This window comes from Bradyrhizobium sp. KZN70725, from assembly GCF_055264925.1.
The window spans coordinates 1-57,671 of record NZ_JBUYWT010000049.1; the positions used below are offsets into that span (position 1 = coordinate 1).

At 65.2% G+C, this 57,671-nt stretch carries 44 protein-coding genes and 1 pseudogene; 27 read left to right on the top strand and 18 right to left on the bottom strand.

Annotated elements, in window-relative coordinates:
• Nucleotides 1–121 precede the first annotated feature (121 nt).
• A complete protein-coding gene (locus ACZBJS_RS32380) occupies nucleotides 122–1,354 on the bottom strand; it encodes an NAD(P)/FAD-dependent oxidoreductase (protein WP_050386559.1) in 1,233 nt (410 codons plus the stop codon).
• Between the two features lie 106 nt (nucleotides 1,355–1,460).
• Nucleotides 1,461–3,986 (bottom strand): Rne/Rng family ribonuclease, encoded by a 2,526-nt coding sequence (locus tag ACZBJS_RS32385; protein WP_463439737.1) that lies wholly within the window; start codon nucleotides 3,984–3,986, stop codon nucleotides 1,461–1,463.
• 21 nt (nucleotides 3,987–4,007) lie between these two features.
• On the opposite strand from ACZBJS_RS32385, the gene ACZBJS_RS32390 reads away from it, so the two are divergent.
• From ACZBJS_RS32390 to ACZBJS_RS32415, 6 genes are all read left to right on the top strand, one after another.
• The gene (locus ACZBJS_RS32390) at nucleotides 4,008–4,739 is read left to right on the top strand and encodes a hypothetical protein (protein WP_463439738.1); all 732 of its coding nucleotides are present in this window, start codon (nucleotides 4,008–4,010) and stop codon (nucleotides 4,737–4,739) included.
• Between the two features lie 615 nt (nucleotides 4,740–5,354).
• Nucleotides 5,355–6,665 carry an N-acetylmuramoyl-L-alanine amidase gene (locus ACZBJS_RS32395; RefSeq protein WP_057020002.1) on the top strand — a complete coding sequence of 437 codons (1,311 nt, stop codon included), beginning with the start codon at nucleotides 5,355–5,357 and terminating at the stop codon, nucleotides 6,663–6,665.
• A 237-nt stretch (nucleotides 6,666–6,902) separates the two neighbouring features.
• Nucleotides 6,903–9,404: a penicillin-binding protein 1A gene (locus ACZBJS_RS32400; protein WP_028332239.1), complete on the top strand. Its 2,502-nt coding sequence runs from the start codon at nucleotides 6,903–6,905 to the stop codon at nucleotides 9,402–9,404.
• Nucleotides 9,405–9,510: 106 nt separating this feature from the next.
• Nucleotides 9,511–10,642, top strand: a protein-coding gene (gene prfB, locus ACZBJS_RS32405; protein WP_141342568.1) for a peptide chain release factor 2 whose coding sequence is annotated in 2 segments (ribosomal slippage) — nucleotides 9,511–9,579 and nucleotides 9,581–10,642 — 1,131 coding nt in all. Because the reading frame shifts where the segments join, the coding sequence is not laid out codon by codon here.
• 3 nt (nucleotides 10,643–10,645) lie between these two features.
• Nucleotides 10,646–11,515 carry an NAD(P)-dependent oxidoreductase gene (locus ACZBJS_RS32410; protein WP_463439739.1) on the top strand — a complete coding sequence of 290 codons (870 nt, stop codon included), beginning with the start codon at nucleotides 10,646–10,648 and terminating at the stop codon, nucleotides 11,513–11,515.
• Between the two features lie 83 nt (nucleotides 11,516–11,598).
• A complete protein-coding gene (locus ACZBJS_RS32415) occupies nucleotides 11,599–12,534 on the top strand; it encodes a DMT family transporter (protein ID WP_076832278.1) in 936 nt (311 codons plus the stop codon).
• Here ACZBJS_RS32415 and ACZBJS_RS32420 read toward each other — a convergent pair.
• On the bottom strand, nucleotides 12,494–14,647 hold the full coding sequence (locus ACZBJS_RS32420; protein WP_463439740.1) for a carbamoyltransferase C-terminal domain-containing protein: 2,154 nt from the start codon (nucleotides 14,645–14,647) through the stop codon (nucleotides 12,494–12,496). The two genes, ACZBJS_RS32415 and ACZBJS_RS32420, sit on opposite strands and share 41 nt — an antisense overlap.
• 160 nt (nucleotides 14,648–14,807) lie before the next feature.
• Between ACZBJS_RS32420 and ACZBJS_RS32425 the strand changes: the two genes are divergently transcribed.
• The gene (locus ACZBJS_RS32425; RefSeq protein ID WP_057020008.1) at nucleotides 14,808–16,043 is read left to right on the top strand and encodes an ABC transporter substrate-binding protein; all 1,236 of its coding nucleotides are present in this window, start codon (nucleotides 14,808–14,810) and stop codon (nucleotides 16,041–16,043) included.
• 203 nt (nucleotides 16,044–16,246) lie between these two features.
• Here ACZBJS_RS32425 and ACZBJS_RS32430 read toward each other — a convergent pair whose 3' ends face one another.
• Nucleotides 16,247–17,530, bottom strand: coding sequence for an O-antigen ligase family protein (locus ACZBJS_RS32430; protein WP_463439741.1), 1,284 nt, complete (start codon nucleotides 17,528–17,530; stop codon nucleotides 16,247–16,249).
• Between the two features lie 211 nt (nucleotides 17,531–17,741).
• Nucleotides 17,742–18,908: pseudogene (locus ACZBJS_RS32435) on the bottom strand (glycosyltransferase); the annotation flags it as partial.
• Nucleotides 18,909–19,070: 162 nt separating this feature from the next.
• On the opposite strand from ACZBJS_RS32435, the gene ACZBJS_RS32440 reads away from it, so the two are divergent.
• Together ACZBJS_RS32440 and ACZBJS_RS32445 are read left to right on the top strand one after the other, a co-directional pair.
• Nucleotides 19,071–19,946, top strand: a complete 876-nt coding sequence (locus tag ACZBJS_RS32440) for a DUF6502 family protein (RefSeq protein ID WP_463439742.1) — start codon at nucleotides 19,071–19,073, stop codon at nucleotides 19,944–19,946.
• Entirely contained in the window at nucleotides 19,943–20,146 is a 204-nt protein-coding gene (locus tag ACZBJS_RS32445; protein WP_463439743.1) for a hypothetical protein, read from the top strand. Before ACZBJS_RS32440 ends, ACZBJS_RS32445 begins: the two co-directional genes overlap by 4 nt.
• Nucleotides 20,147–20,216: 70 nt before the next feature.
• Here ACZBJS_RS32445 and ACZBJS_RS32450 read toward each other — a convergent pair whose 3' ends face one another.
• The gene (locus ACZBJS_RS32450; RefSeq protein WP_463439744.1) at nucleotides 20,217–21,572 is read right to left on the bottom strand and encodes a M23 family metallopeptidase; all 1,356 of its coding nucleotides are present in this window, start codon (nucleotides 21,570–21,572) and stop codon (nucleotides 20,217–20,219) included.
• Between the two features lie 100 nt (nucleotides 21,573–21,672).
• Nucleotides 21,673–22,398: a peroxiredoxin gene (locus tag ACZBJS_RS32455; protein WP_463439745.1), complete on the bottom strand. Its 726-nt coding sequence runs from the start codon at nucleotides 22,396–22,398 to the stop codon at nucleotides 21,673–21,675.
• A gap of 227 nt (nucleotides 22,399–22,625) precedes the next feature.
• On the opposite strand from ACZBJS_RS32455, the gene ACZBJS_RS32460 reads away from it, so the two are divergent.
• Nucleotides 22,626–26,312, top strand: coding sequence for a YhdP family protein (locus tag ACZBJS_RS32460; RefSeq protein WP_463439746.1), 3,687 nt, complete (start codon nucleotides 22,626–22,628; stop codon nucleotides 26,310–26,312).
• 675 nt (nucleotides 26,313–26,987) lie between these two features.
• Here ACZBJS_RS32460 and ACZBJS_RS32465 read toward each other — a convergent pair.
• Both ACZBJS_RS32465 and tyrS read right to left on the bottom strand, forming a co-directional pair.
• On the bottom strand, nucleotides 26,988–28,235 hold the full coding sequence (locus ACZBJS_RS32465) for an MFS transporter (RefSeq protein ID WP_310879384.1): 1,248 nt from the start codon (nucleotides 28,233–28,235) through the stop codon (nucleotides 26,988–26,990).
• Nucleotides 28,236–28,291: 56 nt separating this feature from the next.
• Nucleotides 28,292–29,545, bottom strand: coding sequence for a tyrosine--tRNA ligase (gene tyrS / locus ACZBJS_RS32470; RefSeq protein ID WP_057020016.1), 1,254 nt, complete (start codon nucleotides 29,543–29,545; stop codon nucleotides 28,292–28,294).
• Nucleotides 29,546–29,697: 152 nt separating this feature from the next.
• On the opposite strand from tyrS, the gene ACZBJS_RS32475 reads away from it, so the two are divergent.
• The 3 genes from ACZBJS_RS32475 to ACZBJS_RS32485 all read left to right on the top strand — a co-directional run bounded on the left by ACZBJS_RS32475 (nucleotide 29,698) and on the right by ACZBJS_RS32485 (nucleotide 31,894).
• A complete protein-coding gene (locus ACZBJS_RS32475) occupies nucleotides 29,698–30,801 on the top strand; it encodes an anhydro-N-acetylmuramic acid kinase (protein WP_057020017.1) in 1,104 nt (367 codons plus the stop codon).
• Between the two features lie 82 nt (nucleotides 30,802–30,883).
• Complete coding sequence (locus ACZBJS_RS32480) at nucleotides 30,884–31,561, top strand: glutathione S-transferase family protein (protein WP_316397203.1); 678 nt, start codon at nucleotides 30,884–30,886, stop codon at nucleotides 31,559–31,561.
• A 3-nt stretch (nucleotides 31,562–31,564) separates the two neighbouring features.
• Nucleotides 31,565–31,894, top strand: a complete 330-nt coding sequence (locus tag ACZBJS_RS32485; RefSeq protein WP_316397204.1) for a DMT family transporter — start codon at nucleotides 31,565–31,567, stop codon at nucleotides 31,892–31,894.
• Between the two features lie 98 nt (nucleotides 31,895–31,992).
• Here ACZBJS_RS32485 and ACZBJS_RS32490 read toward each other — a convergent pair whose 3' ends face one another.
• The gene (locus ACZBJS_RS32490) at nucleotides 31,993–32,640 is read right to left on the bottom strand and encodes an alpha/beta hydrolase (RefSeq protein WP_016843213.1); all 648 of its coding nucleotides are present in this window, start codon (nucleotides 32,638–32,640) and stop codon (nucleotides 31,993–31,995) included.
• A 462-nt stretch (nucleotides 32,641–33,102) separates the two neighbouring features.
• Here ACZBJS_RS32490 and ACZBJS_RS32495 point away from each other — a divergent pair, with 462 nt between their 5' ends.
• The 8 genes from ACZBJS_RS32495 (at nucleotide 33,103) to ACZBJS_RS32530 (ending at nucleotide 40,806) form a co-directional block, all read left to right on the top strand.
• Entirely contained in the window at nucleotides 33,103–34,260 is a 1,158-nt protein-coding gene (locus ACZBJS_RS32495; protein WP_253590347.1) for a cysteine desulfurase family protein, read from the top strand.
• A 94-nt stretch (nucleotides 34,261–34,354) separates the two neighbouring features.
• On the top strand, nucleotides 34,355–35,851 hold the full coding sequence (gene sufB / locus ACZBJS_RS32500; RefSeq protein WP_316397205.1) for a Fe-S cluster assembly protein SufB: 1,497 nt from the start codon (nucleotides 34,355–34,357) through the stop codon (nucleotides 35,849–35,851).
• 57 nt (nucleotides 35,852–35,908) lie between these two features.
• Nucleotides 35,909–36,661 (top strand): Fe-S cluster assembly ATPase SufC, encoded by a 753-nt coding sequence (gene sufC, locus ACZBJS_RS32505; RefSeq protein WP_057018615.1) that lies wholly within the window; start codon nucleotides 35,909–35,911, stop codon nucleotides 36,659–36,661.
• A 17-nt stretch (nucleotides 36,662–36,678) separates the two neighbouring features.
• Nucleotides 36,679–38,001: a Fe-S cluster assembly protein SufD gene (sufD, locus tag ACZBJS_RS32510; RefSeq protein ID WP_463439747.1), complete on the top strand. Its 1,323-nt coding sequence runs from the start codon at nucleotides 36,679–36,681 to the stop codon at nucleotides 37,999–38,001.
• The gene (locus ACZBJS_RS32515) at nucleotides 37,998–39,245 is read left to right on the top strand and encodes a cysteine desulfurase (RefSeq protein ID WP_092083469.1); all 1,248 of its coding nucleotides are present in this window, start codon (nucleotides 37,998–38,000) and stop codon (nucleotides 39,243–39,245) included. The genes sufD and ACZBJS_RS32515 overlap by 4 nt, the downstream gene beginning before the upstream one ends.
• Nucleotides 39,242–39,613, top strand: a complete 372-nt coding sequence (locus tag ACZBJS_RS32520) for an SUF system Fe-S cluster assembly protein (protein WP_016845787.1) — start codon at nucleotides 39,242–39,244, stop codon at nucleotides 39,611–39,613. The genes ACZBJS_RS32515 and ACZBJS_RS32520 overlap by 4 nt, the downstream gene beginning before the upstream one ends.
• Before the next feature lie 158 nt (nucleotides 39,614–39,771).
• Nucleotides 39,772–40,161, top strand: a complete 390-nt coding sequence (locus ACZBJS_RS32525) for a HesB/IscA family protein (RefSeq protein WP_050384272.1) — start codon at nucleotides 39,772–39,774, stop codon at nucleotides 40,159–40,161.
• A gap of 177 nt (nucleotides 40,162–40,338) precedes the next feature.
• A complete protein-coding gene (locus ACZBJS_RS32530; protein WP_316397207.1) occupies nucleotides 40,339–40,806 on the top strand; it encodes a TfoX/Sxy family protein in 468 nt (155 codons plus the stop codon).
• A gap of 119 nt (nucleotides 40,807–40,925) precedes the next feature.
• Here the strand turns inward: ACZBJS_RS32530 and ACZBJS_RS32535 are convergent, their stop codons facing one another.
• The 4 genes from ACZBJS_RS32535 to ACZBJS_RS32550 all read right to left on the bottom strand — a co-directional run bounded on the left by ACZBJS_RS32535 (nucleotide 40,926) and on the right by ACZBJS_RS32550 (nucleotide 46,057).
• Entirely contained in the window at nucleotides 40,926–41,993 is a 1,068-nt protein-coding gene (locus ACZBJS_RS32535; RefSeq protein ID WP_038386764.1) for a GGDEF domain-containing protein, read from the bottom strand.
• Between the two features lie 417 nt (nucleotides 41,994–42,410).
• Nucleotides 42,411–43,904 carry a DEAD/DEAH box helicase gene (locus tag ACZBJS_RS32540; RefSeq protein WP_057018600.1) on the bottom strand — a complete coding sequence of 498 codons (1,494 nt, stop codon included), beginning with the start codon at nucleotides 43,902–43,904 and terminating at the stop codon, nucleotides 42,411–42,413.
• Nucleotides 43,905–44,155: 251 nt separating this feature from the next.
• Nucleotides 44,156–44,851: a helix-turn-helix transcriptional regulator gene (locus tag ACZBJS_RS32545; protein ID WP_463439748.1), complete on the bottom strand. Its 696-nt coding sequence runs from the start codon at nucleotides 44,849–44,851 to the stop codon at nucleotides 44,156–44,158.
• Between the two features lie 252 nt (nucleotides 44,852–45,103).
• A complete protein-coding gene (locus ACZBJS_RS32550; protein WP_316397209.1) occupies nucleotides 45,104–46,057 on the bottom strand; it encodes a helix-turn-helix transcriptional regulator in 954 nt (317 codons plus the stop codon).
• Nucleotides 46,058–46,287: 230 nt separating this feature from the next.
• On the opposite strand from ACZBJS_RS32550, the gene ACZBJS_RS32555 reads away from it, so the two are divergent.
• Both ACZBJS_RS32555 and ACZBJS_RS32560 read left to right on the top strand, forming a co-directional pair.
• Nucleotides 46,288–47,784: a caspase family protein gene (locus ACZBJS_RS32555; RefSeq protein WP_141341088.1), complete on the top strand. Its 1,497-nt coding sequence runs from the start codon at nucleotides 46,288–46,290 to the stop codon at nucleotides 47,782–47,784.
• A 71-nt stretch (nucleotides 47,785–47,855) separates the two neighbouring features.
• Nucleotides 47,856–49,100, top strand: coding sequence for an FAD-dependent oxidoreductase (locus tag ACZBJS_RS32560; protein WP_082653893.1), 1,245 nt, complete (start codon nucleotides 47,856–47,858; stop codon nucleotides 49,098–49,100).
• A 39-nt stretch (nucleotides 49,101–49,139) separates the two neighbouring features.
• Here ACZBJS_RS32560 and ACZBJS_RS32565 read toward each other — a convergent pair whose 3' ends face one another.
• From ACZBJS_RS32565 to ACZBJS_RS32580, 4 genes are all read right to left on the bottom strand, one after another.
• On the bottom strand, nucleotides 49,140–49,910 hold the full coding sequence (locus tag ACZBJS_RS32565; protein ID WP_316397210.1) for an SDR family NAD(P)-dependent oxidoreductase: 771 nt from the start codon (nucleotides 49,908–49,910) through the stop codon (nucleotides 49,140–49,142).
• Nucleotides 49,911–50,107: 197 nt separating this feature from the next.
• Complete coding sequence (locus ACZBJS_RS32570) at nucleotides 50,108–50,899, bottom strand: outer membrane protein (RefSeq protein WP_028332202.1); 792 nt, start codon at nucleotides 50,897–50,899, stop codon at nucleotides 50,108–50,110.
• A gap of 226 nt (nucleotides 50,900–51,125) precedes the next feature.
• Entirely contained in the window at nucleotides 51,126–53,186 is a 2,061-nt protein-coding gene (gene parE / locus ACZBJS_RS32575) for a DNA topoisomerase IV subunit B (protein WP_316397211.1), read from the bottom strand.
• Nucleotides 53,187–53,312: 126 nt separating this feature from the next.
• Nucleotides 53,313–53,681 carry a hypothetical protein gene (locus ACZBJS_RS32580; RefSeq protein ID WP_057018594.1) on the bottom strand — a complete coding sequence of 123 codons (369 nt, stop codon included), beginning with the start codon at nucleotides 53,679–53,681 and terminating at the stop codon, nucleotides 53,313–53,315.
• Nucleotides 53,682–53,866: 185 nt separating this feature from the next.
• On the opposite strand from ACZBJS_RS32580, the gene ACZBJS_RS32585 reads away from it, so the two are divergent.
• The 4 genes from ACZBJS_RS32585 to argC all read left to right on the top strand — a co-directional run bounded on the left by ACZBJS_RS32585 (nucleotide 53,867) and on the right by argC (nucleotide 57,595).
• Entirely contained in the window at nucleotides 53,867–54,397 is a 531-nt protein-coding gene (locus ACZBJS_RS32585; protein WP_028332199.1) for a DedA family protein, read from the top strand.
• Nucleotides 54,398–54,545: 148 nt separating this feature from the next.
• Nucleotides 54,546–55,535 carry an MBL fold metallo-hydrolase gene (locus tag ACZBJS_RS32590; protein ID WP_253590339.1) on the top strand — a complete coding sequence of 330 codons (990 nt, stop codon included), beginning with the start codon at nucleotides 54,546–54,548 and terminating at the stop codon, nucleotides 55,533–55,535.
• A gap of 342 nt (nucleotides 55,536–55,877) precedes the next feature.
• Nucleotides 55,878–56,552: an FMN-binding negative transcriptional regulator gene (locus ACZBJS_RS32595; protein ID WP_057018592.1), complete on the top strand. Its 675-nt coding sequence runs from the start codon at nucleotides 55,878–55,880 to the stop codon at nucleotides 56,550–56,552.
• Nucleotides 56,549–57,595, top strand: coding sequence for an N-acetyl-gamma-glutamyl-phosphate reductase (argC, locus tag ACZBJS_RS32600; protein ID WP_057018591.1), 1,047 nt, complete (start codon nucleotides 56,549–56,551; stop codon nucleotides 57,593–57,595). Before ACZBJS_RS32595 ends, argC begins: the two co-directional genes overlap by 4 nt.
• Nucleotides 57,596–57,671 lie beyond the last annotated feature (76 nt).

A 57,671-nucleotide genomic window follows, 5' to 3' on the forward strand; every position in this document is an offset into this window, starting at 1 on the left:
AACTCGCGCCCGTATCAACTGGATGTTCACAACGGACAAAGCTCGCACCAAACTGGGGCGCGCCTATCCAGGCATACCCAAAGAGTCAAAATCACTGTGACGAGCTACTAGTTCTCCTTAGTTAGAACCGGTCCAGCCGATACGGCGAGGTGTCCACCGCGGATGCCTCGCCGTTCATCGTTTCGGCCAGCACCCGCGCGGTCGCGGGGCCGAGCGTGAAGCCCTGATGGCCGTGGCCGAAATTCACCCACAGCCCGCGATGCCGCGGCACCGGCCCGAGCACCGGCAGCATGTCGGTTGTGCAGGGGCGGGTGCCGAACCACGGTTCGGGCTCGACGCGGCTGCCGATCTCGATCAGCTCGCGCGCCGCCGCTTCGGCGTAGCCGAGCTGGATCGGCGTCGCCGGTGCGTCGGGACTGGTCAGCTCCGCGCCGGTGGTGATGCGGATGCCCTTGGCCATCGGCGCCATCGCGTAGCCATTTGCAGTGTCGACCAGCGGCAGGTCGAGCGAGCGGCCGCCCTGGTAGTGCATGTGGTAGCCGCGCTTGCGTACTAGCGGGATCCGGTAGCCGAACTTGCGCAGCAATTGCGGTGACCACGGGCCGAGCGTGACCACAACGTGGGCGGCATCGATCCGGCCGCCACTGGTGTCGACCGACCAGCCGGACGTCGTCTGCGTCAGCGTCTGCGCATCGCCGCGCAGCAGCGTGCCGCCGAGACGTTCGAACAGTCCGGCATAGGCGGAAACAAGTCCGCCGGGGTCCGACACGGTCCAGGGCCCAAGCCAGTGAATGGCGCCGGGCAGGTCGTCGCGCAGCAACGGTTCCGCCTTGGCGAGCTCGCGGCCATCAAGCACGCGAAACGTCACGCCGAAGTCGCGCTGGTTCTCCTCGGCGATTGCAATGGCCTGCTCCAGCGCGGCCGGGTCGCGATGCAGCAGGCGATAGCCGGCGCGGCGGATCAGATTGTCGGCATGGGCGTCGCGGATCAGCGTGTCGTGCTCCGCGGTGGCGTAGGCGATCAGGCGCGCCCACGCGATGGTGGCTTCGCGGTGCCGCTCGGGCGTCGAGTTCCACCAATAGCGCAGCAGCGGGCCGGCATGCTGCGGCAGCGACGCCAGGCGGTAGCGCACGTCGTTGGTGCGCCCCATCGCGATCCGGGCGAGGATGGCGGGATCGCGCGGCATCGGGTAGGGCCGAACCGCTTCGCTCTGAATGATGCCGGCATTGCCGTAGCTGGTTTCGCGGCCCGGTTCCTTGCGGTCGACGAGCGTCACCGACCAGCCGCGGCGCTGCAGATGCAGCGCCGTGCTGACACCCACCATGCCGCCGCCAAGAACGATCGCGCTTTGCATTGGGATCCGTCTCCGTCAGGCTCCGTTGCGCCGGCATCTGACGAACGGATTGCCTGTTCAATAAAAACGCCCGGCGTGAGCCGGGCGTTTTGACTTGCAGGTGGTGCTAGTTGCCGCCGCCGAAGCGGCGCGACCACCAGCCCTTGCGGGCCGGAGCCTCGGCCGCAGCGGCCGGTGCCGGCTCTGGAGCAGCCGCGGCCGGCTCAGGGGCAGCTTCCTCCGCCGGGCTTTGAACCAGCGCCGCTGATGCCTCGGGCTGCGGGCTCGATGCGAAGTTGACCTTTTCGCGCACCGTCGAGCGGCGACGCTGGGCGCGGTCGCCTTCGGCAGTGTCCTCGGCGGCAGACGCCGCGGCGGTTTCGGGCTCGGGTGCCGCGACCGGCTCGACGGGGGCGACCTCGGTCGGCTGCCACTCCGGCGGCTCGGCCACCAGTTCGGGCTGCGCCAGCGAGGGAGCCGGCTCCGCGTCATGACTATCGAAATCGGCGACTGCGTCGGAGGCCTCCGACGTCGCCGCCGGGCTCAACTCATCGGAGATCGATCCGGCGAGACCGTCATCCGGTCCGCCACTGCCGCGCCGGCGGCGGCCGCCACGGCGTCCGCGGCGCCGCGGACGACGATCGCCATTGCCGGCCTGGTCGTCGCGGGCAGCGCCCTGCTGCTCGTCACCTTCGTCCTCATCGCCTTCGGCATCGGCGGCGGCAACCGCCTCGGTGCCTTCGGGCAGGACATGCATAAGATCGCCGTCCTCGCGCAGCTGCTGGGCGCCTTCACGCGCCTCGCTGCCGCCACCGCGGCCGCGGCGCCGGCGGCGCCGCTTGCGGCGCTGGCCGTCTCCTTCTCCATCAGCGGCGCTTGCTTCATCACCGGCCGCCCGCTCGTCGGCGAGACCCTCGGTCTCGTCGGTCTCGATCTCGGCCTCGTATTCGAACAGTTCTTCCTCGTCATCGGCCTCTTCGGCCTGGGCCGGCGCAGCGGCAGCCTGCGCAGCGAGCAGCGCCTTGGCGGCTTCGAGCGTATGCACCTGCTCGCCGCGGTCGATGATGTAGGACTGCTGGCCGTGCACCGTGGCATCCGCGACGATCGACAGCGAAACCCGGAAGGAGTCTTCGAGGTCGCGCAGATGGCCGCGCTTGTGGTTGAGCACGTAGAGCGCGACGTCGGTGCGGGTGCGGACCACCAGGTTGTGGGTCGCGCCCTTCATCAGGATCTCCTCGATGCCGCGCAAGAGCTGCAGCGCCACCGACGAGACCGAGCGGACGTGACCGCTTCCGCCGCATTGCGGGCAGGGCTCCGTCGAGCTTTCGAGCACGCTGGCGCGGATGCGCTGGCGCGACATTTCCAAGAGGCCGAAATGCGAGATGCGGCCGACCTGGATCCGCGCACGGTCCTGGCGCAGGCAGTCGGACAGCTTGCGCTCGACCGCGCGGTTGTTGCGCTTCTCGTCCATGTCGATGAAGTCGATGACGATCAGGCCGGCGAGGTCACGCAGGCGCAATTGGCGCGCGACTTCTTCCGCCGCTTCCAGATTGGTCTTGAGCGCGGTGTCCTCGATATGGTGCTCGCGCGTGGCGCGGCCGGAGTTGACGTCGATCGAGACCAGCGCCTCGGTCTGGTTGATCACGATGTAGCCGCCGGAGCGCAATTGCACGGTCGGCGAGAACATTGCGTCGAGCTGGCTTTCGACGCCCATGCGCGAGAACAGCGGCTGACCGTCGCGATACTGCTTCACCGCGCGCACATTGGCCGGCATCAGCATCTTCATGAAGTCGCGCGCTTCACGGTAGCCGGCTTCGCCGGCCACCTGGATCTCGTCGATCTCCTTGTTGTAGAGGTCGCGGAGCGAGCGCTTGATCAGCGAACCTTCCTCGTAGACCAGCGTCGGCGCCTGCGACTTCAGCGTCAGGTCGCGCACCGTTTCCCACATCCGGATCAGATATTCGAAGTCGCGCTTGATCTCCGGCTTGCTGCGGGAGGCGCCGGCGGTGCGCAGGATGATCCCCATGCCCTCGGGCACGTCGAGATCCTGCACCACTTCCTTCAGCCGCGAACGGTCCTGGGCGGAGGTGATCTTGCGGCTGATGCCGCCGCCGCGCGCGGTGTTGGGCATCAGCACGGCGTAGCGGCCGGCGAGCGACAGATAGGTGGTCAGCGCGGCGCCCTTGTTGCCGCGCTCTTCCTTGACGACCTGCACCAGCATCACCTGCCGGCGCTTGATCACTTCCTGGATCTTGTACTGGCGGCGCGGACGGAACGGGCGCTCCGGAACCTCCTCGAGCACGTCGTCGCCGCCGACCGACTCGACGACGTCCTCTTCCTCGCCTTCCTCGCCGTCATCCTCTTCGTCATCTTCGCCGGCCTCGTCGCCAGGCCCGGTCTCGGGCGCGACCACCTCGGCGAGCGCGCCATATTCGGCGACCGCGTGCTCATCGGCGTGAACCTCGTCGGAAGCCACATGCGGCGCGTCGTCGGCATGCGCGGCGTTTTCCTCGATCTGCTCCTCATGGGCGCGCTCGGGCTCATGATTGACCTCGACCGTCTCGACGGTCTCGGGCGCGGCCGACGCGGCGGAGGCTTCGACCACCGCAACGACGGGGTCGGAGGGGGCGTCGGCAACCGCCGCCTCGCTCACCTCGGGGGCGTGGTCGTGATCATGGGCATGATCGTGGTCGTGATGGTCGTCCTGACCATGATCGTGGTCGCCATGATCGTCGTGGTCATGATCATGGTGATGCTCATGGTCCTCGTGATGCGCATGATCATGCGCCTCATGCTCGTGGCCTTCGTGGGCGACCACGCCGTGATCGTGGTGCCCGGCATCATGTTCATGATGCTCGGCATCGACGGGATGTTCGTGGGCCTCGATGGTGGGCAGCGCCTGGGTGTCGTTCGCGCCCTCGATCACCTCGCTCTGGACGCGCTCGCCATGGCCGCGGCGACGGGCATTGCGATGGCGCGACCGGCGGCGATGGCCGCGGTTCTCGTGCTCTTCCTCGGCCTCGCGATGGGCGCGCTCGTCGGCCTCGATCAGCGCCTGACGGTCGGCGACCGGGATCTGGTAATAGTCGGGATGGATTTCGCTGAAGGCCAGGAAGCCATGCCGGTTGCCGCCATACTCGATGAAGGCGGCCTGCAGCGACGGCTCTACGCGCGTAACCTTGGCGAGATAAATGTTGCCGCGCAGCTGTTTGCGCTGGGCGGTCTCGAAATCAAACTCTTCGACGCGATTGCCACGGACCACGACGACCCGGGTCTCTTCCGGGTGGGTGGCATCGATCAACATCTTGTTGGGCATTTTGGAGCTCTTGACGGCGGCGGGCGCGGATCATGGCGCGCGCAAACTGCGCCGCCCGGTGACGCGACGGTCCACCTGATTCGGGGGTGAGGGGAAGGCCGAAACGCATCTCGCGGCGCAGCGCCGGACGGGAACTCACCGGGATGATGCGACGGGCGAAGTTTTCACCTCGCGTCAGCGCGATCATTCGGGGGATCCTGGTCGGCAATGCAGTCTGGCGCATTAAGCGTCGGCCCGTCTAAACATGTTGGCGGCGAAAAATACCGCCGTATCTTTTGCTGAAAGCCCCGTCTGGCGCCGAAGCGCCTGCCGGCCATCGCATATCGAGGCCCCAAGGGACCGGATAATCGGTTATGCCGTGTCTCAAACCGTCCCTCTGGCGAGGGAGTGTGCCTGGGACCGGACGCCGCTCGGGCTTGAATCCGCCACTCCGTGTCAGCCGCGCGCGGCGCTGGCTGGGGAGGGACCGGAAAAACACGGCGGGATCTTCGATCAGGAAGGTTCCACCGCTGCACCGGGAGGCTGAACGCGACACAACCGGGAGTACTAGCCGTCAGCACCCCGTACATACGTGGATTGACCGCCGCGTGCAAGGGAAGCGTCACGCCGCCGCAACACTCGGTTCTTTTCGCCGGAGCGTCATTAGGGGGCGATTAACCGTGTGGTTCTAATGCGGTAAGAAGCAGCTGGGAGGCTACGAATCGGGTGGCGAACCGCGCAAAACACCTTGTTTTTCTGGGATGCGGGCTATTTTGCGCCGCAACATCGGTGTTTGCCATTGCCGGCGCCCCGAGCGCCGCTGAGGGCCCGCAGAACAGCCCGCCAGCGCCGGCCGCGAGCTCCCCGAATTTCCCGGTCGCATCCGGCGCCAGGCTCGCCGGCGACGCCAAGCAGACCCGATTCATCCTCGACCTCGACCGCAAGATCGAATTTCGCGCCTTCCCGCTGGCTGACCCCTACCGCGTCGTGGTCGATATCCCGCAGGTCGATTTTCAGCTCGCGGCCGGCACCGGCTCGGCGGGGCGGGGCCTGGTGAAGGCGTTCCGCTATGGCCTCGTGATGCCCGGCGGCTCGCGGATCGTGTTCGACCTGACCGGACCGGTGAAGATCGCGAATTCCTACGTGCTCGACGCCGCCAACGGCCAGCCGCCGCGGCTTGTGCTGGACTTCGAGGAGGTCGACCGCACCAGCTTCGTGCAGTCGCTGGCGCCCGCGAGCCGGCCCGAATCGAAACCGGCGATTTCCGAATCCACCACCGCCACCATTCCGGCCGTCACCTCGGCGGCGCTGCCGCCGGTCGCGGTCACCGACGCGCGCCCGCTGATCGTGATCGATCCCGGTCACGGCGGCATCGACAACGGCACGCAATCCGGCGACCAGACCGAGAAGAACCTGGTGCTCGGCTTTGGCCTTGCCCTGCGCGACCGGATCGAGAAGTCGGGCAAGTATCGGGTGGTCATGACGCGGTCCGACGACACCTTCATCCCGCTCAACGATCGGGTGAAGATCGCGCGCTCCCAGTCCGCGGCGCTGTTCGTCTCGATCCACGCCGACGCCCTGCCGCGCCGCGAGGGCGATGCCCAGGGCGCCACGATCTACACGGTGTCGGACAAGGCCTCCGACGCCGAGGCCGAACGGCTGGCGGAGGCGGAAAACAAGGCCGACGCCATCGGCGGGGTGAACCTGACCGACGAACCGACCGAGGTCGCCGACATCCTGATCGACCTCGCGCAGCGTGAAACCAAGACGTTTTCCAATCGCTTCGCCCGTCTTCTGATGGACGAGATGAAGACCACGGTGCGGATGCACAAGCATCCGCTCAAATCGGCCGGCTTCCGGGTGCTGAAGGCGCCCGACGTGCCGTCCGTGCTGGTCGAGATCGGCTACGTCTCCAACAAGGGGGACCTCGAGCACCTGGTCTCGGAGAGCTGGCGGAACAAGGCGGTCGGCTCGATGGTGCAGGCGATCGACACGTTCTTCGCCAAACGGCTGGCAACTGCCGGGTCGGCAAAGTGAAATCGGCTCGCTGAAAAGCCGGGGCCGTTGCGCCGAAGCCCTAGTTTGGCCACAGCCGCGACGGTATAGACAATGGACCGCAGGTCCGCAGAATCGACCATATTGTCCGGCGGCTCTTGTATACTCGCGTGCGCAAGGTGGCTCGCTGGGCCAAAGCTTCGTTGTGTGAGGCTTTCGCACTTTTGGACAGGCGCTTCTGACGACTGAGCGCCGGAGGGTAGGAACGGAACGTCGATAATGCGCCTGCTCGTGCGGTTTATGGGTTTCTTGTTCGCCGCCGGAACCGTCGTGTTCCTGGTCGGTGTCGCCGCCGTCGCTGGCGCCATCTGGCATTTCTCCAAGGATCTGCCCGACTACTCGCAACTGCAGGACTATGAGCCGCCGGTGATGACCCGCGTGCATGCCGCCGACGGCGCGCTGCTTGGCGAATATTCCAAGGAGCGCCGGCTCTATCTGCCGATCCAGGCGGTGCCGAAGCTCGTGATCAACGCCTTCCTCGCCGCCGAAGACAAGAACTTCTACGAGCACGGTGGCATCGACTATCAGGGCATGGCGCGCGCTGCCATCCTTTATGCGCAGAACTACGGCTCGAACCGCCGCCCGCAGGGCGCCTCGACCATCACCCAGCAGGTCGCGAAGAACTTCCTGCTCACCAACGAGGTCTCGTTCAGCCGCAAGATCAAGGAAGCCTTGCTGGCGATGCGCATCGAGCGCGCCTATTCCAAGGACCGCATCCTCGAGCTCTATCTGAACGAAATCTATCTCGGCCTCGGTGCCTACGGCATCGCGGCGGCGTCGCTGGTCTATTTCGACAAGTCGGTCAACGAGCTGACGATCGCGGAAGCGTCCTACCTCGCCGCGCTGCCGAAGGCGCCGGCGGCGCTGCATCCGGTGCGCAACCGTGACCGCGCGATCGAGCGCCGCAATTATGTGATCGATCGTCTGCTCGAGAACGGCTGGATCAAGCAGGCCGACGCCGACAAGGCGCGCAAGGACCCGCTCAACGTCACCAGCCGCTCGAACGGCGCGCATATCTTCGCCGGCGAATATTTCGCCGAGGAGGTCCGCCGCGACATCTTCGAGCGCTACGGCGAAAAGAAGCTCTACGAGGGTGGTCTGTCGGTGCGCACCACGCTCGATCCCAAGATCCAGGTGATGGCGCGCAAGACCATGGTCGCGGGGCTCGTCAATTACGACGAGGCGCAGGGTTGGCGCGGGGCGCTGCACAAGCTCGACATTTCCGGTGACTGGGGCGTCAAGCTTGCCGACGTGAAGTCGCTGTCCGACATCTCGCCGTGGCGGATGGCCGTCGTGCTCGAGACCAGCGATCAGTCGGCGCGGATCGGCTTCCAGCCGGGCCGCGAGCTCGGCGGCGCGGTCAGCAAGGAGCGGCAGACCGGCATCATCACGATGGACGGCGTACGTTGGGCCAAGACCAAGGGCAAGGCGCCGAGCGCCGTTTCGCAGGTGCTGCAGCCGGGCGACGTGATCTACGCCGATCCGCTGGTGACCAAGGACGGCAACGCGGTCGAAGGCCAGTATCGCCTGCGGCAATTGCCTGAAGTGTCCGGCGCCATGGTGGCGATGGATCCGTGGACCGGCCGCGTGCTCGCGATGGTCGGCGGCTTCTCGTTCGACCAGAGCCAGTTCAACCGCGCGACGCAAGCCTACCGGCAGCCGGGTTCGTCGTTCAAGCCGATCGTGTACTCGTCGGCGCTGGACAATGGCTATACGCCGTCGACCACCGTGATCGACGCGCCGATCGAGATCGATCAGGGGCAGGGCGCCGGCGTGTGGCGTCCGGAAAACTATTCGACCGGCAAATATTACGGCCCGACCACGCTGCGCAACGCGTTGCAGCGCTCGCTCAACACCGTGACGGTCCGGCTCGCGCAGGACATCGGCATGCCGCTGGTCGGCGAATACGCCAAGCGCTTTGGCGTCTATGACGAATTGCCGAACTATCTGTCGTATGCGCTGGGTGCCGGCGAGACGACCGTGATGCGCATGGTCACGGCCTATTCGATGTTCGCCAATGGCGGCCGCCGGGTGAAGCCGACGCTGATCGATCGCATCCAGGATCGCTACGGGCATACCATTTTCAAGCACGACACCCGCGAATGCCGCGGCTGCGACGCGCCCGGGGGCTGGAAGAGCCAGCCGGAGCCGCAGCTGGTCGACCGCCGCGAGCAGGTGCTCGACCCGATGACCGCCTACCAGATCACCGAGATGATGGAAGGTGTGGTCCAGCGCGGCACCGCGACCGTCGTGAAGGAGGTCGGCAAGCCGATCGCCGGCAAGACCGGCACCACCAACGACGAGAAGGACGTCTGGTTCGTCGGCTTCTCGCCGGATCTCGCAGTCGGCGTTTACATGGGTTACGACAAGCCGCGCAATCTCGGCCGCGCCGCCACCGGCGGCCACGTCGCAGCGCCGATCGCCCGCGACTTCCTCAAGCTTGCGCTCGCCGACAAGCCGCCGACGCCGTTCAAGGTTCCGGCCGGCATCAAGCTGATCCGCGTCGACGCCAAGACCGGCATGCGCGCCGGTCCCGGCGACGGCGGCAACACCATCCTCGAAGCCTTCAAGCCGGGCACCGCGCCGCCGGAGAACTATTCGGTCATCGGCGTCGCCGATGCCGATGGGCGCGGCCCTGCGCCTGGCCCGCAGCCGTCGCAGAATGGGGCGCAGCCGGATGGCGGCTTCTTCATGCGTCCGGGAACTGGGGGGCTTTACTAGCGGTCGATCCGGCCAAATCGCCGGGATAGTGCGGCCAAGTCGATTGCGCTTTGCCGCGCCGGTCGCTACATCCCCCGGAACCTTTTTAGCCAACACCTGAAAGACCATGCGCGCGGAAATCGAACGCCTTGTTGAAGAGATCAAGCAGTCAGTCGGGCTGCTGAGGAGGCATCTTTGACGTCGAACAATCGACGGCACGCCTCGCTGAGCTGAACAAGCTCGCAGAAGACCCCAATCTCTGGAACGATCCCCAGAAGGCCCAGCGGCTGATGCAGGAGCGTACCTCACTGGAGGACGCGCTCTCAGGCATCGGCAAGGTCGAGCGCGAGCTCGAGGACAATATCGGCATGATCGAGCTCGGCGAGGCCGAGAACGATGAGGGCGTGGTCGCCGAGGCCGAGAAGGCGCTCAAGGATCTCAAGAAGGAGGTCGCCCGGCGCGAGCTGGAGGCGCTGCTGTCGGGCGAGGCCGACAAGTTCGATTCCTATCTCGAAGTCCATGCCGGCGCCGGCGGCACCGAGAGCCAGGATTGGGCGCAGATGCTGCTGCGCATGTACACGCGCTGGGCGGAGAAGCACGGTTTCAAGATCGAGTTCCTCGAAGAGTCCCAGGGTGAAGAAGCCGGCATCAAGTCCGCCACCATCCAGATCTCCGGCCACAACGCCTATGGCTGGTTGAAGACCGAGGCCGGCGTGCATCGCCTGGTGCGCATCTCGCCGTTCGATTCCAACGCGCGGCGGCACACCTCGTTCTCGTCGGTGCAGATCTTCCCGGTGATCGACGACTCCATCAAGATCGAGATCAAGGAGTCCGATGTCCGCACCGACACCATGCGGTCGGGCGGCGCCGGCGGTCAGCACGTCAACAAGACCGAGTCGGCGGTGCGCCTGACGCACATCCCGACCGGCATCGCGGTGGTCTGCCAGGCCGGCCGCTCCCAGCACAAGAACCGGGCGCAGGCCTGGGACATGCTGCGCGCGCGGCTCTACGAGATCGAGCTGAAGAAGCGCGAGGAGCAGGCTGCCGCCGATCAGGCCGCCAAGACCGATATCGGCTGGGGTCACCAGATCCGCTCCTATGTGTTGCAGCCCTATCAGATGGTGAAGGACCTGCGCACCGGTGTGCAGACCTCCGACACGTCGGGGGTGCTCGATGGCGACCTCGATGAATTCATGGCGGCGACCTTGGCGCAGCGTGCCTTCGGCACCGGGCCCGGCTCCGTTGAGGATGTGGATTAGCCCATGCCGCGCGTCGCTTTCATCGGATTGGGACGCATGGGCCACGGCATGGCCGGCCGTTACCTCGATGCCGGCTTCACGGTCGCCGTGTGGAACCGCAGCAAGGCCAAGGCCGCGGACCTGATCGCTCGCGGCGCGCTGTGGGCGACCTCGCCGGAGGATGCCGCAATCGACGCCGATGCTGTCGTGACCATGGTCGCCGACGACGAAGCCTCGCGCGCGGTCTGGCTGACCGGGGACGGCGCCGCCGCCAACATGAAGGCCGGCACGCTCGCGATCGAATGCTCCACGGTCTCGTACCAGCACACGGTCGAGATGGCGCGCGAACTGCAGAGCCGTGGCTTGGTCTACATCGATTGCCCGGTCACCGGCCTGCCGGAGGCGGCGGCGGCCGGCAAGCTGACGCTGCTGGTGGGCGCTGATCCCGCCGATCTCGATCGGGCGCGGCCGTTCCTAGCGCCGATTGGCAGCACGATCCGCCATTTCGGCGCGGTTGGCACCGGCACTGTGTTCAAGTTGATCAACAACCTGATCGGCGCGGTGCAGATCGCAAGCCTCGCCGAGGGCGTGGCGATCGCCGAGCAGGCGGGCCTCGACATGCAATTGGTGGCCGAGGCGCTGGCGACCGGCGCGGTGGCGAGCCCGCAGGTGATCCGCCACTCCAAGCGGATGATCGACCGCAACTTCTCCGGCGCATCGTTCACCGCGGCGCTGCGCCACAAGGATGCCGACTACGCCGTGCGGCTCGCCGAGACCTTGCTGCCCGGCGTGCCCGTGAGCCGCGCCGCGCTCGCCGCCTACGACAAGGCGAAGGCCCATGCGCCCGACGCCGACGAGGGCCAGATGATCGAGATCGTGTCGCGGCCGAAATAGGCGGGCCGCCATTGTCGGAAATCGGGTGGGAATATTCGCGGCGCTGCCCTAGTCACCTGTCCGACTGCAGGTGAGTGCCCGACATGCCTTCCGCCGACAACTGGATCGATCGCCGCGACTGGGGGCTGCTTGTCCTGCTGTCGGTACTCTGGGGCGGCTCGTTCTTCTTCAACGGCGTGATCCTGCGCGAATTGCCGCCGCTGACCCTGGTGCTGTTGCGCGTCGTGCTCGGCACGATCATCCTGCTGCCGCTGCTGCGGGCCGCCGGAATCGAATTCCCGCGCAGCCTGTCCGGCTGGGCGCCGTTCGTTGCGATGGGGCTGTTCAACAATGTGCTGCCGTTCGCGCTGATCGTGTTCGGGCAGACCTATATTCCGAGCGGGCTGGCCTCGATCCTCAACGCGACGACGCCGCTGTTCGCGGTGGTCGTGATGGCGGCGGCCGGCGAGGAACGGTTGCAAGCGCGCCGCGTGGCGGGCGTTCTGGTCGGGCTGATCGGGGTTGCGATCCTGCATGGCGATGCGCTCGGCTTCGAGAGCCGGCAGGGCATCGGCATCCTGCTGTGCCTCGCGGGCGCCTTCAGCTACGGCATCGCGGCGCTGGTCGGACGGCGGCTGCCGCAGCGCGTGCCGCCCTTGGGCACCGCGACGTTCCAGATGATGGCCTCGGCGGTGCTGATGGCGCCCATCGCCGCCGTCGTCGATCGGCCGTGGCTGTTGCCGATGCCGCATCCCGCGACATGGCTCGCCGTGCTCGGGCTCGCGGCGCTGTCGACGGCGCTGGCCTATATCGTGTTCTTTCAGATCCTGCAGCGCTCCGGCGCGACCAATGTGATGCTGGTGACGCTGCTGATTCCGGTCACCGCGATGCTGCTCGGCTATCTCGTGCTCGGCGAGCCGATCGCACTGCGCGAGGTGATCGGCGCGCTGGTGATCGCGAGCGCGCTGCTCTTGATCGACGGCCGCGTGCTGGTTTGGTTCAGCCGCGCGCCTGCTTCCACGCCGCATACCATCCGCTGAAGCGGCCGCTGTCGCGCTCGCCGCCGTGCCAGGCGGCGTAGGCGGTGCCGTCGTCGGCGACCAACACCACGGCATCGAGCCCCTTGGAGCGGCGCAGCGTGTCCATTGCCTGCGCCGGCGTCTGCGCGATCGGACCTGCGACGTTGAACGAGGTGTTGACCGACATCTCGACGCCGATATGACGGCCGAGCGCCTTCAGATAGGCATAGGTGAGGGGATCGTCGGCCTCGCGCACGATCTGGATGCGGCCGGTGCCGTCGGCATGCACCACCGCCGGAATCTTCGCGCGCGCCTCGGGCTTCGAATGCGCCGTGAGCACCATGTAGTTATAGGCGTTGTAGTCAGCGTCGGAGGCGCCGTCTTCCAGCTCGAAATAATCGCGCGCAGCTTGCAGCGTCGCCATCGGCGCCAGCGGCCGGATCGCCTCGCGATACTTGACCCGCTCGTTGAGCCGCTCGCGCACCTCGGGATCGCAGGGATTGGCGAGGATCGAGCGATGGCCGAGCGCGCGCGGGCCGGTTTCGGCGGCGCCCTGATAGATCGCGATCACGCCGCCTTGCGCGACCATGGATGCCATCAGGTCGGCAACCGCATCGCGCCCTTTTGACGTCGCCACATTGCCGATCTCGGTCGAGGCGATGTCGTCGGCATGCAGCGCCGCGGTGATGCCGGCGTTCGAGGGCGGCAGGCCGCAATAGAATGCGTGCGACAGCGGCGCGCCGCGCGGCGCGCCCGCCATATGCGCGAACAGCCAGGCGGCGCCGATCGGCACGCCGGGATCGCCGGGCACCGGCGGCACCCACATATGCAGTCGCGTCTTGCGCTGCTGCGCCCGCTCGAACCACGCCTCGTCGAAATGCTCGAGCAGCCGCATGTTGCCGAGCGCGTTCAGCGCGACGCCCCCGGTCAGCACCAGGCGGTCGGTGCCGGTGGTGCGCAGGAGATGGTCGATGACATGGATCATCGCGTCCTCGAACACCAGTTGCGTCGCGGCTGCCTTATCAACGCGGTCCTTGGTGTCGGGGCGGTGATTGATGTCCTCGACGCGCAGCACGGCGTCGGGATTCCAGAGCTGGTCCGGGCGCAGCGGCGGGCCGAGAATGTCGATCAGCGGCTGACGATAGGGATTGTCGGCGGGATCGGCGTACCAATTGGCCATCGCGCGATTGAGCTGCACGCTGCCGTTGGGCCCGAGCTGCAGCACCGCCTTCAAGCGCTGATAATACGGATTGGTGGCGCGGTTCATGTCGCCCCAGGCGGCGGCGCCCATGTAGCGTCCCTCGCTGGACAGCCAAGTCCAGCCGCCCTGGCTGGATGAGATCACGGTGTAGAAAGCACCGAGCGAGTCGAACAGGCTCTCGTTGCAATAGAGCTGCTTCATCTCGCCGTTCTCGGCGACATAGAGCGAGATCGAGCCGACGTCGCCGGTACCGTCGAGCACCGCGATCGCGACACGCTCGCGCGCATCGGCGAATGGCGAGGCCGTGAACGAGTACCAGGCGTGATTGTCGTGATGCGGCATGCAGATCAGCGGCAATTGCTTGTCGAGCCCGTACATCCTGCCGAGCCGGTGCGACAGCCGCCGCACCTGATCCAGCTGGCGCAGATTGATCGCCGGTGCGATCGGGGCGCGCAGCAGTTTGAGGCTGGCCGGCGCTTCCTCGAGCGAGGTGCGGATCAGCATCGCCAGCAGCGCCGGATAGTCCCATGTCGTGACGAAGGCGGCGATATCGCCGATGTCGCGGCCCATCCGCTGCAACACCTTGCGCATGTCGTCGAGCGCGTGTTGCGGGAACTCGTTGGTGTGCTTGTTACCGGAGAAGCGCTCTTCCTCGTTGTTGACGATCAGGCGCGGTCCGTCCTTCTGGGTGATCTCGACCAGCGCGACGCCGGTGTTGTGCGTGCCGGGGCAGGCGAGGCCTGCGATATAGACGGTCTCGCCGCGCTGCAGCTTTTCGCGGATCGAGGCGATCGTGCGCTGCGCGAACGCGCCATTGGCCTTGTGCAGGCCACGCTTCGCCAGCGCAGACTCGCTGAGGCGGCGCGTGATCTCATAGCCCGCGGCCGCAAGATGCGGATGCCGCGGACCGGTACGGATGTCCGGTTTACGCAATCAGAACGCCTCGACTCGTGATCCCCAGATCGACCTTCAATCATAAATAGCGCCAGGCAACAATGCCGTTTCGCCCAACGGAAAAACCCAGCGCTTGCCAGCACATGCGTCTCTTGCGAGACTTGCCGCCAAAACCAACGACAACAATCGGGAGAAAACGATGCCGGCTCGTTTCGGATATATTGGCGCAATCGCGGCGTTCGCAAGTGCGGCACTGATCGCGACCTCGGCCACCGCGCAGAAGAAATACGATCCCGGCGCGAGTGATGGCGAAATCAAGATCGGCAACATCATGCCATACAGCGGCCCGGCGTCGTCCTATGGGGTGATCGGCAAGACCGAGGCCGCGTTCTTCAAGATGACCAACGAGCAGGGTGGCATCAACGGCCGCAAGATCAACTTTATCAGCTACGACGACGCCTATTCGCCTCCGAAGGCGATCGAGCAGGCGCGCAAGCTGGTCGAGAGCGACGAGGTGCTGCTGATCTTCCAGCCGCTCGGCACGCCGTCCAATTCGGCAATCATGAAATACATGAATGCCAAGAAGGTGCCGCAATTGTTCGTCGCCTCCGGCGGCACCAAGTTCGGTGATCCCAAGAACTTTCCCTGGACGATGGGCTTCCAGCCCAACTACCAGAGCGAGGGCCGCATCTACGCAAAGTACATTCGCGACAAATTCCCCGACAGCAAGATCGCGGTGTTCTGGCAGAACGACGATGCCGGCAAGGATCAGTTCAAGGGCCTGAAGGACGGGCTCGGCGACAAGGTCGGCATGATCATCGCCGACAAGTCGTACGAGGTCTCCGATCCCTCGATCGATTCGCAGATCGTCGCGCTGCACGATTCCGGCGCCGACATCTTCTTCTCCTGGGCGGCGCCGAAGGGCTCGGCGCAGGCGATCCGGAAAGTGGGCGAGCTCGGCTGGAAGCCGAAATTCTTCCTCGCCAACACCGCGACCTCGGTCGCCTCGGTGCTGAAACCGGCCGGCCTCGAGTTCTCCAAGGGCATCATCTCGACCGCCTACCTGAAGGACCCGACCGATCCGACCTGGGACAAGGATCCGGCGGTGCAAAGCTGGCGCGCCTTCATGGACAAGTATTATCCCGACGGCGACAAGGCCAATGCCAACAACCTCTATGGCTATGTCCAGGCCGAGGCGATGATGCAGGTGCTGAAGCAATGCGGCGACAATCTCACGCGCGAGAACGTGATGAAGCAGGCCGCCAACCTGAAGAACTTCCACTCCGACCTGATGCTGCCGGGCGTCATGGTCAACACCTCTCCCGACGACTACTTCCCGATCGAGCAGATGCAGCTGATGCGCTTCAACGGCGATGCGTGGGAGCTGTTCGGTGACGTCATCACCGGTGAGGTCGGGCACGAAGCGTCGCGGTAGGCGATCGGTTGTTAGAAAGGCGTTGCTAGCGCCGCAAACACGACTGTCGTCCCGGCGAAAGCCGGCACCCATACGCCGCAGCGGATGTTGTTGAAGGGACCCGTCGTTCCAGCATCGCGCAACAATCAGCATTTAAGGTTATGGTTCCCTGCTTTCGAAAGCAGGGACGACACCGAATGTACTGCGCGGCGTGAGTCACAAATCTACGCCAAAATCTTCTCCGGCCGGCGGGCGCGGAGCGCCATGCCGCCGGCGACGCCGACGCCGATCACGTGCATCCAGCCCTCGTGAAAATCGGACAGATGCGAATTGAGCAGCGAGCTTGTGATGTTCTGCACGACCACAGCGAGTCCGATCCAGCTCACGAGATCGCGGCCGGCGAACAGCCTGACGTGGCTGATCCACATCGCGTAGAGCAGCAGGATGCCGATCAGCCCCCACTGGACCCCGACATTGAGGGTCTGGTTGTGCGGGTTGTTGATCACCTCGGCCTCAAGGCCGGCTTGTCCGACGGCATCCTGCGTGAACATGCGCCTAATCGCGCCGGTGCCGTGCCCGAGCCACGGCGCCTCGCCGATGAACTTCACCGACTTCCGCCAATAGGTCAGGCGCTGCGCCGTGGAAGCGATGCCTGACGTATCGTGGGCCCGATACTCGATGCCGACGTCGGCGATGCGCTGGCGGAGGTAGGGAGACGTGGTCCAGACCACGAGGCTGGTGACCGCGACGCCGGCGAACAGCAGCCGCGTGGCGCGCCGCGACAGATGCAGCGACGCGAACAGGATCAACAGCACCGGCATATAGACCAGCGCGGTCCGCGCCGAGACGACATAAAGCATGTTGGCGACGAACAGCAGCATCAGCGCGATGGCGCCGGCAGCGAAGCGCCATTGCCGGGCCCGCAGCGTCGTCAATGCCGGCAGTGCCAGCGCGAACGCACAGAGCGCGAACTCCTGACTCTGGTCGAGGTAGTTCTTGACCGGCACGCCGTCGGATGCGGTGTGCGCGAGCTTGAGCTGCGGCACCGCCAGCGCGATCCAGGACAGGATCATCAGCGGCGTGCACGATACCAGGAAGGCTACGAATACCCAAAGCCCGCGCTGTGAGGGCTGGAAATAGCCGAGCAGGAACGGCAGCAGCAGCTTGCTGAGCGGCTTGATGCCTTGCAGCCGCTCGGCCCAGCTCGTCTCCGACCACGCCACACCGATCACGGCGAGTGCGACCAGCGCGATCGGCAACGCAAAGGAAGGCCGCGCGAGGTCGAGCACGAACTGCTCCCAGTCGATGGTCGGGATCACGGCGACAAGCCAGAGCAGCATGAAGACGGCGAATGCCGTGGTCGACCAGGGTAGCGACGCCGTGGCCAGGGCGATCAGGGTATCGGTGGCGCGGACATAGGCGACTGAGGCGGACCAGGTGCGGACGCGATCGCGCCATCGTGCTGGCGGTTCGATTGCGAGACCAATGGCGTCGGAATCGGTGCTCATGACCGGTTACACGCCGTGCGCGGTTGCACCGTTGAAGGTCGCCATCGCGGCGGTGAGCGCCTCGGCGGCGGCCGCGACGTCCGGGGCAGCACGATGCGACAGCAGGTCGCGCGCCCGGGTGTGGTGGCCGAAGCGCTCGGCCAGCTCGGCCCGCCGCGCGGATCCGGTCGCGCCATTGCTCCTGCTGCGCCAGCACGCGTCGCACCGAGGCGCAGATAGAGTCGGTCGAGAACGGATCGAAATAGTCGGCAAGCTCGCCCGCGACCTCGCGGAACACGGCAATATCGGAGCACAGCACAGGAGTGTTGGCCGCGAATCCCTCGATGATCGGGACGCCAAAGCCTTCGGCGAGGCTCGGCATGATCAGGCCGTGCGCGTCCGCGATCAGTGCCGCCTTCTCGTGCTCGTCGACATAGCCGGAGAAACGGACGTTCTTCGGCAGGTTGCGCGCCTGGTTGGCGCCACCGGCATAGCCGATCACGACGAGATCGGCCTCCGGCAACTTGCGGAAGGCGCGGATGACGGCGGCGAGGTTCTTGCGGGGCTCGTTCGAAACGATGACGACGAAGCTCGGCCGTGCCGGGACGGCGGTTGGCGCCGCCGCAAGCGGCGCTTCCGCGACGTCGAAACGGGTCCGCGGATAGACCACTCGCGCCGGAATGTGCGCATATTGCGGGAGCAGGGCGCGGAAGCGGTTCATGCTGTAGTTCGAGACGAAGGCGAGCTCGTCAGCCTGATTCACGCTGGTGTAAAGACGCGACAGGAAAAGGCGTGTCGCGATGTCGTCCAGCTTGAGATCGGTGATCGGCAACAGGTCGTGCACGACGCAAATCACCTTTGCGCCCTGGCGGCGCTGGATCGCAACCCGGGTCGGAGTGTCGACGAGAATGACGTCGTAGTCGCGCGCATCGACCCGCGGCGGCGGCAACCGGGTCAGGGCCGAGGTGTCTTGATAGCTGTAGAAGCCGGGCTCGAGCAGGAAATCGCCGAACAACTCGAGATGGCGCAAGTCGGTCGGAATGTATTCGAGGCCCTCGGTCCGGTTCTCGATCAGCTTAACGCTGGTCGGCAGCAGATAAATCGAGCGCAGGAAGGCGATGATGAATTCGAGCGAGGTCGCCGCGTTGAGCTTGTGCTTGAACCAGTCGACGGTGCGGCGCAGGCCGCCGCGCATGATCGGCGAGTTCATGTCTGTTTCATCGAGGTAACGATAGAGCGCGAGCAGGTCGGTTTCGTCGAAGCGGCGCGGCGTTCCGGGCGCAACGCCCGGCAGGCAGGGATAGCCGCCCGCCATCACCGTCGACACGAACTCCTCAAACGGAACCTGGGCGATCCGGCAGGCTTCCGCGATCGCAAGGTCGAATCGGGCAGACGTCATGGAGCGGTCCGTGGCGATGGCAGCAGTGCCGGACTCCGTGACACCCGCTGGCGAGCGCGCAAACCTTGTCCGGAGATGATTTTGTTTCCCATAAGTGGGAAAATATCACACGTCAAGTGAGGTGGGATTGTGTCCCACGGCGCGGACGGCTAAAAGTTAGGCATGAATGCCAAGGCCCCGAAGTCGAAGGTGGGATCGTTCGCGCCGATCGCCGCAGCGAAGCTGCATGCGCCGCTGGCGCGGATGTTGCGCCCGCTGGTGCGGCTTTGCATCCGCGGCGGCATGACGTTTCCGGCGCTGACCCAGCTGCTGCGCGAGCTCTATGTCAACGTCGCCGAGCACGACTTCGCGCTCGAGGGCAAGGAGCAGACCGACAGCCGCGTCAGCCTGCTGACCGGCATCCACCGCAAGGAGGTGGCGCGGCTGCGCGGCGCCGGCGCGCCGGTCAATGCGGTGCCGGCGACGCTGTCGCGCACCAGCGCGATCATCGCGCGCTGGCTGGCCGGGCCCGAGTTCACCGATGCCAAGGGCGATCCGCTGCCGCTGCCGCGCACCGCGGACGGAGGCGCGCCGTCGTTCGAAACGCTGGTCGAATCGATCACCAAGGATGTGCGGCCGCGCGCCGTGCTGGACGAATGGCTCGACCGCAAGCTCGTCACCATCAATGACGACGACGAGATCATGCTGGTCGAGGAGGCCTTCGTGCCGCATGGCGACGACGACCGCAAATGGCACTATCTCGGCCGCAACCTGCATGATCACGTGGCGGCCGCCGAGATGAACGTGTCGTCGGCCGCGCCGCGCTTCCTCGAACGCGCGGTGCATTACGACGGCCTGTCGGCGAAGCTGGCGAAACGGCTCGAGGGCCGCTCGCGCGAGCTGGCGATGGAGGCGCTCAAGGTCGCCAACCGCGAGGCCAACCGCGCGCTCGCAAAAGACAAGGGCGGCGACTATCGCTTGAATTTCGGCATGTACATCTACCGCGAGGGACCGGATGGTCCGGTCGATGACGATGCCGACGAAGGCGGTGCAGCGTGAAGCGCCCGCCGGTCATTTCGCGCCGCGCGCTGTTGGCAGCGTTCTGGCTTGCCGGAACGTCGCTCGCGGGCGCGCAGGTCAAGAAGCGCGGCAACAACCAGGGCAACGGCCCTGGCGGCGGTGGCGGTGGTCCGTTCGGGCCCGGCGGCGGATTCGGTGGCGGCGGACCGCCCGGCGGCATGGGCGGCGGCCGCCGCTGAAACCACAAACAAGATCGGCGCAAGCGAGACCGCTTGCGCCGATCTTCAGATCGATCGTCGTGAGATTGAGCTAGCCCGCGCTGAGCCGGACGCCGGCGCGGAGGAATTTCTGCGGATCGACCGCTTCGCCGTCGATGCGGGTTTCATAGTGCAGATGCGGACCGGTGGAGCGGCCGGTCGAGCCGACGGCGCCGATCACCTGGCCGATCTTGACGTATTCACCGACCTTGACGCCGATCTCGGAGAGATGGCCGTAGCGGGTCGAGAGCCCGTTGCCGTGATCGACCTCGACCATGCGGCCATAGCCGCCGGCCCAGCCCGCCGACACCACCTTGCCATTGGCGGTGACACGCACCGGATCGCCTTGCGCGGCGCGGAAGTCGAGGCCGGTATGCATTGCCGGCCGGCCGAGGAAGGGGTCGGAGCGCACGCCGAAGCCGCTGGTGAATTCGACTTCACCGACCACGGGCTTGCGGTAAGGCACCAGCGCCAGCGTCTGGTTCAGTCGCTGCATCTGTGCGCGGTTGATGTTGATGCGATAGAGCTGGCGTTCGAACGCGCCGGCGTCGGCAGAGAGTTTCACAGGGACAAAGGGCCCGCCCATGCCGGAGCGCGGCGTCGCCGCCTCGAGCTGCGCCATGTTGAGGCCGAGATCGGAGATCACGCCGCGCATCCGGCGCACCTTGGAGTCGATGCTGTCCTCGACCGAGGCGAGCGCGGCAACCTGGCGCCGCTCGACCTGGTCAAGCGAGGTCTGCAGACGGACCAGCACGTTGTCGACGCCCTGGGCCTTGGCGAACTGGTTCGGCTGCGCCTTGGCGATCAGTGGCGCGCGCGATTCCAGTCGTGCCTCGCGATCCGGCGGCGCCACGAAGATCACGGTGTCGCTGATCGGGGAGGGTTTCAGGGTGCCCGAGGACGGCGCCGCCTCGGCGCGGCCCTGCGGCTTGATCGATCCGGTGCTGGTGACGTCAGGCATCGCGCCGAGCGCGGTGGCGCGCGATTCCAGCGTCGACTGCCGCTTCATGATCTGGTCGAGCTTCTGGTCGAACTGCTCCTGGTCGAGCAGCTGGCGGCTGGTGGTGCGGTCGACCTTGGCGCGCAGCTCCGAGATGCGGTCCTCATAGGCGTATTGCATCTCGGCCTGGCGCGCGATCAGCCGGGTCAGCACGTCGTCGCGGAACGCGAAATAGGTCGCGGTCGCGGCCGACCACATGCCGAGCAGCACCACGGTGCCGACGATGATCCAGAACACCACCGGCCCGAACCGGACCTGCTTGCCGGCATGGACCAGTGTATAGCCCTCGCCGGAGGCCGCCACCGCCGCGGCGGCAGGTGCGGGGTGATGGGCTGCCGGACGGCGTACCGGCGTCCGGCCATGGTCCTGCGGATGATGGTGTTTGTGGTGACCGGACCGGCTCGACATCGGTACTCCCGCGGCCGGTCGGACCAAGCTCCGTACGGCTAATTTGCGGGGCCGATTTGAGCCCGTCATGGTTAATTTTCAGGAAACGGAACCCGTCCGATCAGAGCGCCCGGGCAGCCTCCAATACCGCTTCGGCGTGGCCGTCGACCTTCACATGACGCCAGATCCGGGCAATTTTTCCACCGGAATCGACCAGAACCGTCGTGCGAATAATTCCCATGAAGGTCCTGCCATACATGGATTTTTCGCCCCAGGCGCCATAGGCCTCCAGCATCTGGTGGGCTGGGTCCGAGACCAACGGCACCGACAGCTGGTGTTTGTTTCGAAATGACTCCTGCGCCTTAACCGTGTCGGCGGAAATGCCGACCACTTCGGTCCCTGCCGCTACGAACTCGCTTTTGAGCCGGGTGAAATCGATCGCCTCCCGGGTGCAGCCGGGCGTGTCGGCGCGGGGGTAGAAGAACAGCACCAGCTTCTTGCCGGCAAAATCCTTCAGCGAAACGCTGTCCCCGCCGTCGCGCGGCAGGTTGAAGCCAGGCGCCGCGGCGCCCTCGGCAAGTGTGACGGCGGACGAACTGGTCACGGTCGCGGCCGGCTCTCGCTTTAACGGTTTCGATGCCGCCTTGTGCGAGGCTTTGCTTCGAACACCCGCTGCGGTCGCCTTGGTCGTTTTCTTAGTTGTTTTCTTGGCCGCTGCCTTCTTCGCAACCGCTGTGCGGGTTTTCGTCGCGGACTTCCCAGTGCTTGCGCTTGCGGCGCGCGCAACCTTTGTTGCGACCCGCTTCCCGGTTGTGTTGGAGGATTTCTTGCGCGTTTTCTTGGACATACGCCTTCCTTTCGTCGCTTTCCGAAGCTCAACCATTGGGGTATTGCGGTCTTATTGGCGGCGGCCGGATTCGCACCGGCCGCTGGGCAAGTTTGATGGCCACGGAGTATGGTGACAAGGAATTCGACGCGTGACCCGTCCGCTTGCTGAATTGGCTTTTGATTGGTTGGTTTGGTCCGCTCTGGGGGCCATCGGCGAGTAACATGATTAGGCGAGGATAGGCGGCGATGCCGGCACAGGAGCGCTCGATACGGATCGACGGGCGCCCCGATGGCGGCGATCAGCTTCGCCGTCAGCACCGAGAGGCAATGGCAAGGAACACGTCGCCGCAGGGTCCAAATCCGCGCGCCGGGGCTGACCTCTCGCAATGGGAGGACGACGCTGCGTGGGACGAGCAGGATGAGGCGGCGGGCAACCGTGCGCGGCAATTGCTGGCGCGTTCCCACACCAACCTGCATCGCTTCACCGATTTCTGCTCCGGCATGCGGCGCTGGTTGAACGGCGAGCGCTGGATCCGTCGCATCGGACTGGTCCTCGTGGTGCTGGTCGCGATGTTCGCGACCTGCTTCGGCGGGCTGTGGTGGCGGCTCGGCGCCGGCCCGATCAATCTCGACATGGCGACGCCGTGGCTCGCCGCGGCGATCGAGGAGAACATCGGCCACGGCAACACGGTCGAGGTCGGCGGAACGCAGATCGAGCGCGCCGGCCGCGTCAGGATCGCGGTGCGCATCCGCGACATCATCGTCCGCGACCGCGACCATGCGGTGGTTGCGAGCGCGCCCAAGGCCGAAGTGCGCCTGTCGGGAACCGCGCTCTTGATGGGCCAGTTGCGGGCGGAGAGCCTCAATCTGGTCGACGCGGAGCTGTCGGTGCGCATCACGCCGGACGGCAATGTCACCGTGTCCGCCGGTGACACCGCAAAACCGCTGGCCACCGGCGTTGCCTCCAAGCGGGAGGCGGGGATGCCGCCGACATTCCCGCGTCCGACACCCGCAGCCCCGCCGCCAGCTGCCGCCGAGCCCTCCGCGGGCGCGTCCGATTCGGCTCAGAGCGGGCTGCTCGCCGGTCTCGATTGGCTCGACAGCCTCAGCATGACCGGCCTCGACGGGCAGAACCTCAACGAGATCGGCCTGAAGAACGGCAATCTCGTCGTCGACGATCAGCAGCGCGGCAACAAATGGAGCTTCGAGAACATCAGCCTCAGCCTGCGGCGCCCGAGCGGCGGCGGCGTCGCGCTCAGCTTCGGCGAGGAGGGCGCAAAGCCCTGGTCGGTGCGCGTGCTGGTCGGACCGCAGCAGAACGGCGTGCGCTCGGTCGACATCAAAGCCGACAAGGTTTCCACCCGGAACATCCTGCTCGCGCTCCGGACCAAGGATCTGACCTACACCGCCGACCTGCCGCTGTCGGGCGAGATGAAGGGCGAACTCGGCCGCGACGGCCTGCCGACATACTTCCGCGGCAAGATCAATGTCGGCGCCGGCAACATCATCGACACCGACACGCCCGACTATCCGATGCCGATCGATGCGGCCGAGATGAGCGTGGAATGGGATTCGGGTCGGCGCGTACTGCTGGCGCCGATCAAGGTCGTCTCGGGCGCCAACCGCATCACGCTGCTCGGCCATCTCGAGCCGCCGAACGACAACGTCACCGACTGGCAGGCCGGCCTGTCGGGCGGCACCATCGTGCTGGCCGGCGCCGACAAGAACGAACCACCGTTGATCTTCAATCGCATCAACATCGGCTTCCGGTTCGACACTGACAAGAAGCGCGTGCTGCTGACCCAGGCCGACATCTCCAATGGCGAGATCGGCGTCGCCGGAACCGGCAGCATCGACTATTCCGGCGAGCCGCGGCTGCAGCTCGGATTCGCCGGCACGCCGATGTCGGCCTCGGCCCTGAAACGGATGTGGCCGGTCATCATCGTGCCCGAGGTTCGCGAATGGGTGCTCGAGCGCATCGACCGCGGCACGCTCCAGCGTATCGATGTAGGCGTCAATTCGCCGGTGCACAACCTGTCGCGCAAGGGACCGCCGATTCCGGATGACGGCCTCTCGGTCAACATTGTCGCCTCGGGTGTCACGGTGCGTCCGGTGGATCAGATGCCCGCGGTGCATGACGCGGATCTGAAGGCCAGGGTGACCGGCCGCAGCGCGACCGTGACCATCAACCAGGGCATTGCCGACACGCCGGCGGGCCGCAAGATCACGCTGTCGGACTTCACCTTCGAGGTGCCGGACATGGCGCCGAAGCCGTCACCGTCGAAGGTCAAGTTCCGGGTCGACTGTCCGGTGCCGGCCGCCGCCGAAATCCTCGCCTCCGACCGGCTCAGCGATCTCTCCGGTCCGCCGATCGATCCCAACGCCAGCAAGGGCAACGTCACCGCGACGATCAATCTCGGCATGCCCGTGAAGGGCGAGCTGACCAAGGCCGATACGCTCTACTCGGTCACCGCCGACATCGCCGGCGTTGCCGTCGACAAGCTGGTGATGAACCAGAAGCTCGAAGCCAACGCGCTGAAAGTGATCGCCAGCAATGCCGGCTTCCAGGTCAAGGGCGACGTCAAGATCAACGGGCAGGCGGCCTCGCTCGACTACCGCAAGCCGACTGAGGGCGACGCCGACGTCAAGCTGCAGGCGACGCTGGACGATGCGAGCCGCGCGCGCCTCGGGCTTGATCTCGGTCCCGCGGTCTCGGGCGCGATCCCGATCAAGCTGAGCGGCAAGATCGGCAGCGGCGACAATCCCACCACCAAGATGGGCGTCGAGGCCGACCTGACCCAGCTCAAGCTCGACAACATCCTGCCGGGCTGGGTCAAGGCGCAGGGCCGGGCCGGCAAGGCGACCTTCAACGTGGTGCCGAAGGGGCAATCGACCAGGTTCGAGGATATCTCGATCGACGGCGCCGGCGTGTCGATCAAGGGGGCGCTCGAGGTCGACCAGAACGGCGATCTCATGAATGCGTACTTCCCGACCTACGCGCCGTCGGAAGGCGACAAGACCTCGCTGCGGGCCGATCGCGGTCCCGACGGCGTGATCAAGGTGACGATGCGCGGCGACGTGTTCGACGGCCGCGGCTTCCTGAAGTCGGCGATCTCCGGCCGCGACAGCGATCCCAAGAGCAAGACCAGGACCACCGATTTCGATGTCGACCTGAAACTCGGCGCGGTCGCAGGATTCAACGGCGAAGCGCTGCGCAGCGTCGACGCCAAGGTCTCGCGCCGCAACGGGTTCTTCAAGGCGTTCACGCTGAGCGGCAAGGTCGGTCGCGACACCCCCGTCACGGTCGATATGCGCGGACGCCAGCAGGGCCGCGAGGTGATCTATCTGCAGACCAGCGACGCCGGTGCGTTCCTGCGCTTCATCGACACCTATTCGAAGGTGGTCGGCGGCCAGCTTACGCTCGCGATGGAGCCGCCGATCCCTGAGCCGAGCCCCAGGGAAGGGCTCATCAATATCACCGGATTCTCGGTGAAGGGCGAAACCCAGCTCGATCGCGCCGTTGCCGGCGGGCCGGTCAGCACCCAGAACGGCATCGGGTTCGACGCGCTACGCGCCGAATTCACGCGCCAGAGCGGCCAGCTTTCGATCCGCAATGGTGTGGTCAAGGGACCGACCATCGGCGCGACCATCGAAGGCAGCATCGACTATATCGGCAACCAGGTGCGGATGAACGGCACCTTCATTCCGATGTACGGGTTGAACAACATGTTCGGCCAGATCCCGTTCTTCGGGATTTTCCTCGGCGCCGGCAGCAATGAAGGCCTGATCGGCGTGACCTACGAAGTGGTGGGAACGCCGAGCGCACCGGTGCTGCGCGTCAATCCGATCTCTGCGCTGGCGCCCGGCCTGACGCGCAAGATCTTCGAGTTCAAGCAGTACGGCCCGAACGATCTGCCGACGACGAACAACTAGAACGCTCGCTCATCGACGCCTGCTTTCAAGGTCGGTCGAGCTCGCGCGCTGACGCGCAGCGGCGGGTTCCTGTCCGCATTCATCCGAGGCTGCGACCAAGTCCGAGCGGCCCGCCGCCCGGATGACGTTCGCGCAGGAACCTTGCCCTGTCTGGGATGTTGGAGAGCAATTCAACAACTCAGGAGGAACTCTCATGAGAGCCCTGTTATTGGCTGGTGTACTGGCGGTCGCCGGTTTCGCTATGGCCACGCCGATCTCCATTGCACCCGCGTCAGCTCAGGTTGCCGTTGATACTCCGCTCGGCGGCGTGAGAGTGGGCCCGGAGCCCCGTTACTACCGAGACTACGATCGACCCGCTTATCGCGCCTACGGGTATGATCGCGGATATCGCGGATGCCGCACCGTCACGATCGAGCGTGACGACGGATCGGTCCGGAGAGTTCGTCGCTGCGGCTAGCAGTACCGGACCAGAGGATCGACTTCCGGGCTTACAAGCCTGCTCGAGTCGGTACTCGCAATCAAGGAATTGGAGCCATCGACTAGGGCCGCTGCTGTTGGCGGCCTGTTTCATTTCGCGAATGCCGCCTGTCGGCCCAAAGGCGTTGGCCCAAGGCCGGCATGCGTTCGTGTCGGATTCCACATCGCCTCCGCAGGGGCAAGCGGACGCGTCCGAACTCACCGTCGCAGCGCCGGCACCACCAGGAACGGGATCAGGCCGAGCACCACATTGACCAGCGCGAAGGCGATCAGCGGATTGTAGCTGTGGGTCCAGTCGTGGATCAGGCCGCCGCCCCATGAGCCTAGCCCTGATCCAAGGCCGCTGCCGATCATGATCGTGCCGTAGATCGTACCGACGCGCTCGCCCCGAAATATCTTCAGCGCGGTCGCGGTGATCAACGGGCCGCGCGAGCCGATCATGCTGCCGAAGCAGATGATGAAGCCGGTCAGCAGCCAGTAGTTCGGATACCACTGCAACAGCCAGAGCAGAATGATGCCGAGGATCGAGACGCCGTAGCTGAACAAGACCGAGGGCCGGCGGCCGATGATGCCGTCGAGGGTGGACACGCCCAGCATGCCGACGAACAGCGCGACGCCGGAGAAGCCCCAGGCGGTTGCCGCCTGTAGCGGCGGGAAGCCGACATCGATCAGATAGGCGACGATCTGCGCGGTCAGCGCATACATCGCGATCGCGGTGAAGAAGAAGGTGGAGAACAGCGCCCAGAAGGCGTGGTGGCGCATCGCGCTGAGCAGTGTCCAGCCTTCGTCGGCCAGACTAGCCTCTGCCTTTCTGACGATATGCGGCGATCCGCCGGCGAGCAGCCGCCACGGCAGAAAGACCAGAGGAACAAGCAGGCAGAGCGCGCCGACGCCGAACGCCTGATAGGCCTCGCGCCAGCCGATCCGGTCGATCAGAACCTGCGACAGCGGCAACAGCAGCAACAGGCCCGCGCCGGTCGCCGAATACATCACGGCCATCGCGGTCGGCAGGCGTGGTCCGAACCAGCGGCCGAGCAGGATCGAATTCGACACATTGCCGATCAGCGCGGTGCCGAAACCGACGCAGAGGCCGACGCTGAGCTGGAATTGCCAGAGCGCTTGCGCGCGCGAGGCGACGAGGAAGGCGCAACCGAGCAGCGAGAGGCCGAGCGCATAGACCAGGCGCGGACCCGAGCGGTCGAACAGGCGTCCGACCAGTGGCGCGGTCAGGCCGCTGGCGAGCCAGGTCAGCGAGTAGACCGACACCACAGAGGCGCGGTCCCAGCCGAAATTTTCCGAGATCGGTTTCAGGAAAACGGTGAAGCTGTCGCTAAGGCCGCGCCCAAGCACCGACAGCACGAAGCAGAGCGCGAGCACGTTCAGCGCGACGCGGGACTGCTTCGCCGGCGTTGCAAGCGTGTCGTTCGGAGGCGTGGTCTGGTCCATCGGAAAGATGGGAGCGCGCTTTCCGCGCTCCCGACAACCGACAAATGCGAATGCGCCTATGCAGGCTTCAGCAGGACGTGGCGCTTCTTGCCGAGCGACAGTTTCACCACGCCTTCCGGCGTGAGATTGGCCGAAGTCAGCAGCATCTTCTCATCGGTCACGGCTGCATCGTTGACGCGCAGGCCGCCGCCCTTGATCTGCCGGCGCGCTTCGCCGTTGGAAGCGACGAGCTCGGCCTTGACGAAGGCGACCAGCACGCCGACGCCGGCTTCAAATTCGCCGCGCGGAATTTCCACCGTCGGCAAGGTTTCGGCCAGCGCACCTTCCTCGAAGGTGCGGCGCGCGGTCTCGGCGGCTTCGTTCGCTGCATCGCGGCCATGAAGCAGGGCGGTCGCTTCGGTCGCCAGCACCTTCTTGGCCTCGTTGATCTCGCCGCCGGCCAGCGCCGCAAGCTTGCTGATCTCGCTCATCGGCAGGATGGTAAACAGCTTGAGGAACTTGACGACGTCGGCGTCCTCGACATTGCGCCAGTACTGCCAGAAATCGTAGGGCGAGAACTGGTCGGCGTTGAGCCACACCGCGCCCTTGGCGGTCTTGCCCATCTTGTCGCCGGAGGCGGTGGTGAGCAGCGGCGTGGTCAGCGCGAACAGCTGCGGCGTGCCCATGCGGCGGCCGAGATCGACGCCGTTGACGATATTGCCCCACTGGTCGGAGCCGCCCATCTGCAGCCGGCAGCCCGCGCGGCGCGACAGCTCGACGAAGTCGTAGGCCTGGCAGACCATGTAGTTGAATTCGATGAAGCTCATCTCCTGCTCGCGCTCGAGCCGGAGCCGCACCGAGTCCATGGTCAGCATGCGGTTGACCGAGAAGTGCCGGCCGATGTCGCGCAGCATCTCGATCCAGTTCAATTTGGTCAGCCACTCGGCATTGTCGAGCATGATGGCGTCGGAAGGCCCGTTGCCATAGCGCAGCACCTTGGCGAACACGCCGCGGATCGAGACCTTGTTGGCTTCGATCTCCGCAACCGTGCGCATCGCGCGCGTCTCGTCCTTGCCGGAGGGGTCGCCGACCATCGTGGTGCCGCCGCCCATCAGCGTGATCGGCTTGTTGCCGCTCTGCTGCAGCCAGTACAGCATCATCATGGTGAGGAAGTTGCCGATGTGCAGCGACGGCGCGGTGCAGTCATAGCCGACATAGGCGGTCGCCTGGCCCTTCGCGGCAAGCGCGTCGAGGCCCTCGAAATCGGAGCACTGGTGGACGAAACCGCGTTCCTGTAAAGTGTTCAGGAAATCCGATTTAAATGCAGTCATTTGTCGGCGAGCCAGATCATTCTTGTTTTACGGTTTTTGCATCTATTTGCGGAACCTTGATGCTTGAGGCTGCCGCAGGCGGACGCGCAGTGGCATTATAGGATGTACTTGTTTGAGACAAGCCGGGGGTTCCCGGCTGGGGCGCTTCCAGCATGATGTTAACGGCACTCGGTCTGATGAGCGGCACCTCGCTCGACGGGGTCGACGTGGCATTGATCGAGACCGACGGCCGCCAGATCAAGGCCTTCGGCCCCTCGGGCTATCGGCCTTATACCGAAGGCGAGCGCAGCCTGCTGCGCCAGGCGCTGACGGAGGCGGTCCATCTGTCGCGGCGCGACGCCCGGCCGGGGATTTTGCGGCAGGCCGAGCAGGCCGTCACCACGGCCCATGCCGAGGCGGTCGCCAGCTTCACGGCACAGCACCGGATCTCGGCCCAGGATATCGACATCGTCGGGTTCCATGGCCAGACCGTGCTGCATCGCCCCGAGCGGAGGTTGACGGTGCAGATCGGCGATGCCCTGGCGCTCGCCAAGGTGATCCACATTCCGGTGATGCACGATTTCCGTGCCGCCGACGTCGAGGCCGGCGGGCAGGGCGCGCCGTTCGTGCCGGTCTACCACCGCGCGCTGGCGCAATCGCTGAACCGCGAGGGGCCGATCGTCGTGGTCAATATCGGCGGCGTCTCCAACATCACCTATATCGACGGCACGGACACGCTGATCGCTTGCGACACCGGGCCGGGCAATGCGCTGCTGGATGACTTCATGTTCCGTCAGATGCATCAGCCGTTCGACACCGCCGGCAAGTTCGCCGCAATGGGCAAGCCCGACGACGCCTGGATCGCACAGGCGCTGAAGCTGCCGTTCTTTGCGCTGCCGCCGCCGAAATCGCTCGACCGCAACGACTTCGCCAGTCTCAAGCTCGGCGCCGTGGCGCCGGCCGATGGCGCCGCGACGTTGACCGCCTTCACGGCCGCGGCCATCGCCCGCGTCGTGCCGCTGCTGCCGAAACAGCCGAAAAGCTGGATCATCTGTGGCGGCGGCGCCTCCAACCTCACGATGCTGCGGATGCTGCGCGAGCGCCTCGCGCCGGCGACCGTCGAGCCGGCCGAGGCGCTCGGCTGGGCGGCGGATGCGATCGAGGCGCAGGCGTTCGGCTTCCTTGCCGCGCGCGGCATGAAGGGCCTGCCTCTGAGCTACCCTGCCACAACGGGGGTGCCGATCCCGATGACCGGGGGCATTATCGCGCGACCGTGATTTAGATGCAAATGCATCTACCTTGACAGTTCCATGCCGCTGCATTTAATTCGATGCAGTTGCATTGAACGCGAGGTTCGTCATGGCCGCCCTGAAACTGATCAGCCACAAGCTCTGCCCCTATGTGCAACGCGCGGTGATCGCACTGCGTGAGAAGGGCGTGCCGTTCGAGCGGATCGACATCGATCTCGCCAACAAGCCGGACTGGTTCCTGAAGATCTCGCCGCTCGGCAAGGTGCCGGTGCTGGTGGTGACGCGCGACGACGGCAAGGAGGTCGCGCTGTTCGAGAGCAATGTGATCTGCGAGTACATCGAGGAGACGCAAGCCGGCGCCAAGCTGCATCCCGAGGACGCGCTCACGCGCGCCGAGCATCGCGCCTGGATGGAGTTCGGCTCGGCCATTCTCGGCGATCTCTGGGGGCTCGAGACTGCCACCGATGCCGCGGCCTTCGAGAGCAAGCGGCAGGCGGTCGTGGCAAAATTCGCGCGCGTCGAGGCTGCGCTCGGCGCCGGTCCGTTCTTCGCTGGCCAGAATTTCAGTCTGGTGGATGCGGTGTTCGCGCCGATCTTCCGCTATTTCGATCTGTTCGACCAGCTGACCGATCTCGCTGTTTTCACGCACACGCCAAAACTTCGCGCCTGGCGCAGCGCGCTGGCACAGCGGCCGAGCGTACGCAGTGCGGTGTCGCCTGACTATCCGGCGCTGCTGCACGCTTTCCTGGTCGGCCACCGCGCGCATATGCTGAAGCTCGCCGCGTAAGCCATGTCGCATTCGGTTGCCTGGATCGCGCTCGTCGTCGCCGGCCTGCTGGACGTCGGCTGGGCGATTTCGATGAAATATGCCGAAGGCTATACGCGGCTCGGCTGGACGCTGGTCTCGCTGATGCTGCTCGCCGCGTTCGTGTTCCTGCTCGGACGCGCGCTGCAGGTGCTCGGCGTCGGCGTCGCCTACACCGTGTGGACCGGCATCGGCGCGGCCGGCACGCTGGCCATGGGTGTGCTGCTGTTCAACGAGGCGCTCAATCCGATGAAGGTCGCAGGGATTGCGCTGGTGCTGGTCGGGATTGCGGCGCTGAAGCTGGCGCCGGAATAGGTCAGTGCCGTAGCCCGGATGAGCGCAGCGATATCCGGGGTCTTGTCGGCCGCGACCCGCATGTCGCTTCGCTCATGCGGGCTACAAGGTCGGCGTCGTCAGCGCACGTTGGCGAGACGCATGTCGAGATAGCCGGTCACCGTCTCCATCAGCGGCTCGAGCTTGCCGTCGAAGAAGTGGTTGGCGCCGGGGATGACCTGCTGGTCGATCACGATGCCCTTTTGCGTCTTCAGCTTCTCGACGAGCGTGTTGACGTCCTTGGGCGGCACCACGGCATCCTTGTCGCCGTGCACGATCAGGCCCGACGACGGGCAGGGCGCGAGGAACGAGAAGTCGTAGAGATTGGCGGGCGGCGCGATCGAGATGAATCCCTCAACCTCCGGCCGGCGCATCAGAAGCTGCATGCCGATCCAAGCGCCGAACGAGAAGCCCGCAACCCAGCAGGCGCGCGCCTCCGGATTGATCGCCTGCGCCCAGTCGAGCGCGCTCGCGGCATCGGACAATTCGCCGGTGCCGTGATCGAACGAGCCCTGGCTGCGGCCGACGCCACGGAAGTTGAAGCGCAGCACCGAGAAGCCGCGATGCGCGAACGCGTAGTAGCACTGATAGACGATCTGGTGGTTCATCGTGCCGTGGAACTGCGGATGCGGATGCAGGATCATCGCAATCGGCGCGTTCTTCTGCTTGGCCGGGTGGTAGCGGCCCTCGAGGCGGCCAGCAGGGCCGGTGAAAATGACTTCAGGCATTGTGTTCCCTTGATTGCCGCGTTCCCTTGATTGACGTCGATCAATCAACCGGTTGGAGCCATCTTCAGCGACGGTTCGCGAACAGAGCAGCTCGTGATGAAATCGGCGCAGGCACCGCCGCGCGGCACGCTGGAGGCCTTCTAGCATGACGCAAGGGGCAAAAATCAAGGAAATTGTGCCGCTTGGCGGTCGCGAATCCGCGTCGCGACGCGCACGTTGCCGACGCGGCGACGGCGATCCGGATCGACACGGCCGGATTGCTTCGGAGGCTACCTGAAGTTTCAGTCTGTCAAAATGCGATCGCGCTTGGGGGACCGCGAACGCCGTGTCTGGCTGCAGCGCGAGGCTCCCGCCGCGCGGGAAAAATCTCCCGTGCCGGTGACGTCTGATCTGGTCTCGGTCGTTAACTGTCGTTATCTCGCAGTGAAGGCCGCAACCATGGTGGTTGCCGCGGATAGCTCCATGGACGATCGCGTCTATCTCGACTGGAATGCCACCACGCCGCTTCGCCAGGAGGCGAAGGCGGCGATGGCTGCGGCGTGGGAATTGATCGGCAACCCGTCCTCGGTGCACAGCGAGGGACGGCGGGCGCGACGGCTGCTTGAGGATGCCCGCAATGCCGTGGCGAAGGCGGTCGGCGGCCGGCCGCGGGACGTGGTGTTTCTCTCCGGTGGGACCGAAGCCAATGCGCTCGCACTGACGCCGGGATTGCGCCGCGCTGCGGGCGCGCCGGTGCAGCGGCTCCTGGTGTCGGCGATCGAGCACGCGTCCGTGCTCGCGGGCGGTCGGTTTGCGACGGAGGCGACCTCCGCAATCCATGTCACGCGGGCCGGTGTGATCGATCTCAACCATCTGCGCGCACTGCTGGCCGATGGTCCGCCGGCTCTGGTCTCGGTGATGCTGGCGAACAACGAGACCGGTGCCATTCAGCCGGTGGCTGATGTCGCCGAAATCGTCCATGCGGCTGGCGGGCTGCTGCATGTCGATGCGATCCAGGCGTTCGGCAAGATCCCGTTCGATCTGGCCTCGACGCAGGCCGACCTGGTGACGCTGTCGGCGCACAAGATCGGCGGACCGAAGGGCGCAGGCGCGCTGGTGCTCGCCGAGGGCGTCGAGGGCCTTGAGGCGTTTCTGCGCGGCGGCGGGCAGGAGCTCGGGCGGCGGGCAGGGACCGAGAATATCGCCGGCATCGCCGGGTTCGGTGCGGCCGCCAAGGCCGCGATGGCGGCGCTGAAGGCCGATGCAGCCCGCGTCAGGGGACTGCGCGACCGGCTCGAGCACGGGCTGCGGCAGACGCCGGACGTGCTGGTGTTCTCCGATGACGTCAAGCGGTTGCCTAATACCGTTCTGTTCACGGCGCCCGGAATGAAGGCCGAGACGGCGGTCATCGGGTTCGACCTTGGGGGAATCGCGGTCTCGTCCGGTTCCGCCTGCTCCTCGGGCAAGGTCCAGCCGTCCCACGTGCTGGAGGCAATGGGATACCGTTCGGAGGTGTCCCAGGGAGCGGTGCGGCTTAGTCTTGGCTGGTCTACCACGGAGACAGACGTGGATTTGACCCTCAAGGCTTGGCGAAAGCTCGCCGATACCTTAGTTAAGGGGGGACGACGAAACACAGCTTGAACTGTTCTAAGCGGATTTCGTCATCAAAGCATCGTAAGAGATTTTCGGAACTTGAGATCCACCGCGGTCCTTGAAACCGCGAGCGGAGGATTGAATGCCTGCTGTACAAGAGACGGTCGAGCGCGTCCGGCGCATCGACGTCGACCAGTATCGATATGGGTTTGAGACGCTGATCGAGTCCGACAAGGCCCCGAAGGGGTTGTCGGAAGACACCGTCCGCTTCATCTCCGCAAAGAAGAACGAACCGGCCTGGATGCTGGAATGGCGCCTGGAGGCGTATCGCCGCTGGCTAACCATGGCCGAGCCGACCTGGGCGCGCGTCGACTATCCGAAGATCGACTACCAGGACATCTACTACTACGCGGCGCCGAAGCCGAAGAAGACGCTGTCCTCGATCGACGAGATCGATCCGGAAATCCTCAAGACCTACGAGAAGCTCGGTATCCCCTTGCGCGAGGTCGCGATCCTCGAGGGCGTCGAGCCGCCGCCCGGTGGCGAGCAGACGCCGAACCGCAAGATCGCGGTCGACGCCGTGTTCGATTCGGTTTCTGTTGCGACCACCTTCCAGAAGGAGCTGAAGGCGGCCGGCGTGATCTTCATGCCGATCTCGGAGGCGATCCGCGAGCATCCCGAGCTGGTGCAGAAATATCTCGGCACCGTGGTGCCGACCTCGGACAATTACTTCGCGACATTGAATTCGGCTGTGTTCTCCGACGGCTCATTCGTCTACGTGCCGCCGGGCGTGCGCTGCCCGATGGAGCTGTCGACCTATTTCCGCATCAACGAGCGCAACACCGGCCAGTTCGAGCGCACGCTGATCATCGCCGACAAGGGCTCCTACGTCTCCTATCTCGAGGGCTGCACCGCGCCGCAGCGCGACGAGAACCAGCTGCACGCCGCCGTGGTCGAGCTCGTCACGCTCGACGATGCCGAGATCAAATATTCGACGGTGCAGAACTGGTACCCGGGCAATTCGGAAGGCAAGGGCGGCATTTACAATTTCGTCACCAAGCGTGGCGACTGCCGTGGTCGCAATTCGAAGATCTCCTGGACCCAGGTCGAGACCGGTTCGGCGATCACCTGGAAATATCCGAGCTGCATCCTGCGCGGCGACAATTCGAGCGGCGAGTTCTACTCGATCGCGATCTCGAACGGCTTCCAGCAGGTCGACAGCGGCACCAAGATGATCCATCTCGGCAAGAACACGTCGAGCCGGATTATCTCCAAGGGCATCGCTGCCGGCAAGTCGCAGAACACCTATCGCGGCCTGGTCAGCGCGCACCGCAAGGCCACCGGCGCGCGCAACTACACCGCCTGCGACTCGCTTCTGATCGGCGACAAATGCGGCGCGCACACCGTGCCCTATGTCGAGGCCAAGAATTCCTCGGCGACGTTCGAGCATGAAGCGACGACGTCGAAGATTTCCGAGGACGTGCTGTTCTACTGCATCCAGCGCGGGCTCTCGCAGGAGGAAGCCGTCGGCCTCGTCGTCAACGGCTTCGTGAAGGACGTGCTGCAGCAACTGCCGATGGAGTTCGCGGTGGAAGCGCAGAAGCTGATCTCGATCAGCCTTGAAGGTTCGGTTGGCTAATCCATCCCGCCAACGGCGCGGCCGACGCGCCTCGGGGTGATGCTCAGGAAAAATCAGATGTCTCTGCTTGAAGTGAAAGATCTGCAGGTTCGTGTCGAGGAGCGTGAGATCCTCCACGGGCTGTCGCTCACAGTGAACCCCGGCGAGGTGCACGCGATCATGGGGCCGAACGGCTCCGGCAAGTCGACGCTCTCCCACGTCATCGCCGGCAAGCCGGGTTATGAAGTCACCGGCGGGCAGATCCTGTTCAGGGGCGAGGACCTGCTGGAGATGGAGCCCAACGAGCGCGCCGCCAAGGGCGTGTTCCTGGCGTTCCAGTATCCGGTCGAGATCCCCGGCGTCACCACCTGGAATTTCCTGCACGCGGCGCTCAACGCCCAGCGCAAGGCGCGCGGCGAGGAGGAGATCTCGTCGCCGGCCTTCCTCAAGAAGGTCCGCGAGGTCGCCAAGTCGCTGAACATTCCGCAGGACATGTTGAAGCGCGGCGTCAATGTCGGCTTCTCCGGCGGCGAAAAGAAGCGCAACGAGATTCTGCAGATGGCGCTGTTCGAGCCGGCCGTCTGCATCCTCGACGAAATGGATTCCGGCCTCGACATCGACGCGCTGCGGATCGCGGCCGACGGCGTCAACGCACTGCGCTCGCCGCAGCGCGCGATGGTCGTGATCACCCACTATCAGCGGCTGCTCAACTACATCGTGCCGGACTTCGTGCACGTGATGTCGAAGGGCCGGGTGGTGAAGAGCGGCGGCAAGGAACTGGCGCTGGAGCTGGAAGAGTCCGGTTACGCGCAGTTCGAAGACGCTGCCTGACAAACGCGGGTTTTGTGATGAACGTTGTTGCAAAGACCGAGACCGGGCGCGCGCTGGGCGATGCATTCGCCGTGGTGCGCAACCGTCTGCCGGGCGAGGGCAAGATCGCCGATCAGCGGCGCCAGGCCTTCGAGGCTTATGAACGATCAGGCCTGCCGCATCGCCGGATCGAGGACTGGAAATACACCGACCTGCGCGCGCTGATGCGCGAGGTGCTGCCGCTCGCGGCGGCACCGGATGATGCCGCGCTGAGCCGCGCCAGGGCCGTCGTACAGGCCCGCGCGATCGAAGGCGTCCGGCGTCTGGTGCTGGTCGACGGCGCGTTCGCGCCTGATCTCTCCGATTGGCGAGATCTGGAGAAAGGGCTCTCGATCAATCCGCTGCGCCTCGCGCTGGAAGCCGGCGACGAGATCGTCGCGACACAGGCTCTCGCGTCTGATGTCGCCAACCCCATGATCGCGCTGAATGGCGCGATGGCGACCGACGGGGTCGTCATCGACGTCGCCAACGGCACGGTGCTGATCCAGCCGCTGCACATCGTGCATGTCGCATCCGGCACTGCGCCGGCCTCGACGTTCACGCGGTCGCTGCTCCGGCTCGGCCGCGATACCGGCGTGACGCTGGTGGAGAGCTATCTCGCCGCCGACGGCGCCAAGGCCTACCAGACCCATGACGGACTGGTTGTTGCGATCGGTGACAATTCACGGCTCGATCACGTGCGCCTGGTCGAAGACAGCGTCGATGCCTTCAACATTTCCTCGGCGACGGTGTCGCTCGGCGCGCATGCCCATTTCAACACCTTCGGCCTGACCTCGGGCGGTCATGTCAGCCGCTATCAGCTGGCGGTGACCTGCGCCGGCGAGGGCTCGACGGTCGAGACCAACGGCGTCAATCTGATCAACGGCAAGCAGCACGCCGACACCACGCTGTTCATGGATCACGCGGTGCCGCACTGCGCGAGCCGCGAGATCTTCCGTGCCGTTGTCGACGACCGCGCCCATTCGGTGTTCCAGGGCCGCATCATCGTCCGCCCCGACGCGCAGAAGACCGACGCCAAGATGATGACCCGTGCGTTGCTTCTGTCCGACGACGCGGAGGCCGACAACAAGCCCGAACTCGAGATCTTCGCCGACGACGTCACCTGCGGTCACGGTGCGACCACCGGCGCGCTCGACGAAAGCCTGCTGTTCTACATGCGCGCCCGCGGACTGCCCGAGAAGGAAGCGCAGGCGCTCCTGATCCAGGCCTTCGTCGGCGAGGCGATCGAGACCATCGCCAGCGACGCGTTGCGCGAGGTCGCAATTGCCACCGCGCAGCGCTGGCTTCAGGCGAGGGCGTGAGCATGCACAAGGCGGTCGCCAACGGCAGTTACGACGTCGCGCTGGTGCGGCAGGATTTCCCGGCGCTCGCCATGCAGATCTACGGCAAGCCGCTGGTCTATCTCGACAACGCGGCCTCGGCGCAGAAGCCGAATGCGGTGCTCGACCGCATGACCGAGGCCTACAAGAGCGAATACGCCAATGTGCATCGCGGCCTGCATTACCTCGCCAATGCCGCGACCGAGGCCTATGAGGGCGCCCGCGGCAAGGTCGCGCAGTTCATCAACGCCCGCCGCAATGAAGAGATCGTCTTCACCCGCAACGTCACCGAGGCGATCAACCTGGTGGCGTCGTCCTGGGGCGGGGTGAACATCAAGGAGGGTGACGAGATCGTCCTCTCGATCATGGAGCACCACTCCAACATCGTGCCCTGGCATTTCCTCAGGGAGCGCCATGGTGCCGTGATCAAGTGGGCACCGGTCGACGACGAGGGCAACTTCCTGATCGAGGAGTTCGAGAAGCTTCTGACCCCGCGTACCAAGATCGTCGCGATCACCCAGATGTCGAACGCGCTCGGCACGCTGGTTCCGGTCAAGGACGTGATCCGGCTGGCGCACGACCGCGGCATCCCGGTGCTGGTCGACGGCGCACAAGGTGCGGTGCACCTGCCGATCGACGTCCAGGACCTCGATTGCGATTTCTACGCCTTCACCGGCCACAAGGTGTACGGACCGACCGGCATCGGCGCGCTCTATGCCAAGCACGAGCATCTGGTGGCGATGCGGCCGTTCAACGGCGGCGGCGAGATGATCCGTGAGGTGGCCAAGGACTGGGTCACCTATGGCGATCCGCCGCACAAGTTCGAGGCCGGGACGCCGCCGATCGTCGAGGCCATCGGGCTGGGGGCTGCGATCGACTACGTCAATTCGATCGGCAAGGAGCGCATCGCCGCGCATGAGCATGAACTGCTTACCTATGCGCAGGAGCGCTTGCGCGAGATCAACTCGCTGCGTGTGATCGGAACCGCCCGCAACAAGGGACCGGTGATCTCGTTCGAGATGAAGGGGGCGCATCCCCATGATGTCGCGACCGTGATCGACCGCCAGGGTATTGCGGTGCGCGCCGGCACGCATTGCGTGATGCCGCTTTTAGAGCGGTTCAACGTGACGGCCACCTGCCGTGCATCCTTCGGGATGTATAATACCAGGGAAGAAGTCGACCATCTGGCGCAGGCGCTGATCAAGGCGCGGGAATTGTTCGCATGACCGATACAGCCGAAGTCAAGACGGCCACCATGGAAACCACCTCGGCACTGCCGGCGGAGGAGACCGAGCGCATGAGCGGCGAGATCGTCGCGGCGCTGAAGACGGTGTTCGACCCGGAAATCCCGGCCGACATCTACGAACTCGGCCTGATCTACAAGGTCGATCTCAAGGATGATCGCTCGGTCGACATCATGATGACGCTGACCACGCCGAACTGCCCGGCCGCCGGCGAGTTGCCGCAGATGGTGGAGAACGCGGTCGCCAGCGTTCCCGGCGTCGGCGTCGTCAACGTCAACCTGGTGTGGGATCCGGCCTGGACGCCGGACCGGATGTCGGACGAGGCGCGCCTCGTCCTCAATATGTGGTGATGCGTCGCAGCGTTTTCGAGCGAAGTGGATGCCGGTTCGCGTGAAGAAAACGCGTCAGAACAAGAGGTAAAGGTTCTGATCAAGAACCTTTACGGATTGGACTTAGGCTCAAGAAGATCGGCAATTGATTTGCCGCTGGGACTGACCACATGAGTGACATGACGCAAGCTTCACCAACCCCGGCCAAGCCGAAGCGGCCGCGCCCGCAGGTCATGAAACTGACCGATGCCGCCGCGGAGCGGATCACCGAGCTGACCAAGCGCGCGGATTCCGAGATCGTCGGGCTGCGCGTCGGCATCAAGAATGGTGGCTGCGCCGGACAGTCCTATACCGTCGAATACGCTCACGAGATCCGTCCGACCGATGAAGTGGTCGAGGACAAGGGCGTGAAGATCCTGGTCGATCCGAAGGCCGTGCTGTTCCTGCTTGGAACCGAGATGGACTATGTGGCCGACAAGATGCAGGCCCAGTTCGTGTTCAACAACCCGAACCAGGTCTCCGCCTGCGGCTGCGGCGAATCGGTGCAGCTCAAGCCGGCCACGGTTTAGAGACGTCCGCATATCGATTGTTGTGTGATCGGCACCTGTGTTGCCCGTCATTGCGAGCGTAGCGAAGCAATCCATGTTTCCGCTTGTTGCGCGATGGATTGCTTCGCTACGCTCGCAATGACATGGATGGAGACGTGCTCCTTACCATGAGGCGACAGAAACGGGGGCGATCGGCACATGGACCGCGAATTCCTCACCGACCTGTTCGCCGATTTCGGCCCGGTCACGCTGCGCCGGATGTTCTCCGGCTACGGCATCTCCGCGGACGGCACTAACTTCGCGCTCGCCTTGCGTGCCGGGCTCTACTTTCGTGCCGACGAGCAGACCATCCCGCAATTTGAGGCGGAGGGCTGCGGGCCATTCCAATATCAGACACGGTCGAAGACCGTCACGGTGAACTCCTACTGGCAGCTGCCGGCACGGCTGTTCGATGATTCGGAAGAACTCGCAGTCTGGGCACGGTCGGCACTCGGCGCCGCCCAGCGCGCCGCGCTGCGCAAGCGGCCGAGGAAACGAGCGGCTGCGCGAAAGTCGAAGGCGCCAGCGAAGAAGGCTGCGGGCAAGAAAGCTACGGCAGAAAAGGCGGTCGCGAAGAGGCCATCGGCCAAGAAGAAGCGATCGGCAAAGAAGCGATCCGCATCCTGAGGCAGCCAATCCATCCACGTCATTGCGAGCGAAGCGAAGCAATCCATGGATCCGCATATGCGGCAGGTGGATTGCTTCGCTTCGCTCGCAATGACGGTGGAGGCAGTTGAGCGACCAGATCACGCCACGCGGGTCTGGATCTCGGTGCTGTATTCCGGATCGGCCTCGCAGATCACACGGTTGCGGCCGGCGCGCTTGGCGGCATAGAGGCAGGCGTCGGCGCGCTCAATCAGCGAGTCGGTGTCGTCAGTCGGCTTCAGCATGGAGACGCCGACCGAGATCGTGACGCGGCCGAGGATCTCGCCGGTCGACTTCTTCTTCAGCTCCTTGGCCATCACGGCGCGGCGGATGTGGTCGGCGACCGTCAGCGCCTGCCGCAGCGCCGTGTTGGGAAGCACCACTGCGAATTCCTCGCCGCCATAGCGGGCGGTGATGTCCTGGCCCTTGATGTTCTGCTTCAGCGACTGTGCCACCAGCCGCAGCACCTGGTCGCCGGTGAGATGGCCGTAGGAGTCGTTGAACGATTTGAAGTGGTCGATGTCGAACATCAGGAGCGACAGCGGCTCGCCGCTGGCGAGTGCGGCTTGCACCGCCATGTCGATCGAGCGGTCGAAATATTTCCGGTTGCCGAGGCCGGTGAGCGGATCGGTCAGGCTCTCGGCACGGATCGCCTCGAGGCTATGCTGCAGGTCGCTGATCTCCGACTTCGACAGCGCGAGCCGGTTCTCCAATGCCTGATTGGTCTCGCGCATCTCGCGCGTCGATTTCGCCAGGCTATCGACGATTGCCTTGATGTGATCGCGGGTGGTCGCGCTCGCAAGCTTATCGCTGGCGCCGACGAGGCTGGCGTCATAGGTCGCGGACACGCCGAGCGCATCGGTGATCAGCTTCATGACGGCGTCGATCTCGCCGATGACGCGCGCGCCGACCTTGTCGATGCGGTCCGAGGTCTTGATGTGCGAAAGGTAGGTTTCGTAGATCTGCTCGAGATCGGATTCAGAGAGCTTGCCACTGCGCGCCAGCGTCTCGTTGATGACCTTGTTGAGCGGCGCGTTGTATCCGGTCGCGTAGACGTACCAGATTTCATAGTTGCGGGGGACTGCGGTCTGGCGAAGCGAGCGGATCTGGCCAAGCGCGACTTCGGCAAAGGCCAACGTACGTTCGTGTTCGTCCAGCAGCTTGACCACTGTCACGTCCTCAATGCACGCAATGCCGATTAAACCCGGCAGCAATGACTAAACTATTGGGGCGAGGGTACGGGACGAGAGTGAAGGCAAGGTAAACAGTGGAACTACGGGGAAGCCGGCTGCGGCGACCATGCGGCGCGCCCGATGTTTGTCCGCCTTGAGCGCCACTTTCGGGCGCTTTTCGTTTGCTCGCTACAGCATGATCCGGAAAAGTGCGCAGCGGTTTTCCGAAAAGATCATGCTCAAACAACGAGCTAAGGCGCGATGACGCTTCGCGCAAATCTCATCGCGCTTTGGTGCGAGGCGCAAACTGGGCGCATTTGCTTCAAACGCTGAGGATCAGCGCGTGCGCCGGTCGTGGGCGGTAACAGAAGTGTCCGGAATACCGCCGCTGGCGCGGCGGCATCAGAGCAGGCCTTATGCGCGTGCGCGCACAGGTCGTAGCAGGAAGGCGGGCAGGTGCGAATGATCGGCGGGCTCATGGTCCACCTCGCGCTGCGGCCGCCGTGGCTCGGCACGCCCGATCGACGGCACGTGCGACGGAGCGGCCTGCGGAGCCGAATTGCGGCCGTGGCGCGGTTCACGCTCCGGCTTCGCTGCGCGCTCCTCGCGGGGCTCCCGCTCGTGACGCGCTTCGCGTTCACCGTGACGCGGCTCGCGTTCACCGTGGCGCGCCTCGCGCTCGCGGCGCGGCTTGCGGCCGCCGCGGGCACCATCGCGCGAACCTTCGCGGCCACGCGAGCGGCGCGGCGCGGCGTCCTCGTCGGAGGCTTCGCTGTGAACGGTGTAGTCGCCCTCAGCGCGCGGGATCGGCTGGCCGATCAGCTTCTCGATCGCGGTCATCGACTTGCTATCGAGCGAGGTGACGATGGAGATCGCAGTACCGGTGCGTCCGGCGCGGCCAGTACGGCCAATGCGGTGGACATAGTCGTCGGGGTGGTGCGGTACGTCGAAATTGAAGACGTGGCTCACCGCGGGAATGTCGAGACCACGGGCGGCGACGTCGGAGGCGACGAGCAGCGGAATCTCGCCCTTCCGGAATTGATCGAGGGCCGCGGTGCGGGCGGATTGATCCATATCGCCGTGCAGGGCACCGACGCTGAAGCCGTGCTTCTGGAGTGACTTGTGAAGGACGGCGACTTCGCGCTTGCGATTGCAGAAGATAATCGCGTTGTTGAGATCCTTGGCATCGCGCAGCAGGCGGCGGAGGATCTCGCGCTTGTCATGCGCTTCGCGACCGGCCGGGACCTGCAATTGCGTCACGGTGACGGCGGTGGTCGCGGGCCTGGAGACTTCGATCCGCGCAGGATTGTGCAGGAAGGCCTCGGTGATGCGGCTGATCTCCGGAGGCATCGTCGCGGTGAAGAACAGGGTCTGCCGCGTGAACGGGACGAGCTTGCAGATGCGCTCGATGTCGGGGATGAAACCCATGTCGAGCATGCGATCGGCTTCGTCGATCACCAGCAGCTCGACGCCGGTGAGCAGCAATCCGCCGCGTTCGGTGTGGTCGAGCAGGCGGCCGGGCGTAGCGATCAGGACGTCGACGCCGCGCATCAGCTTGGAGTCCTGGTCGCCGAACGAGACGCCGCCGATCAGGAGCGCCACGTTCAATTTCTGACCGGCGCCGTATTTGTCGAACTGCTCCTTCACCTGCGCGGCAAGCTCGCGGGTCGGCTCGAGGATCAGGGTGCGCGGCATCCGTGCCCGGGCGCGGCCCTTCTCGAGCAGGGTAAGCATCGGGAGAACGAAGGCAGCGGTCTTGCCGGTGCCGGTCTGGGCAATGCCGAGGACGTCGCGCCGGGCGAGAACGTGCGGGATTGCCTGTTCCTGGATCGGAGTGGGATTGGTGTAACCGGTGGCCGCAACTGCGGCGAGGACCTTATCGGACAGGCCTAGATTGGAAAAAGACATTGAGCCTCTGGTCGAAACCGCCGTTCGGCATCGCAGGTAAAAGGCTGTCGCGTTCGGCCCCGAAACGGCTCGCTTTTCTATAAAGCTCGGGGGCTCTGACTAACGCCGACGGACGGCAAACCTGACGAATCGCGTTTCGATCCGAGGGCCGCGTTGCCCGCAACATAGGGGCGAAAGCGGTAAAGTCAATCTTGGAACCAGCCGGATGGCCGAAAAAGCTTAACGTTTTGACTGAAATACGCGTCTTTTCGTCATTTGGCGGTCAAATGAATCACGACCCCCGCCCCGGACGGCGAGGTCACAGCGGGGGCCTCCGCGCTGTTTTTCATCCTGAATCCGCCGGGCGTCAGGCCTTCGGAATCGCCGAATATCCGGTAGAAGGTGGCGAGGCTGCCGAACCCGCAGGTGAGGGCGATGTCGGCGATCGGCCGCGGCGGCTTCTCGCAAAGCAACCTTCGGCTCTCGCTCAGGCGTTGGGCGGTGACGGTCTGCGAAAAGCTTGCCCCGGTCGCCTCGAACAGGACGTGCAGGTAGCGGACCGAGACGCCGAGCATGCCGGCGACCATCCCTGGCGACAGGCTTGGCTTGGCAAGATGGCGCGTGATCAGGTGGCGCGCGAGGCTGAGCCGGCCGACGCGCAGCGCCTGCTGCGCCCGGCGGCTGCCCGGCCTGATCACACCGCGCTCGATCAGCGCAAGGTCCGCCACGATCTTGACCAGCGCAGGAATGCAAGCGGTATCACCGGCCTCCGTGGCTTCCTTGAAGTCGGCGAGGCAAGCTTCGAGCAGCGGCGTCCAGCCGTGATTGCCGGTCGCCGCTGAGCCCTGACGGGCTGGCTCAGATGCCGGGATTTGATCCGCTCGCAGGTCCGCGGCATCGAGATAAATGCGCGTCGCGCCTGTAGCTGGCGTTTCCTGGCTATGATCCCCGTGCTTACCACCGCGCATCGTGACTGATCCCTCGCTCTGCATGAGCGCGCGCGTCGCCGGCAAGGAAATTTGCGGTGCCGAACCCGGGCGAAGCGCCGCAGTGGTTCTGGCGAAATGGCCGGAAAATATCTTCTCAATGCGCGCAGGCTGATCACTTCGGTTCAGCGAACGTCGGATCGCGCGGCGATGTGAAGTTCAAGGAGGTGAAGGGGGCGCGGCCAAGCTTCGGCGAATTGCGAGCGTGGTGTCCCGGCCGGTCCGGACGGGCGCTCAGGCCGTTTGTGCGCGATAGTCGCCCGGCGTCATGGATTCGGATGCATTGAAGAGGCGGTAGAACGTCGCAAGGCTCTCGAAGCCGCAGGCAAAGGCGACCTCGGCGATCGTCTGCCTGGGCTGCTCGCGGAGCAGGCGGCGGCTTTGTTCGAGCCGGAGCGCGGTGACGGTCTCCGAGAAGCTCATCTCGGTTTCCTCGAACAGAATGTGCAGATGACGGACCGAGATGCCGAGCAGGCCGGCAATCAGGGTTGGCGACAGCGCCGCACGCGCCAGGTGGCGCCGGATCAGGCGCCGGGCCAGCGACAAATGGGCGGTTCGCAAGGCCTGCTGCGCGAGCCGGCTCTTCGGCCGCATGACGCCGCGTTCGATCAGCGCGATATGCGCCAGCGCCTGCACCGTCGGCGCTGTGCCCGCCGCCGCGGCATCATTGCTTTCGATGAGGTCGCGGAAGCATGCTTCCAGCAGGGCCCGCAGCGCGGTCTCATCCTGCACGGGCCTGGGGACGAGTTCGCCGAGCTCGGCGCCCGGCGGGACGATGTTGGCCACCGGGACCTTGATGATGCGCAGGTGGAAGCCGTCATCGTGCAGGGGGACAGTGCGATAGGGCAGGTCCGAATAGCTGGTCGCGAACATGCCGTCGCGAACGGCAAATTCATCGAGCCGCGCGCCGCCGAACCAGCCGCCGCCGCCAAGCTGCTGGTAGATGCACAGGCTGTCGCTGGCCGCATCGGCGATGTCGCCCGTGCGCCGCTCGACGCGGTACGGCGAGGCCCGCAGCTCGACCAGCCCGGCATCGCCGAGCTTGCGCAGCGAGAACTCGCCGAAGAAGTCGCGGCGCCGGTCGGCTTCCAACTCGGCGGTGACGCCGAACAGCCCCTTGGCGCGGACCTCGCGCCAATAGTCGAAGCGATCCTTGGGATCGACTTGATCAGTAGACCATGTGTGCACGGAAAAGCCGTTGCGACGTGCGGAGAGCTCGAACCGGATGGAGCTTCGAATCTATCACGCGGGCCGTAAAAAGAAACTTGACCTAAGACAAATCGGATCCCTCATTTCGGCCTGGCGTGGCCGGCCGGAACGGCCGTCCGCGGCCGGCCTTGAACCGGCGAAACGGCTGGTCCGACTATTAGACGGCGGTCGCACGGGCGGCGCATTTGTCGTGCAGGCGGGGAAACGGGATGAAGAGCTGGCTTTCGAGACTTTCGGCGATCCTTTGGGCGGTTGCATTTGTCGCATCGGCCGCACCCGCCCAGGCCGAAAAGCGCGTCGCGCTGGTGATCGGCAATAATGACTACAGGAACGTGCCCAGGCTGCAGAAGGCGGTCAACGACGCCCGCACCATGGGCGACACGCTGAAGCAGCTCGGCTTCAGCGTCATGGTAGCCGAGAACCTCAACCGGCAGGCGTTCTCCGAGACGCTGCTCGCGTTCGACCGCGCCGTCGAACCCGGCGATACCGCGTTCTTCTTCTATGCCGGCCACGGCTTCGAGATCGCCGGCCAGAATTTCCTGCTGCCGACCGACGTGCCGGCCGCCACCGAAGGGCAGGAGGAATTGGTGCGCGACGCCTCTGTTCTCGCCGACCGCATCGTCGAGCGCTTGCAGAACAAGAAGGCGCGCACCTCGATCCTGGTGTTCGACGCCTGCCGCAACAATCCGTTCGAGCGCGCCGGCACACGCGCGGTCGCCGGCGGCGGTGGCCTCGCGCCGATGACGCAACTGCCGGAGGGCGTGTTCTCGGTGTTCTCGGCGGGGCCGCGCCAGACCGCGCTCGACCGTCTTTCGAACGATGATGCCAATCCCAATTCGGTATTCACGCGGACCTTCGCCAAGGAGCTGCTGCAGCCCGGCGAGAATCTCGTGCAGGTCGCGCAGCGCACGCGGCGCCTGGTCAGTGAGATGGCCGAGACCGTGAAGCACAAGCAGATCCCGGTCTATTTCGACCAGATGGTCGACGATGTCTTCTTGAACGGGATCGCGAAGGGGCAGGCCGAGGCGACCAAGCCATCCGCGCCGCCGCAGCAGGTGGCCGCGCTGCCGCCGGTCGCGGTGCCGAAGCTGCCTAAGGAGGATTCGATCAACGCGCCGATCGCGAGCTTCTCGCGGCACAATGGCGGCTGGACCGTGGTGTTCTCGATCGCCGATCCGACGCTCGGGATTTCCTGGCGGATCGGCGACAGCGGCGATTTCCGCGAAACCGGCTTCATCGACACGCTCGATCCGCGCACGCGCAAGCGGATGCCCAATCCGTCGGTCGAGCTGCCGGCCGATGCGCCGGCCGCCACGATCGAGATTCGCTATGTCGATACGCAAGGCATGATGCAGGGGCCGTTCCCGATCAAGTTCGATCCCGACGCCGCGCTGATCCGCGACCAGCGCAAGATCCTCGACATGACCGCGACCAGCTGGCTGTCATTCCGCGAGTTCAACGGGCTGCTGGTCTACTATACGCACCTGATGTCGTATCGCTGCGCGATCCGCGAGGTGCGCATCGGCATCGACACCGCGGTGCCGGACAAGGTCCTGAAGATGCCATCCTGCAATTCGCGCGATCCCAGCGCGATCCCGTCTGACGCGCAGCCTTATCTGAAGCTTGCGCCGCAGACCAGGGCGGTCTCGGTCGAGCTGACCTATCGCGACGGCAGCGTGTCGGAAATCAAGACCTTCAGGCGATAGCCTTGCATCCTTGCCGCCAGATCCGCGTTACAATCGGATTCTGAGGGGCGAGGCAGCGGTGAGGACGGCTCATGGATGCAGGCAATCCGGCAGGGCCGAACACGCGTCAGATCAGGGCGCGCTGCTGCGTGGTCGGTGGTGGGCCGGCCGGCATGATGCTTGGCTATCTGCTCGGACGCGCCGGGGTCGATGTCGTGGTGCTGGAGAAGCACGCCGACTTCTTCCGCGACTTCCGCGGCGACACCGTGCATCCGTCGACCCTGCAGGTGATGGACGAACTCGGCCTGATCGACGGCTTCCTGAAGCTGCCGCATCAGGACATCCAGACGCTCGACGGCATGTTCGGCGGCACCTCGGTGCGGATCGCCGATCTCCGCCGCCTCAGCGTCAAATACCCCTTCATCGCGATGATGCCACAGTGGGACTTCCTCAATTACCTGCGCGAGAGCGGCAAGCGCTTCCCCTCGCTGAAGGTGCTGATGAAGGCCGAGGCGACCGATCTGATCCGGCGCGGCGATGCTGTCGCGGGCGTGCACGCGAACACACTCGACGGCCCGGTCGAGATCGAGGCGGATCTCACCGTCGGCTGCGACGGACGTCATTCGATCGTGCGCGAGCGCGCCGGCCTCGACGTCGAGGAGATCGGCGCGCCGATGGACGTTTTGTGGTTTCGCGTCGGGCGGCGTCCGGATGAGACCGAGAATTTGTTCGCCCGCGTCGAGCACGGCAAGATGATGGTGACGTTCGATCGCGGCGACTACTGGCAATGCGCCTATGTGATCGCCAAGGGCCAATACGAGGCGGTGAAGGCGAGGGGATTGCCGGCGCTGCTCGACGACGTGCTGCGGCTGGCGCCGATCCTCAAGGCCGGCATTGCCGACGTGAAGAGCTTTGACGACGTCAAGCTGCTCACGGTCGCGATCAATCGCCTGACGCGCTGGACCCGTCCCGGCCTGCTCTGCATCGGCGACGCCGCGCATGCGATGTCGCCGATCGGCGGCGTCGGCGTCAACCTCGCGGTGCAGGATGCGGTCGCGACCGCCAACATCCTGGCGGCGAAGCTCTTTCACGGCGTGCCGTCGGAAGACGAGCTCGATGCGGTGCGACGGCGCCGCGAATTCCCGGTGCGCGTGACACAGCGCATGCAGGTGATCGCGCAGAACAACATCATCAGCGCGGCGCTGAAGGCCGGCGATCAGCCGGTGCCGTTGGCGCTGCGGTTGATCACGGCAATGCCCTGGCTGCAGGGCCTCACCGCACGTCTGGTCGCCGTCGGGGTGCGGCCGGAGCACGTGCATTCGCCGGCCGCGGGCTGAACTGCGCGCCGCGCTCGCAAGCGCCGGGTTGCTGTGTTTTCAGGCCATCACCGAATAGCCGCCGTCGACGGGGATCGCGGTGCCGGTGACGAAGTCCGACGCCGGCGATGCCAGGAACACGGCGATGCCGGCGAAGTCGTCGATCGCCCCCCAGCGTGCCGCCGGCGTGCGCGCAAGCACGCGCTCGTGCAGCCCGGCCACCTGCTGGCGCGCACCTTTGGTCAGGTCGGTATCGATCCAGCCGGGCAGGATGGCGTTGACCTGGATGTTGTCGGGAGCCCAGGCGTTGGCGCAGGCGCGGGTGTACTGCACGATGCCGCCCTTGCTCGCGGCATAGGCCGCGGCGAAGCTCGCACCGAAGATCGACATCATCGAGCCGATATTGATGATCTTGCCGTGCCCCGACGCCTTGAGCGCCGGATAGGCCGCCTTCGAGCACATGAACGCGCTGGTGAGGTTGGTGTCGATCACCTTGCTCCACTCCTCCAGCTCGAGCTCGTGCGGAGGCTTGCGGATGCTCATGCCGGCGTTGTTGACGAGAATGTCGATCCGGCCGAGCTCGCGAACGACCCGTTCGATCATGGCGGCGACGGCGTCCTTGTCGGTCACGTCGGTTGCCACCGCGATCGCCTTGGCGCCGCGCTTGCCGAGATCCTCGACGGCGGCCTTCGACTTGGCCTCGTTGCGGCCGACCACGGCAACCGCCGCGCCGGCGTCCGCCAGGCCGCGCGCCATGCCAAGCCCGATGCCGCCATTGCCGCCGGTGACGATGGCGACCCGGCCCGAGAGATCAAACTGTCCGTTTTTCATTGTTGTTGTCCGCCGAGGTTTGAACCGGGCGCGAGAGTGCCCGATCGTCACGGCGCTGACCAGATCGGCTACAGCCGGTCCGCCCTGCGCCGGCGGGCTTGCGCATGGGGCGATTTCGATGACGTTCGGGCAACAAAAAAGCCCCGGACAATGCCGGGGCTTTTGCTCTGCTATCTCAGCAGGGATCAGTACGCAGCTCAGTACTTGGCGACAACCGGACCGGTCCAGTTGAAACGGTAGACCAGCGAGGTGCTGATGGTCTGGACAAGCGGCTTGAAGGTGATGTCGCGGCCGTTCGAGATGTTGGTGCCGTCGACCAGCTCCGAGATGTTCTTGTTGTCGTAGTAAGCGGCGCGATACTCGGTCTTCATGAACCAGCCCGGCGCGGTGATGCCGAAGATGTTCAGGTTGTTCTCGACGCCGCCGCCGACGAACCAGCCGCCGCGATCGAAGTCGTTGGTGTGCAGACCCGAGGGAAGCGCGCTCGCGGTGTTGAACAGCGTGGTGCCCTTCCAGTGGGAGCTGGAGTAACCGGCGTTGACGTAGGACAGGACGTTCGGCGCGATCAGGTAGCCGAGGCGCGCACCAGCCGCCCAGCTGTAGTCGTTCTTGATGTTGCCGGCGACGAACGGACCCTGATCCTGGATGGTGCCCTTCAGGCTGCCGAACTGACCGTCGGCGAACACGCCGATGACCCAGCTGTTGGCGGTCTGCCAGTCGTAACCGGCGCCGACGGTGCCGTACCAGCCGTCGCCGCCTTGGCGCTGGTTGAAGCCGAGGATCGGCGCACCCGTCACGGTCGACTGGACGCCCGTGTCAGCATCCCAGACGCCGCCGCCGCCACCGCCGAAGATGTAGAAGCCGGTCCAGCTCGGAGCGACCGGAACCGGGGCAGGAGCCTTGGTGTAGGGGCGGGCGGCCAGATCGGCAGCCGACGCCGATGCCGTCATCGCAGCAACCGCGGTCAGAGCGAGCAAAATCTTCTTCATATCCAAATCCTCGACTAGCGTTCGATCAGGTCGCTCAGGGGAGTGCGCTGGCACCGATTCCCGAAACTCATGGTCGAACTATACGTGGTTCCGCCGGAAATGCTGTTGCTGGTGAGACACATCCGGCCGAAAACGAAGCCACTGGGGCTCTCCGAACGGGCAAAATGGCAACGGCCGCCCCAATCTGGGGGCGGCCGGAAATTCATTTCAGATCAATCGGTTGGGCCTAGACGTCGAGTAGGTCGTCGCTGGCGAATTCGGCCTTGTCGGAAATGAAGGCGAAGCGGGCTTCGGCCTTGGTGCCCATCAGCCGCTCGACCGAGTCGGCGGTGCCCTCGCGATCGTCGGCCAGCAGCACCACGCGCAGCAGCGTGCGCTTGGCCGGATCCATCGTGGTTTCCTTCAGCTGCGCCGGCATCATCTCGCCGAGGCCTTTGAAGCGGTTCACCTCGACCTTGGCGTTGGCGTTGAACTCGCTCTTCAGCAGCTCGTCCTTGTGCGCGTCGTCGCGGGCGTAGATCGACTTGGTGCCGTGCTTCAGCTTGTAGAGTGGCGGAACCGCCAGATAGAGGTGCCCTTCGTCGATCAGCCGCGGCATCTGCCGGTAGAAGAAGGTGATCAGGAGCGATGCGATGTGCGCCCCGTCGACGTCGGCGTCGGTCATGATGATGATGCGCTGGTAGCGCAGATCCTCTTCGCGGTAATGCGCGAGCGTGCCGCAGCCGATCGCCTGCACGAGGTCGGAGAGCTGCGCGTTGGCGGTCAGCTTGTCCTTGCCGGCAGAGGCGACGTTGAGGATCTTGCCGCGCAGCGGCAGCACGGCCTGCGTCTTGCGGTCGCGCGCCTGCTTGGCGCTGCCGCCGGCCGAGTCACCTTCGACGATGAAGAGCTCAGAGCCTTCGGTACCGGCGTCGGAGCAGTCGGCGAGCTTGCCGGGCAGACGCAGTTTCTTGCCGGCCGTCTTGCGCGCGGTCTCCTTTTCCTGGCGGCGGCGCAGCCGCTCCTCGGCGCGATCGATCACGAAATCGAGCAGCCGGTTGGCCTGGTTCGGATTGCCTGACAGCCAGTGGTCGAACGGATCCTTCATCGCCTGTTCGACGATGCGCTGCGCTTCGGCGGTGGCGAGGCGGTCCTTCGTTTGGCCCTGGAATTCAGGCTCGCGCACGAACACCGAGAGCATCACGGCCGCGCCCACCATCACGTCTTCCGAGGTGATGGACGCCGCGCGCTTGCCCTGGCCCGCGCGTTCGGCGTGGTCCTTCAGACCGCGCAACAATGCGCTGCGCAGGCCGGATTCATGCGTACCGCCATCGGGCGTCGGCACCGTGTTGGTGTAGGACGACAGGAAGCCGTCGGCATCGGCCGTCCAGGCCACGGCCCATTCGCAGGCGCCATGCGCGCCGCTGCGGCCGGATTTGCCGGAGAAGATATCCTGATGCACCAGCGTATCGGCGTGGATCGCCGCGGCCAGATAATCCTTCAGTCCGCCGGGGAAGTGGAACTTGGCTTCCGACGGGACGTCTTCGACGCCCTTCAGGAGCTCCTGGTCGCAGTGCCAGCGAATCTCGACGCCGCCGAACAGATAGGCCTTCGAGCGCGTCATCTTGAACAGACGCTGCGGCTTGAAAGCCGCCTTGGCGCCGAAAATGTCGGTGTCCGGCTTGAAGCGGATGCGCGTGCCGCGGCGGTTGTTGACCTTGCCGAGGTCTTCGAGCTTGCCCTTGGGGTGGCCGCGCTCGAAGGTCATGCGATGCAACTGCCCGCTGCGCGCAACCTCGACCTCGAGCCGCGAGGAGAGGGCGTTGACCACGGAGACACCGACACCGTGCAAGCCGCCCGAGGTCTCGTAGACCTTGGAGTCGAACTTGCCGCCCGAGTGCAGCGTGCACATGATGACTTCGAGCGCCGACTTCTTCGGGAATTTCGGATGCGGGTCGACCGGAATGCCGCGGCCATTGTCGGTCACGGTCAGGAAGCCATCGGCGGTCAGCTCCACGTCGATGAAGGTGGCGTGGCCCGCCAGCGCCTCATCCATGCAGTTGTCGATCACCTCGGCGAACAGGTGGTGCAGGGCCTTCTCGTCGGTGCCGCCGATATACATGCCGGGGCGCCGGCGGACCGGTTCCAGCCCTTCCAGCACCTCGATGTCAGCCGCCGTATAGCCGGCTTCGGCGCTTCCAGCGGATCGCGAAGCAGCCTTCGCCGGGGCGCGTCCCTTCAGTTCCGGGGCTCCGAACAGATCGTCGGCAGATTTACTTTTGGCGTTCGACTTCAATGATTTGGCCATGGTTCTTCAAGTGACGCGCCGGTCACGGCGCGGCGAATCGGTTGCTCTGACTATGCCACGGATGGGCTGCCAATGGGGACGGCCGCGCCCTGGAGCCCGGCCATCCCCATAGATAGGAAACCGCGATTACGCCTGCGAGGTGCGGATTACAATGACCGTGAACAGGGCCATGGCGGCGACCACCAGCAGTGACCCGACGATCGGCGCCGCCTCGAACGACGGTCCCTTCAGCAGCACGGCGGCCACGCCGGCCGGGAACAGGACGCCGCCGACGATATGCAGCCAGCCCTGGATTCTGGCGAGCAGCATGCTGCCCGCTTCCGGCACCAGCCGGTAGTAGAGGCCGAACAGGAACAGCAGCACGCCGCCGACCAGATTGAGATGCGCATGCGCCGGCCCCAACGTGAAGTCGTGCTGGATACCCATGGCGATGCCCGCGAGCATTCCGAACAGCAGGACGAGAACGCTCACGCACATCATCAGCGATCCGATCATCCAGTAATTCCTTTTTCTTGTGAGGGAGATGCCAACCTGGACCTCAGGGGCCTTACGGGAAATCACGGTCGATCCCCGCCTTTGTGACTTGATGTCACGCAATCGGCTGGCTTACCTGTTCTTAGGCTGCGTGCCGCTAGAAAGGTTCATTCGAGGTTCAACGGAGCGGGAAGGCACACGACGAGATGGAAGACCTTGCGCGGGCCCTGGCCGAATTCGTGCGGCACCACCAGGCCTGGGCCGCTCCGATCGTCATGCTGCTGGCGTTCGCTGAATCGCTCGCCTTCATTTCATTGCTGGTTCCGGCCTGGGGCGCGCTGGTCGCGATCGGCGCCCTGATCGGCGTCAGCGGGATCAGCTTCTGGCCGATCTGGATCGCGGGCGGCGTTGGTGCCGCGCTCGGCGACTGGGTCTCCTACTGGTTCGGCTATCGCTACAAGGAGCAGGTCGCGCAGATGTGGCCCCTGTCGCGCTACCCGGAGATCCTGCCGCGGGGCGAGGCCTTCGTGAAGAGCTGGGGCGTGCCCAGCATCTTCATCGGCCGCTTCTTCGGTCCACTGCGCGCCTCGGTGCCGCTTGCGGCCGGCATTTTCGAGATGTCGTACTGGCAATTCCAGATCGCCAATTTCGTCTCCGCGCTGGTCTGGTCGGCGGCACTGCTGCTGTTCGGCGACGTCATTGCCCATGCCATCGAGTGGGTGTGGCGGGTGGTGTAGCAAGCTCCGGAATAAGGCCGACCTGCAGGGGTTAGGCGGGAGGGTAACCGCTCGCGCTGTCGGCATCGCGCGAGTATCGAAACGCTGATACAACCGCGCCCACCGGGCGCGAATTCATCGGGCGCAGTTTCACTGGGAAGGACAGCACATGGAATTGACACGACGTCATGCTCTCGCCGGCGCTGCCGGCATCGCCGCCGCACCGTTGCTATCAACCGTTCCTGCGGGCGCTGTGGCGCCGGTTGCCGACAAGCAGGCGCCGAGCTTCTATCGTTACAAGGTCGGCGACATCCTCGTCACCGTGGTGTCCGACGGCAAGAACGTCTTCAAGCTGGAAGACTCCTTCATCTCCAATGCAAAGCGGGATGACGTCAACGCGGCGCTTGAGAAGGCGTTCATGCCGCGCGACATGATGACGATCTGGTTCGCACCGCTGGTGCTCAACACCGGCGGCAAGCTGGTGGTGATCGACACCGGCAATGGCGCGCTGGCGAAGGCCAGCACGAAGGGCGCCAATGGCCTGTTCGCCGACAATTTCGTCGCCGCCGGCTTCGATCCCAAGAATGTCGACATGGTCGTGATCTCGCACTTCCACGGCGACCACGTGAACGGCCTCTTGACCGCCGAAGGCACGCCGGCATTCCCGAATGCCGAGGTGCTGGTGCCGGCGACCGAGTGGAAGTTCTGGATGGACGACGGCGAGATGAGCCGGGCACCGGCCGGCCGCATGCAGGGCCTGTTCAAGAACAACCGCAATATCTTCGAAGCCGGCCTGAAGAAGAAGGTCACGCCGTACGAGTGGGGCAAGGAGATCGCGCCGGGCCTGACCTCGGTCGAGACCGTCGGCCACACGCCGGGCCACACCTCCTACGTGCTGGCCTCGGGCCCGGACAAGGTCTTCATCCAGTCCGATGTCACCAACAATCCGAACCTGTTCGCGACCAACCCCGGCTGGCATGCGTTCTTCGACCAGGACGGCGACGTGGCGGAGAAGACCCGCCGGCGCATCTACGACATGGTGGTTGCCGAGCGGCTCCAGGTGCAGGGCTTCCACTATCCGTTCCCGGGCCTCGGCCATGTGGTGAAGGACGGCAGCGGCTATCGCGTCGTGCCGGCACCGTGGAATCCGGCGATTTAAGGTGTCATTCCGGGGCGATGCGTAAGCATCGAACCCGGAATCTCGCGCCGCAACCTCTGGATTCCCCGATGCGCAATTGCGCATCTGTGGTTCGCGCGCAAGGCGCGCGCGCCGGAATGACGAAAGCAAATCTTGACGTCAAGGGGGCGCGGCCTTATAGCCGCGCCCATGATTAACGCCGCGACCATCATCATTGCCCGCCGCCGCCGCATTATCGCGGTATGGGCGGTCGCTCGCGTTTAAGACCATCGCCTCTGCCGCCGGACCCGATCCCGCGGCGCTCTCCTGAAAAAGACACGCGGTTCGATCTGGCGGCTCCTTCGTCATGCAGGAGCTTTGACCATGTATACGCCACCGCCCTTCAAGCCTGACCGTGCCGCGAGCCTTGCCTTCGCGGAAGCGCGTGGTTTCGGCATGGCCTGCGCGTGGGACGGCGGCAAGCCGATCGCCTCCGCGCTCCCGTTCTACTTGACTTACGCCGCCGACGGGACGCCGCGGGCGCTGTTTCATGTTGCCCGTCACAATCCGCTGGTAAAGCTGGCGGGCGGGTCACCTTGGCTGCTGGCCGTTACCGGCGCCGACGCCTATGTTTCGCCGGACTGGTACGTGTCACCCGATCAGGTGCCGACTTGGCTCTATCAGGCGGTGCATCTGACCGGGCCGGTGCGGACGTTGTCGGATGACGAGCTTGCCGTTCAGATCGACGCGCTGAGCGCCAAGTTCGAGGACCGGCTGCTGCCGAAAAAGCCGTGGGTGTCGGGCAAGATGACCGCCGCGAGGCTGGAAACCATGAAGAAGGCCATCGTGGGTCTCGAGATGATGGTGGAAGAGGTGGAGGGCAGCTTCAAGCTGAACCAGCACAAGTCTGAAACCGATTTCGCGGCGGTCGGCAACACGCTCGCTTTGCAGGCCGAAGCCGGTGCCCAAGACATCGCGGCCTTGATGCGCGAGGTGCGCCCGCAGGCTTTCGCGCTGATACAGACCGAGATGACTACGCTTCCGAGGAGCGAGCAATGACGAAGAAGAAAATCGGAATTTTGGGCGCGTCCGGCTACACCGGCGCCGACGCGGTGCGCCTGTTGGCGCGGCACCCGAATGCCGAAATCACCGCGCTTACCGCTAACACCCATGCCGGCAAGACGATGAGCGAGGTGTTTCCTCACTTCTTCATGCTCGACCTGCCAAAACTCGTGGAATGGGAAAAGGTCGACTGGACGCGGCTCGATGCCGTGTTCTGCGGACTGCCGCACGGGACGACGCAAGAGATCATCGCCGCGGTGCTGAAAGCCAATCCCAGAATCAAGATCCTCGATATGTCCGCGGATTTCCGGCTGCGCAACAAAGACAGCTACGCGCAATGGTACGGGCATGAGCACCGGGCGCTCGAATTGCAGGACGAGGCGGTCTATGGGCTGACCGAACTCTACCGGGAGGAGGTCACGGCCGCGCGGCTGGTAGCCTGTCCCGGCTGCTATCCGACGGCGGTGCTGCTGGCGCTTGTTCCGCTGGCGAAGGCAAAGCTGATTGACGTCGACGACATCATCATCGACGCAAAGTCGGGCGTCACCGGCGCCGGACGCGGACTGAAGCAGAACACGCTGTTCAGCGAGGCCGGCGAAGGGTTGTCGCCCTATTCGATCGGAAGCCATCGACACTCGGCGGAGATTGAGCAGGAGATTGGCGCGGCCGCTGGCTCGGCTGTGACGGTGAACTTCACCCCGCATCTCATTCCGATGGCGCGGGGCGAGTTCTGCACATCCTATGTCAAGCTCAACGGGGCTACGCCGGACGATTTGCGCGCCGAGCTGGAAAGGGCCTACGCCAACGAGCCGTTCGTATATGTGACGAAGAAGGGTGTGCTGCCACAGACGCAGAACGTGCGTGGTTCGAATTATGTTCAGATCGGCGTCGTCGCCGACCGGATCAAGAACCGCGCCATCGTGCTCTCGACGCTCGATAATCTTGTGAAGGGTTCGGCCGGACAGGCGATCCAGAACATGAACCTGATGTTCGGCTTGCCCGAAACCACCGGACTGGAGCAGATCGCGCTGTTTCCATGAGCGGGGGTTGTTGTCGCTGGCGAGGGGCGCTCAATCTAAGGATAACTGCTCATCCCCGTTGGCGGCGCAGGCGCGG

Excerpts from the sequence above, each read along its gene's own strand:
- parE (WP_316397211.1), bottom strand. The coding sequence starts at position 53,186 with ATGGCCAAATCATTGAAGTCGAACGCCAAAAGTAAATCTGCCGACGAT.
- ACZBJS_RS32400 (WP_028332239.1), top strand. The coding sequence starts at position 6,903 with ATGCGCCTGCTCGTGCGGTTTATGGGTTTCTTGTTCGCCGCCGGAACC.
- ACZBJS_RS32415 (WP_076832278.1), top strand. The coding sequence starts at position 11,599 with ATGCCTTCCGCCGACAACTGGATCGATCGCCGCGACTGGGGGCTGCTT.
- argC (WP_057018591.1), top strand. The coding sequence starts at position 56,549 with ATGACGAAGAAGAAAATCGGAATTTTGGGCGCGTCCGGCTACACCGGC.
- sufC (WP_057018615.1), top strand. The coding sequence starts at position 35,909 with ATGTCTCTGCTTGAAGTGAAAGATCTGCAGGTTCGTGTCGAGGAGCGT.
- ACZBJS_RS32580 (WP_057018594.1), bottom strand. The coding sequence starts at position 53,681 with ATGATCGGATCGCTGATGATGTGCGTGAGCGTTCTCGTCCTGCTGTTC.
- ACZBJS_RS32560 (WP_082653893.1), top strand. The coding sequence starts at position 47,856 with ATGGATGCAGGCAATCCGGCAGGGCCGAACACGCGTCAGATCAGGGCG.
- ACZBJS_RS32520 (WP_016845787.1), top strand. The coding sequence starts at position 39,242 with ATGACCGATACAGCCGAAGTCAAGACGGCCACCATGGAAACCACCTCG.
- ACZBJS_RS32490 (WP_016843213.1), bottom strand. The coding sequence starts at position 32,640 with ATGCCTGAAGTCATTTTCACCGGCCCTGCTGGCCGCCTCGAGGGCCGC.
- ACZBJS_RS32455 (WP_463439745.1), bottom strand. The coding sequence starts at position 22,398 with ATGTCCAAGAAAACGCGCAAGAAATCCTCCAACACAACCGGGAAGCGG.
- tyrS (WP_057020016.1), bottom strand. The coding sequence starts at position 29,545 with ATGACTGCATTTAAATCGGATTTCCTGAACACTTTACAGGAACGCGGT.
- ACZBJS_RS32485 (WP_316397204.1), top strand. The coding sequence starts at position 31,565 with ATGTCGCATTCGGTTGCCTGGATCGCGCTCGTCGTCGCCGGCCTGCTG.
- ACZBJS_RS32390 (WP_463439738.1), top strand. The coding sequence starts at position 4,008 with ATGGGCATGATCGTGGTCGTGATGGTCGTCCTGACCATGATCGTGGTC.
- ACZBJS_RS32475 (WP_057020017.1), top strand. The coding sequence starts at position 29,698 with ATGATGTTAACGGCACTCGGTCTGATGAGCGGCACCTCGCTCGACGGG.
- ACZBJS_RS32540 (WP_057018600.1), bottom strand. The coding sequence starts at position 43,904 with ATGTCTTTTTCCAATCTAGGCCTGTCCGATAAGGTCCTCGCCGCAGTT.
- ACZBJS_RS32530 (WP_316397207.1), top strand. The coding sequence starts at position 40,339 with ATGGACCGCGAATTCCTCACCGACCTGTTCGCCGATTTCGGCCCGGTC.
- sufD (WP_463439747.1), top strand. The coding sequence starts at position 36,679 with ATGAACGTTGTTGCAAAGACCGAGACCGGGCGCGCGCTGGGCGATGCA.
- ACZBJS_RS32570 (WP_028332202.1), bottom strand. The coding sequence starts at position 50,899 with ATGAAGAAGATTTTGCTCGCTCTGACCGCGGTTGCTGCGATGACGGCA.
- ACZBJS_RS32410 (WP_463439739.1), top strand. The coding sequence starts at position 10,646 with ATGCCGCGCGTCGCTTTCATCGGATTGGGACGCATGGGCCACGGCATG.
- ACZBJS_RS32525 (WP_050384272.1), top strand. The coding sequence starts at position 39,772 with ATGACGCAAGCTTCACCAACCCCGGCCAAGCCGAAGCGGCCGCGCCCG.
- ACZBJS_RS32595 (WP_057018592.1), top strand. The coding sequence starts at position 55,878 with ATGTATACGCCACCGCCCTTCAAGCCTGACCGTGCCGCGAGCCTTGCC.
- ACZBJS_RS32565 (WP_316397210.1), bottom strand. The coding sequence starts at position 49,910 with ATGAAAAACGGACAGTTTGATCTCTCGGGCCGGGTCGCCATCGTCACC.
- ACZBJS_RS32425 (WP_057020008.1), top strand. The coding sequence starts at position 14,808 with ATGCCGGCTCGTTTCGGATATATTGGCGCAATCGCGGCGTTCGCAAGT.
- ACZBJS_RS32480 (WP_316397203.1), top strand. The coding sequence starts at position 30,884 with ATGGCCGCCCTGAAACTGATCAGCCACAAGCTCTGCCCCTATGTGCAA.
- ACZBJS_RS32440 (WP_463439742.1), top strand. The coding sequence starts at position 19,071 with ATGAATGCCAAGGCCCCGAAGTCGAAGGTGGGATCGTTCGCGCCGATC.
- ACZBJS_RS32555 (WP_141341088.1), top strand. The coding sequence starts at position 46,288 with ATGAAGAGCTGGCTTTCGAGACTTTCGGCGATCCTTTGGGCGGTTGCA.
- ACZBJS_RS32450 (WP_463439744.1), bottom strand. The coding sequence starts at position 21,572 with ATGTCGAGCCGGTCCGGTCACCACAAACACCATCATCCGCAGGACCAT.
- ACZBJS_RS32460 (WP_463439746.1), top strand. The coding sequence starts at position 22,626 with ATGCCGGCACAGGAGCGCTCGATACGGATCGACGGGCGCCCCGATGGC.
- ACZBJS_RS32585 (WP_028332199.1), top strand. The coding sequence starts at position 53,867 with ATGGAAGACCTTGCGCGGGCCCTGGCCGAATTCGTGCGGCACCACCAG.
- ACZBJS_RS32380 (WP_050386559.1), bottom strand. The coding sequence starts at position 1,354 with ATGCAAAGCGCGATCGTTCTTGGCGGCGGCATGGTGGGTGTCAGCACG.
- ACZBJS_RS32495 (WP_253590347.1), top strand. The coding sequence starts at position 33,103 with ATGGACGATCGCGTCTATCTCGACTGGAATGCCACCACGCCGCTTCGC.
- ACZBJS_RS32545 (WP_463439748.1), bottom strand. The coding sequence starts at position 44,851 with ATGCGCGGTGGTAAGCACGGGGATCATAGCCAGGAAACGCCAGCTACA.
- ACZBJS_RS32590 (WP_253590339.1), top strand. The coding sequence starts at position 54,546 with ATGGAATTGACACGACGTCATGCTCTCGCCGGCGCTGCCGGCATCGCC.
- ACZBJS_RS32430 (WP_463439741.1), bottom strand. The coding sequence starts at position 17,530 with ATGAGCACCGATTCCGACGCCATTGGTCTCGCAATCGAACCGCCAGCA.
- ACZBJS_RS32465 (WP_310879384.1), bottom strand. The coding sequence starts at position 28,235 with ATGGACCAGACCACGCCTCCGAACGACACGCTTGCAACGCCGGCGAAG.
- sufB (WP_316397205.1), top strand. The coding sequence starts at position 34,355 with ATGCCTGCTGTACAAGAGACGGTCGAGCGCGTCCGGCGCATCGACGTC.